This window comes from Foetidibacter luteolus (genome assembly GCF_009650435.1).
GTDB lineage: Bacteria > Bacteroidota > Bacteroidia > Chitinophagales > Chitinophagaceae > Foetidibacter > Foetidibacter luteolus.
Map to the genome: position 1 here is coordinate 1 of NZ_VVIP01000025.1, position 57,671 is coordinate 57,671.

Annotated in this window: 47 protein-coding genes; 24 read left to right on the forward strand and 23 right to left on the reverse strand. The window is 44.8% G+C overall.

Translation table 11 applies throughout. The annotated features are described in order from the left end of the window. Nucleotides 1–42 precede the first annotated feature (42 nt). The 11 genes from F0364_RS07270 to F0364_RS07320 all read left to right on the forward strand — a co-directional run bounded on the left by F0364_RS07270 (nucleotide 43) and on the right by F0364_RS07320 (nucleotide 15,112). Nucleotides 43–450: a helix-turn-helix transcriptional regulator gene (locus F0364_RS07270; protein ID WP_153797108.1), complete on the forward strand. Its 408-nt coding sequence runs from the start codon at nucleotides 43–45 to the stop codon at nucleotides 448–450. Between the two features lie 433 nt (nucleotides 451–883). After that, entirely contained in the window at nucleotides 884–1,387 is a 504-nt protein-coding gene (locus F0364_RS07275) for a hypothetical protein (protein WP_153797109.1), read from the forward strand. Further along, nucleotides 1,384–1,758: a hypothetical protein gene (locus F0364_RS07280; RefSeq protein ID WP_153797110.1), complete on the forward strand. Its 375-nt coding sequence runs from the start codon at nucleotides 1,384–1,386 to the stop codon at nucleotides 1,756–1,758. The genes F0364_RS07275 and F0364_RS07280 overlap by 4 nt, the downstream gene beginning before the upstream one ends. A 587-nt stretch (nucleotides 1,759–2,345) precedes the next feature. After that, nucleotides 2,346–3,002, forward strand: coding sequence for a CBS domain-containing protein (locus F0364_RS07285; protein ID WP_153797111.1), 657 nt, complete (start codon nucleotides 2,346–2,348; stop codon nucleotides 3,000–3,002). A gap of 285 nt (nucleotides 3,003–3,287) precedes the next feature. After that, nucleotides 3,288–4,835: a phage tail-like protein gene (locus F0364_RS07290; RefSeq protein WP_153797112.1), complete on the forward strand. Its 1,548-nt coding sequence runs from the start codon at nucleotides 3,288–3,290 to the stop codon at nucleotides 4,833–4,835. 258 nt (nucleotides 4,836–5,093) lie between these two features. Beyond that, complete coding sequence (locus tag F0364_RS07295; RefSeq protein WP_153797113.1) at nucleotides 5,094–7,709, forward strand: T9SS type A sorting domain-containing protein; 2,616 nt, start codon at nucleotides 5,094–5,096, stop codon at nucleotides 7,707–7,709. A 514-nt stretch (nucleotides 7,710–8,223) separates the two neighbouring features. Further along, nucleotides 8,224–9,993, forward strand: a complete 1,770-nt coding sequence (locus F0364_RS07300; protein ID WP_153797114.1) for a T9SS type A sorting domain-containing protein — start codon at nucleotides 8,224–8,226, stop codon at nucleotides 9,991–9,993. Between the two features lie 220 nt (nucleotides 9,994–10,213). Then, nucleotides 10,214–11,347, forward strand: a complete 1,134-nt coding sequence (locus F0364_RS07305) for a tetratricopeptide repeat protein (RefSeq protein WP_207632558.1) — start codon at nucleotides 10,214–10,216, stop codon at nucleotides 11,345–11,347. Continuing rightward, the gene (locus F0364_RS07310; protein ID WP_207632559.1) at nucleotides 11,319–12,224 is read left to right on the forward strand and encodes a sensor histidine kinase; all 906 of its coding nucleotides are present in this window, start codon (nucleotides 11,319–11,321) and stop codon (nucleotides 12,222–12,224) included. Before F0364_RS07305 ends, F0364_RS07310 begins: the two co-directional genes overlap by 29 nt. Nucleotides 12,225–12,306: 82 nt before the next feature. After that, nucleotides 12,307–14,217: a beta strand repeat-containing protein gene (locus F0364_RS07315; RefSeq protein ID WP_153797117.1), complete on the forward strand. Its 1,911-nt coding sequence runs from the start codon at nucleotides 12,307–12,309 to the stop codon at nucleotides 14,215–14,217. Nucleotides 14,218–14,479: 262 nt separating this feature from the next. Next, nucleotides 14,480–15,112, forward strand: coding sequence for a response regulator transcription factor (locus F0364_RS07320; RefSeq protein ID WP_153797118.1), 633 nt, complete (start codon nucleotides 14,480–14,482; stop codon nucleotides 15,110–15,112). Here the strand turns inward: F0364_RS07320 and F0364_RS07325 are convergent. Beyond that, entirely contained in the window at nucleotides 15,109–17,172 is a 2,064-nt protein-coding gene (locus F0364_RS07325) for a tetratricopeptide repeat-containing sensor histidine kinase (RefSeq protein ID WP_153797119.1), read from the reverse strand. The two genes, F0364_RS07320 and F0364_RS07325, sit on opposite strands and share 4 nt — an antisense overlap. Nucleotides 17,173–17,558: 386 nt before the next feature. Here F0364_RS07325 and F0364_RS07330 point away from each other — a divergent pair, with 386 nt between their 5' ends. Continuing rightward, nucleotides 17,559–18,908, forward strand: coding sequence for a BamA/TamA family outer membrane protein (locus F0364_RS07330; protein ID WP_153797120.1), 1,350 nt, complete (start codon nucleotides 17,559–17,561; stop codon nucleotides 18,906–18,908). Nucleotides 18,909–19,305: 397 nt separating this feature from the next. Continuing rightward, complete coding sequence (locus F0364_RS07335; protein WP_153797121.1) at nucleotides 19,306–20,220, forward strand: transglutaminase domain-containing protein; 915 nt, start codon at nucleotides 19,306–19,308, stop codon at nucleotides 20,218–20,220. 176 nt (nucleotides 20,221–20,396) lie between these two features. Here F0364_RS07335 and F0364_RS07340 read toward each other — a convergent pair whose 3' ends face one another. After that, nucleotides 20,397–21,581 (reverse strand): hypothetical protein, encoded by a 1,185-nt coding sequence (locus F0364_RS07340; RefSeq protein ID WP_153797122.1) that lies wholly within the window; start codon nucleotides 21,579–21,581, stop codon nucleotides 20,397–20,399. 253 nt (nucleotides 21,582–21,834) lie between these two features. On the opposite strand from F0364_RS07340, the gene F0364_RS07345 reads away from it, so the two are divergent. From F0364_RS07345 to F0364_RS07360, 4 genes are all read left to right on the forward strand, one after another. Further along, complete coding sequence (locus tag F0364_RS07345) at nucleotides 21,835–22,599, forward strand: ThuA domain-containing protein (RefSeq protein WP_153797123.1); 765 nt, start codon at nucleotides 21,835–21,837, stop codon at nucleotides 22,597–22,599. Between the two features lie 203 nt (nucleotides 22,600–22,802). Next, a complete protein-coding gene (locus tag F0364_RS07350) occupies nucleotides 22,803–24,638 on the forward strand; it encodes a glycoside hydrolase family 9 protein (RefSeq protein WP_153797124.1) in 1,836 nt (611 codons plus the stop codon). A 467-nt stretch (nucleotides 24,639–25,105) separates the two neighbouring features. Then, the gene (locus F0364_RS07355) at nucleotides 25,106–25,714 is read left to right on the forward strand and encodes a MiaE family protein (protein ID WP_153797125.1); all 609 of its coding nucleotides are present in this window, start codon (nucleotides 25,106–25,108) and stop codon (nucleotides 25,712–25,714) included. A 439-nt stretch (nucleotides 25,715–26,153) separates the two neighbouring features. Further along, entirely contained in the window at nucleotides 26,154–26,714 is a 561-nt protein-coding gene (locus F0364_RS07360) for an RBBP9/YdeN family alpha/beta hydrolase (protein ID WP_153797126.1), read from the forward strand. Between the two features lie 12 nt (nucleotides 26,715–26,726). Here F0364_RS07360 and F0364_RS07365 read toward each other — a convergent pair whose 3' ends face one another. The 4 genes from F0364_RS07365 to fbp form a co-directional block, all read right to left on the reverse strand. After that, on the reverse strand, nucleotides 26,727–27,344 hold the full coding sequence (locus F0364_RS07365) for a hypothetical protein (protein ID WP_153797127.1): 618 nt from the start codon (nucleotides 27,342–27,344) through the stop codon (nucleotides 26,727–26,729). An 81-nt stretch (nucleotides 27,345–27,425) separates the two neighbouring features. Then, nucleotides 27,426–28,427, reverse strand: coding sequence for a GSCFA domain-containing protein (locus F0364_RS07370; protein ID WP_153797128.1), 1,002 nt, complete (start codon nucleotides 28,425–28,427; stop codon nucleotides 27,426–27,428). Between the two features lie 20 nt (nucleotides 28,428–28,447). Beyond that, nucleotides 28,448–29,320, reverse strand: coding sequence for a hydroxymethylglutaryl-CoA lyase (locus F0364_RS07375; protein ID WP_153797129.1), 873 nt, complete (start codon nucleotides 29,318–29,320; stop codon nucleotides 28,448–28,450). Nucleotides 29,321–29,862: 542 nt separating this feature from the next. Continuing rightward, on the reverse strand, nucleotides 29,863–30,867 hold the full coding sequence (gene fbp, locus F0364_RS07380) for a class 1 fructose-bisphosphatase (protein ID WP_153797130.1): 1,005 nt from the start codon (nucleotides 30,865–30,867) through the stop codon (nucleotides 29,863–29,865). Nucleotides 30,868–31,003: 136 nt separating this feature from the next. Between fbp and F0364_RS07385 the strand changes: the two genes are divergently transcribed. Continuing rightward, complete coding sequence (locus F0364_RS07385) at nucleotides 31,004–32,278, forward strand: aspartate kinase (protein WP_153797131.1); 1,275 nt, start codon at nucleotides 31,004–31,006, stop codon at nucleotides 32,276–32,278. A gap of 165 nt (nucleotides 32,279–32,443) precedes the next feature. On the opposite strand, the gene F0364_RS07390 is transcribed toward F0364_RS07385, so the two are convergent. Next, nucleotides 32,444–33,007: a CAP domain-containing protein gene (locus F0364_RS07390; RefSeq protein WP_153797132.1), complete on the reverse strand. Its 564-nt coding sequence runs from the start codon at nucleotides 33,005–33,007 to the stop codon at nucleotides 32,444–32,446. Between the two features lie 294 nt (nucleotides 33,008–33,301). Between F0364_RS07390 and F0364_RS07395 the strand changes: the two genes are divergently transcribed. The 3 genes from F0364_RS07395 to F0364_RS07405 all read left to right on the forward strand — a co-directional run bounded on the left by F0364_RS07395 (nucleotide 33,302) and on the right by F0364_RS07405 (nucleotide 35,680). Further along, the gene (locus F0364_RS07395) at nucleotides 33,302–34,174 is read left to right on the forward strand and encodes a transglutaminase family protein (RefSeq protein WP_153797133.1); all 873 of its coding nucleotides are present in this window, start codon (nucleotides 33,302–33,304) and stop codon (nucleotides 34,172–34,174) included. A gap of 109 nt (nucleotides 34,175–34,283) precedes the next feature. Beyond that, nucleotides 34,284–34,844: a Dps family protein gene (locus tag F0364_RS07400; protein WP_235921027.1), complete on the forward strand. Its 561-nt coding sequence runs from the start codon at nucleotides 34,284–34,286 to the stop codon at nucleotides 34,842–34,844. Between the two features lie 179 nt (nucleotides 34,845–35,023). Next, complete coding sequence (locus F0364_RS07405; RefSeq protein ID WP_153797134.1) at nucleotides 35,024–35,680, forward strand: HD domain-containing protein; 657 nt, start codon at nucleotides 35,024–35,026, stop codon at nucleotides 35,678–35,680. A 5-nt stretch (nucleotides 35,681–35,685) separates the two neighbouring features. Here the strand turns inward: F0364_RS07405 and F0364_RS07410 are convergent, their stop codons facing one another. The 13 genes from F0364_RS07410 to F0364_RS07470 form a co-directional block, all read right to left on the reverse strand. Next, nucleotides 35,686–37,110 carry an efflux RND transporter periplasmic adaptor subunit gene (locus tag F0364_RS07410; RefSeq protein ID WP_235921028.1) on the reverse strand — a complete coding sequence of 475 codons (1,425 nt, stop codon included), beginning with the start codon at nucleotides 37,108–37,110 and terminating at the stop codon, nucleotides 35,686–35,688. Nucleotides 37,111–37,136: 26 nt separating this feature from the next. After that, a complete protein-coding gene (locus tag F0364_RS07415) occupies nucleotides 37,137–41,495 on the reverse strand; it encodes a CusA/CzcA family heavy metal efflux RND transporter (RefSeq protein WP_153797135.1) in 4,359 nt (1,452 codons plus the stop codon). Between the two features lie 684 nt (nucleotides 41,496–42,179). After that, complete coding sequence (locus F0364_RS07420) at nucleotides 42,180–42,563, reverse strand: hypothetical protein (protein ID WP_153797136.1); 384 nt, start codon at nucleotides 42,561–42,563, stop codon at nucleotides 42,180–42,182. A 91-nt stretch (nucleotides 42,564–42,654) separates the two neighbouring features. Further along, nucleotides 42,655–43,320 (reverse strand): MCP four helix bundle domain-containing protein, encoded by a 666-nt coding sequence (locus F0364_RS07425; RefSeq protein ID WP_153797137.1) that lies wholly within the window; start codon nucleotides 43,318–43,320, stop codon nucleotides 42,655–42,657. Between the two features lie 145 nt (nucleotides 43,321–43,465). Beyond that, the gene (locus F0364_RS07430; protein WP_153797138.1) at nucleotides 43,466–43,726 is read right to left on the reverse strand and encodes a T9SS type A sorting domain-containing protein; all 261 of its coding nucleotides are present in this window, start codon (nucleotides 43,724–43,726) and stop codon (nucleotides 43,466–43,468) included. A gap of 81 nt (nucleotides 43,727–43,807) precedes the next feature. Beyond that, nucleotides 43,808–44,545, reverse strand: a complete 738-nt coding sequence (locus tag F0364_RS07435; protein ID WP_153797139.1) for a heavy metal translocating P-type ATPase — start codon at nucleotides 44,543–44,545, stop codon at nucleotides 43,808–43,810. Nucleotides 44,546–44,625: 80 nt separating this feature from the next. After that, nucleotides 44,626–45,210: a peptidylprolyl isomerase gene (locus F0364_RS07440; protein WP_153797140.1), complete on the reverse strand. Its 585-nt coding sequence runs from the start codon at nucleotides 45,208–45,210 to the stop codon at nucleotides 44,626–44,628. Between the two features lie 435 nt (nucleotides 45,211–45,645). Further along, on the reverse strand, nucleotides 45,646–46,212 hold the full coding sequence (locus tag F0364_RS07445) for a helix-turn-helix domain-containing protein (protein WP_153797141.1): 567 nt from the start codon (nucleotides 46,210–46,212) through the stop codon (nucleotides 45,646–45,648). A 9-nt stretch (nucleotides 46,213–46,221) separates the two neighbouring features. Further along, the gene (locus F0364_RS07450) at nucleotides 46,222–47,025 is read right to left on the reverse strand and encodes a hypothetical protein (protein ID WP_153797142.1); all 804 of its coding nucleotides are present in this window, start codon (nucleotides 47,023–47,025) and stop codon (nucleotides 46,222–46,224) included. A 15-nt stretch (nucleotides 47,026–47,040) separates the two neighbouring features. Beyond that, complete coding sequence (locus F0364_RS07455; protein WP_153797143.1) at nucleotides 47,041–47,511, reverse strand: TlpA family protein disulfide reductase; 471 nt, start codon at nucleotides 47,509–47,511, stop codon at nucleotides 47,041–47,043. A gap of 172 nt (nucleotides 47,512–47,683) precedes the next feature. Next, nucleotides 47,684–48,199, reverse strand: a complete 516-nt coding sequence (locus F0364_RS07460) for a heavy-metal-associated domain-containing protein (protein ID WP_153797144.1) — start codon at nucleotides 48,197–48,199, stop codon at nucleotides 47,684–47,686. 11 nt (nucleotides 48,200–48,210) lie between these two features. Beyond that, nucleotides 48,211–48,714 carry a cation transporter gene (locus tag F0364_RS07465; RefSeq protein ID WP_153797145.1) on the reverse strand — a complete coding sequence of 168 codons (504 nt, stop codon included), beginning with the start codon at nucleotides 48,712–48,714 and terminating at the stop codon, nucleotides 48,211–48,213. Between the two features lie 118 nt (nucleotides 48,715–48,832). Beyond that, nucleotides 48,833–49,216, reverse strand: a complete 384-nt coding sequence (locus F0364_RS07470) for an HYC_CC_PP family protein (protein ID WP_153797146.1) — start codon at nucleotides 49,214–49,216, stop codon at nucleotides 48,833–48,835. Between the two features lie 394 nt (nucleotides 49,217–49,610). Between F0364_RS07470 and F0364_RS07475 the strand changes: the two genes are divergently transcribed. From F0364_RS07475 to F0364_RS07485, 3 genes are all read left to right on the forward strand, one after another. Further along, on the forward strand, nucleotides 49,611–51,536 hold the full coding sequence (locus F0364_RS07475; RefSeq protein ID WP_235921029.1) for an ABC transporter ATP-binding protein: 1,926 nt from the start codon (nucleotides 49,611–49,613) through the stop codon (nucleotides 51,534–51,536). A gap of 94 nt (nucleotides 51,537–51,630) precedes the next feature. Further along, nucleotides 51,631–52,080 (forward strand): DUF3276 family protein, encoded by a 450-nt coding sequence (locus tag F0364_RS07480; RefSeq protein WP_153797147.1) that lies wholly within the window; start codon nucleotides 51,631–51,633, stop codon nucleotides 52,078–52,080. Between the two features lie 310 nt (nucleotides 52,081–52,390). Beyond that, complete coding sequence (locus F0364_RS07485) at nucleotides 52,391–55,270, forward strand: TonB-dependent receptor plug domain-containing protein (RefSeq protein WP_207632560.1); 2,880 nt, start codon at nucleotides 52,391–52,393, stop codon at nucleotides 55,268–55,270. Between the two features lie 393 nt (nucleotides 55,271–55,663). Here F0364_RS07485 and F0364_RS07490 read toward each other — a convergent pair whose 3' ends face one another. The 3 genes from F0364_RS07490 to F0364_RS07500 form a co-directional block, all read right to left on the reverse strand. Continuing rightward, nucleotides 55,664–56,116 (reverse strand): GNAT family N-acetyltransferase, encoded by a 453-nt coding sequence (locus F0364_RS07490; RefSeq protein ID WP_153797149.1) that lies wholly within the window; start codon nucleotides 56,114–56,116, stop codon nucleotides 55,664–55,666. A gap of 230 nt (nucleotides 56,117–56,346) precedes the next feature. Further along, a complete protein-coding gene (locus F0364_RS07495; protein WP_153797150.1) occupies nucleotides 56,347–57,003 on the reverse strand; it encodes a hypothetical protein in 657 nt (218 codons plus the stop codon). Between the two features lie 8 nt (nucleotides 57,004–57,011). Further along, complete coding sequence (locus tag F0364_RS07500) at nucleotides 57,012–57,662, reverse strand: hypothetical protein (protein ID WP_153797151.1); 651 nt, start codon at nucleotides 57,660–57,662, stop codon at nucleotides 57,012–57,014. Nucleotides 57,663–57,671 lie beyond the last annotated feature (9 nt).

Here is a 57,671-nt window from a genome sequence, read left to right on the forward strand (position 1 = left end):
TTTTTTTAAAATCTTTTATTTCACAATAAAAAAGCCCACTAAATGACTTTAGCAGCGGAACTAAAGAAGTACAGGTTTAATGCAGACAAGACACAAAAGGAGATGGCCGAAATATTGGGTATATCGCAACAGGTCTACAACAATTACGAAGCTGGTAGAGTTAAAAGGCCTGCGCCTGAAGTTCTACAAAAATTCAAACTTTTGTTAGAGCAATACGAGGGGAAAGAAGGGAATATTAACGAAAAGGGAGCGCAACACGTTTTACTAAAATATACAGAGGCAGACATACAACAAAAAATAATCCGGGTTGAAGCGATGATGAATGTTGTAATGTCTGCCAGTGCTGAAATTCTTGCTAAACTCTCTGATAAGCCTGTAACGTCTGTGCTTGCACAACTGGAAGCGGCTTACAGCGATTATTTACGCCAAGAAGAAAAAAACACTCAATAGGTTCTTTCGGTGTGGTGTTAAGCGGTACGAAGTTTTTTGTAACTTTTTTCAACCTGCTACATCTTTTCTTTGTCATGTTCAATTGGAAAGGGTTTTTTCTTTTGTAAATGAATGTTCAGGCCATCACGAACTATGGATTAAAAAGGGTGCGTAATTCACTATGGTGCCAAGAAAAATGAATATCGTAATCGAAAACCAGGCAAAGTAACATAATGAATTGGATTTTATGGTTTACAAGGCAACATTACAAGTTTCATTAAACACGACCTAATGTATTAACACTTAATGATATCGGCTTGCAAGTTATTTAAAGTCAACCTTTATATGTTTAAAAAAAGCTTAACTTGATTGTTAAACCTATTATATAAAATGACTTCAGTTTTGAGTTGCTTTAGATGGCTTGCGATACAAATAAAAAATAACGCTGAACCTCATGTGGGATACTGTAAACAAGGTTATTGACTTTCTCGCTAACTGGTTTGAAGTAATTGGATTTGCTATTTCAATAATTACAGCTATTAAAGTTTTTCTTATAGATAGGAAAATTCAAAATCTTTCCAACAGTTATTTGTATCATCAAAGAATTGGCGAGCATCTTAAAGAATTTAAAAATACATCAAGCATTTTATCAAGTCAACTCGGCAATTTTTCCGTTAACTTGAAGCAAATTCGATTAACGGTGGCTCAATGCGAGCAGAATTGTCGAAATTTACGGGCAAAAAGCAAAAGACAGAAACTAAGCAACTTAAGCATTGTAATAAAAGCTGCCGTTTCTATCCGAAAAAATCGACTAGACCAAGGGCAAAAAGGGGGAATTTTTCAAAAATATAAAAGCCCGGTTACCGAAAAGCAGATTGACACATTTTATGAGAAATTAGCATTGCTAATCGCTGAAATTGAGCATTTGATTCAAGACAATAAAAAATCATTTAAATGATATATGAAAAGGTTACCCAATTTGTGTTAAAATTAATTAAACTTACCAAAAGCGGTGAACTTCAATGGACTTCTGCTGTCCCAACCAATCGGACCTTAGTGGATGATGGATTTATCGCAGACAAGTTATATGATTCGACAATTTCAGGAAAATATTTAAGGGTTTATCGCTATCGAACGAAAGATTACGAAGATGATTATAACTTTATCTGGATTGAAAGAGTTTCCCTTCAGTTAATCGATATCGCTGGCAATACAGAATTTGAGTATAAATATGAACATTCATTCAATGATTTATACGCGGCTATACGGGAACAAGTTTCAGGCGCAGACCAATTCATTGATGAAATCTTGGCAATACCAATAGACTAAGCTATAATAGCAAGCACGCAACCAGGAACAAACACGGAACCGAACCATTGATATAATACATTTAAACAATATAATTCGCATTGATTTTCAACAGTTTGTAATATTTATTTTTTAAAATGAAGACTCCGGTATTCTCCACAGCTTTAAGCCCCGAAAGGGGCTTTCTTTATTAGCAACACTTCTATTGGCGCAGGTGTGCGGGAGATGTATCAACGGCTACCCAGCTACACTGCATACGTGCCCTTATGTATATAAAATCCTTTTCTAACCACAACCCCCAAAAATTAGGGGGGCATTTTAATCCCTAATTTGCGTAACAAGGCTACCAAGACTTACTATACTTTTGACCTGTAAAAAATGCACATACAAAAAACAATCTCAGTTCAACATTGCCACCAGGCTGCTAAGCCTATTCGCTCTAATAGAATTTGTTGATGAAGATTGCCTGTGTCGCATTTAATGGCAATGCCTGCATTTCATGTTGCTACCCGCAGATGCGGATGCATTCCGGCAATCCTTTCCTTTTATGGCTGCCGGTGTTTTATCAGCAAGCCGCCATTATCTTATGAAAATATTGAACAGTACTCATGAGCAAGTCCATTATCAATTTTATTAAAAGGGATTACTCTATTGTTTCACCATGCACAAACGTTAAGGCAATTAAGGAGCAATTGACGTTGCACAGTGCAATAGTGGTGATGGCTAAAACAGATATCCGCCCGATGGGTATCCTTACTCCAATTGACGTTGCCTACCGGCCACATTCCAGGGTTAGCGATTGTATTTTACCAAAGCCATCTGTCTCACCTGCATCTTCGCTTGAAGATGTACTTGAAATTATGTGGCAAAACCATGCAGAAGCATTGCCTGTTTACCAAAACGACAGGTTTGAAGGCATAGTACTTAAAAAAAGCCTTGTAGCTGCCTTGGAAATAACAGTGGAAGAGCTTAACCAAACGCTCCTTGTACTTGTACGCAAAACAAACAAAAAAAGAATGCTGTTGCAGCAGCAGGCAAGCATATTGCAGGAAATTAACTCCGCTCAATCTCATGAATTACGGCAGCCTGTAGCCAATATACTTGCCTTAATGCAGCTTCTCGACTTGTCTAATTTAAACGAAAACAACAGGGAAATCCTGGGTATGCTGAACGATTGTGCCAACCAGGCGGATAATGCCATAAAAGGGCTTGCACAAAAAATAGGCTGTTGGAGTGAGGCATTAACATCCGGCATTTCCAACTAAACTTAGTTTTCATAGAAATTCAGGTAAACCGGGCTACTATGGCTGGTTTTTTTATATAAGGTTGTATGAGCCCGGCGATTGTGCGGAATAAGGCTTCCGTTGCGCAATCCTGCGTGTAAAAGCAGCGAGATCGGAACCTCTTGTACAGCTTGTTATTTATGCAGCTTTTCAACCCGGGTAACAAACCTTTTTACCCGCAGAACAAAGGCGTTTGTTTTCTTATGTCAAAAAGATGGCAACCAATACTCTATTGATAAACTTATGATGATAAAAAATCCATTACTTGTGAAAAATCTGATTCGCACCCTTTGTACCTCATTAGCCCTGTTCATCATTTTGCTGCCTGCCCTTGGACAGGGTGTAAAGTTTGGCAATAATAAAGCAACGGTAAATGCCGGCTCTTTATTGGAGTTGGAAAGTACCAACAAAGGATTTCTGCAAACGCGTATTAATCTTATCAGTACCACCTCTTGGACACCGCTTTTGGGAACTGGCGTTACCGGAATGCAGGTTTTTAATACCAACACAAACATAACAAGCAGCAACACCTCCTATCCCATACTTACAGGTGGGGCAGGCATTTACTATTGGGATGGCAGCGGTTGGGTAGGCGTAACCCCGGTATCTGCCATTACAGACAAATTCTGGAGCCTTAGCGGCAACAGCAGTACCAACCCAGGGTCCAATGCTTTGGGTGCGGCCACGGATGGCAATTACCTCGGCACAAAAGACGCCCAAAACCTTGTTATTGGTACAGCCGGCGTTAAACGCGTTTTAATAGACCAAAAAGGTAATGCCTTTGGGGGCGGCAGTACTTCTGCCGCTGGGGTAAACAACTTTAGCTGGGGCTATAACAATACGTTTGGGGCTACCAACCCGCGGTTTAGCCTTGCTTTTGGCAATGGAAATACTATTAACAATTCTACATCTGTAGGTGTTTTTGCAATAGGTACCAACCACCAGGTAGAAGGGCTATCCTCCGGTTCCGGCGCCGCAGGCTTTGGCGCCAAAATATACAACTCCACTTATTCTTATTCATTCGGCAACCCTGCCACGTTTACATCAGGCACACCTAATGGCTACAGCATATACAATTCGGCAGGCTCGGTTATCCTGGGTACCAACAATAAAGTGTATGGTAATGCCACCGGCAACAACTTAATATTCGGCACAGGAAATACAATTAATGGTTACGATGGCTGTGTACTTCTTGGCGGCACCAATGTAACCGCCGCTTCCGGAGGCAATATGGTACTGTACACCGGCGGCTCATCCAATTCAGTATCCGGCAGTGCCTTTGGCAACGATCTCACCGGTGTTTTTACAGGCGGGTACCGGTTTTTTACCGGTATTGGCAGTACGGCCGTTAATACAACATCCAATACTGCCGGGCAGGTGCTTATCTACAATCCATCCAGAACATCCAGCACTGCTGCCGCTTCCAGCACCCTGATGGGTGTAGGTGTTGACACATCCCTTTCCAGCGGTACGGCAGGCTATACAGGCGATATGCATTCAACATTACAAGTTGGTGGTTCTTTTGCCTTACCCATAAGATCGGTAAGCACCAACACAACAGTAACGGGTAACGATTTTACAATTATATGTACTGCGGCAGTTACAATCACTCTTCCCTCTGTTACACAATGTGCGGGAAGAATTTATCAAATAGCTGCTGAAAATAGTTCTGGTACCGTAACTGTTAACAATGCAGGCGGGGGTACCGTTATGAAAAACGGATCATCATCTGCCACAGCTACCGTAGGGCTTTCCAGCAATCAATGTTACCAATTTCAAAGCGACGGTACACTCTGGCATGTGCTGTTAAGGTAAACAGGATGGTATGATGAGATATGTACATAAAGTACATTGTTGCCCCCACAGTCCTGGCTCAGTAAAGAACAGAACGTACAAGTGAGTGACACAACCAAAGCTTAATAGCAGCAATGCAGCTAAGTACATAAAAAATCAAGCGCACCTGGCGCAGTGTAAAGACAATTCAACAGCTTCCGGTGTATGGCTTTTATGAAAGTACAGGCAACGGGTAATCCTTCATACAACAAAAATTAAATAACTAAAACCTTGGGCAAAATGAGAGTGAAATCTACCTTATGGATGTTACTGTATATGTTTTTCATGTCTTCGTACCTGCAATCGCAAACAAGTCTTCAATGCTATAAGCCCCTTACAGGTTACGGCAAATATGCAAGGCCGGTTGTGGATGGGCTGGTTTGTTTTGGCTGTTACAATGCCAACATAAAAAATATTGTTGACGCAGACCTTGACAACAATATGAACGTTGGCCAGTTGATAAGTCTTTTTGGTGGCAATGGCATTGCCGTTGGCGACTCAGTAAATACTTACCCCGCGGGTTATATTACAGGTTTCAATGTGGATTTGGGAGCCAGCCTGTTAAACGCCGCTTTTTTGAACGCCATAACCATAAGTACCTATAACGACGGGGTTTTACAGGAGTCGTCAACATCCGCATCGCTTTTTGCCGTACCTATTTTTGGCAATTCCTCTAAACGGTCTTTTCTTTATTTTAAAACAACCAGGCCTTTTGATGAAGTAAGGCTTACCCAAAGCAGTATAGGAACCTTTCTGCAATCCATGAATGTGTACTATGCTATGGCTTTCAGCACCGATTGCGGGTACCAGGAAAACAACGGCATTTGCGATGACGCAATTAACGGGCCGGGTACAAATGTATCTTATAACGGCAGCCTGGGTTGCCCGCTTTGCACCCTGCTTAACGGCAGCAATATTACAGACTCAACAAAATCCAACTATGCATCCCTGCTGCTTCCTGCCGGTGCTTTAAGTACCGCATCTGTTGGCGCGGTTGATATGAATGTGGTTTACCCGGCCGGTAACAGGGCAGGCTTCGTTATTTCTACCAACGATGCATCTACCCTGTTTAATATTGACATTCTTAATTCCATCACCATTGAAACTTACCTTTTTGGCCAGCTACAGGAAAGCAAGACCTATGCGAACGGAAATGGCTTTTTAAATGTAAGCATGCTTAGCTGGGGCGATAATTTAAGAAAACAGAAATTAGGTTTTGTAACCAGCAAAAAGTTTAATGAAGTAAGGCTGAAAGTTAACCAGGCCGCCAGCGTTAATATAGGAACGCTGCGTATTTACTACGCCTTTGAAGAGCCCGCGGAAGCCTGCGCCAGCGAGTGCAAGGATTATTTGCAAAGCAGCAGTTCATCACCTTACGACGGATCGCTTGTAACAGGCACCTACGGTGGCCTTTGGGGATTGTTCGGCACACCATGGACAGGCAAATACGGACTGGCGTTAAATGCATTAAGCCATGCGGGCAATGTTGTAGATACCAACCATAACAATTATGCGGTATATACAAGCGTAGTTGGTGTACTTGGCTCTGGCATGAACCTTACTGTACAAAACGGCGGCGCCTTATTTCCTGCCGGCACTTTTGGAGGCTTTACTATTGACCATGGCGGGGCACTGATACAGGCAGGGCTTTTACAGGCAATTACCGTTTCTTTTTACAACGGAAGCACTTTAACAGAATCTCAAACAGGCGGTTCTCTTATTGGTGGCTCCCTGTTGAATAGCAATACCGGTAAAACCGTTGTTGGCTTTACCGCCACTAAACCATTTAACCGGATGAAGCTGAACATTAACGACGGACTTATTGCAGCCGGGCTTGGCGGGCAGTATTTTATTTACGACGCTTTTGCAACCGGCGACGATGATGGTGACGGCGTACCTAACTGCAATGATATCTGCCCTAACGGTAACGACAATATTGACAGCGATGGAGATGGCATACCCGATGCCTGTGATGGCCTTAACTGCGTTAACGACAAATCTCAATACCTTGATACGGATGGCGACAGCATTCCGGATGCATGTGACCTTGACAGTGACAATGATGGCATACCGGATATAGTGGAAGCTTATACCAAGAACAGCGATGGCAATACTTACCGCAAAGATGACCTGGACAGCGATGGCATACCCAACTACCTGGACTTAGACAGCGATAATGACGGCATCCTGGATTTGTTTGAATCTGGCATTTCATCCAATACAATTAATACCTACAGCCCTGCCGGCAATGGGATACTGGAAGGCATTACCGGCACTAACGGCTTGCTGAATAGTATTGAAACAGCCGCTGATAATGGCACTATCAATTATGCCATCCGCAATACGCCCGTTATTACCGATTTACCAGACTTCCTGAATGAAAAAAGCAACGGGATAATGTTTGACATTTCCGTAATTGGGCTTGACCACCTGGATGACAATGCCGACGGGTTTATAGATAACTACAGCGATGCGGATGAAGATGGTATTGTTGGCGGGGGTGATTTTGAGTTAAACAAGCGTGGCTCAGCAGGCTCTCCTATGCCGTTATACCTGCAGACACTTATGTCTCAAAGGGCATCGTCTCCAGCGGCAATTGCACAGGCACAACGCTATCAATCACTAAAGGCTGGCGTTTATCCTAACCCTGTTACAGCCGGACAGGCGATAAAAGTAGTAACCGCCTCTAATGAGCCAACGGTGTACAGGCTTATCAATATACAGGGCGCAACGGTACTGAATGGCAAGTTTACCGGAAACACAACTATCAACACTTATGGCCTGGCCAGGGGAATGTATGTACTGCATTTACAATTGGCAGGCGTTACCAAAACATGCAAAATTGTGGTGCAATAAATTAAAAAATCTGATAATCAATATACAGGTTTTCAATGGGCCAGGCATAAATAGAGGCTGAAAAACTTAGTTATACATGCATTTTGCACATGCATCTGCAAAGAACTGGTGGTTTATTAAACAAAGGGGGAGGATAACAATACGGGGCGCCTTGAATAAGGTGTCCCCGGTTTTAGCAAGGGATTTCCTGTAAACTTAGAACCCACTTGTTCAACCAGCTTTATAATGACACGTCAGTATAATCAATGCTGCAAATGCGCTTCTTCTAAAGAAGTTCATCTGCAGCGCTTAATAGCGTGTCGCACAGGATTTAGATGTTATGTATAAGGGGGCCTTGTCTAAGGCGCCCTTATACATACAGTTATTATGTCATGAAGAAGTAGTTTTCAGAGATATGAAGTTTACGGTATGCAAGAAACCCGTTATTACGAAACTGCCCGCTTTTCGTCTGGCAAAAAATAATATCGAAAAACGTTTCGCCATTACATTGATTAGTGTTTGAAAAATATATTTTATGCTTAAAGAAATTGCTCTAATACTGCTGCTGGGGTTACTTAGCTGTTCTGCTTTACCCGGCCAGAGCTGTAACTGCGGCACGGGAAGCAATATTGGCGAAATGGGATACATTAATGAGGAAGCTGCTTTTGCCGGCGACCAGCTTGTTGAACCAGGCGATACTTTGGCAATTGGGAGTAACGGCAATGTAGATATTTATGGCGCTTTGCTGATTAATGGTGTTCTTGAAATGCAGGACGGGGCAGTGCTGAATATTCATGGCAATACAACTGTTAATGGCAAATTAGTGTTGGCCCAGGGCGCTGTTATTAATTATTATGGCTTAACCTGGACGAACGACGCGGCAGCAGAGGTAAACAGCGATTTGCCACCTAATGGAAACCCGGGTAATGCTGTTAATTTTACCACCCCCCAACCACAGGTGCCTGCAAGTTGGGTTACGGCCAGCGACCAGGTGCCCATGGCCCCTTACAGCAGCAATACACAAACACAGTACATTGATGGCAACTATGTGCCGATGAACATTGATTTGCATATCCAAAACACCAGCAATGTTCAGTTAACGGGCTCTCCAACAGTCATACCCGGGAAAATATCCTTTGATATAGATAACGCCTACCTGGTTACCAATGATCAATTTTTAATTCTCCCTGCCACGGGCAACCTGGCAGGCTATGGTAAAAACCGTTATGTGGTTACCAACAACAACAATGGCGAGTTAAGAAAGGAAGGTTTAGATAACGGAGATTCATTTTTCTTTCCTATAGGCAGGAGCACTGCTGACTATAGCCCCGCCAACGTTGAAGTAAATTCGGGCGGGCCATCAGTATCCTATTTTGCGAATGTGCGTAATTACAGTGAAAGCGATCCCAATGAAAATGTAGGATTGTTAAGCTCTTATCCGAATGTTGGGCGCACCTGGATGATATATTCCGGCAACCCCGGAAACCAGTCAACCGTTATGCTAATACATAACCAGGCAACCGAAGCAAATGGTTATAACCATAACAATGGCAACCTGGTTGAATGGTACGACCAGGGAGGAACCCAGGCCTGGGCCCCTAACGAAAACGGGCCGGAAATTTCCGGGGCTTACGGAACAGATGCTGATTACTGGGGGTATCCAGGAATTTATTCAATACCGTCGGTAAAAGGGTCCGGGGCTTATTTCACAAAAGCGAATACACAAAGGATACTTCCTGTAAAACTCACCGGATTTTCGGCTGTGCCACACGCCTGCAGTATGGTAATTAGCTGGAGTACCAGTGAGGAGCTTAGAAACAGCCACTACGAAATAGAGCAAAGCAGCAATGGCAGAAACTTTACAGCCTTACATAAAATTGCAAGCCGTAACAACCCGCTAGGCAGCCAATATAGCTACACCCAGCCAAAAGTTACCGCAGGCTCCTGGTATTACAGGTTAAAAATTACAGATAAAGATGGCAATTCCTATTACAGTAACGTCATATCAGCCCACAGTCAATGCATGGCTGGCAATCAGCAGGCATTAACGGCATACCCAAACCCAATCAGAAAAAATGAAACATTAAAAATAGCGTACCTGTTGCCACCTGGATACAAAAAGGCACAATTAATAATGACAGATATGCCTGGCAAAGCTTTACTAACAAAGCAGGTAAACGGTACAGGCATGGAAACGTTAACCTATACAACCATTAATACCGACATGTTACCTGCAGGCACTTATTTTTTAAGGCTTATAAGCACAGGATGGGCAAGCAACACCGTAAAAATTGTAAAGTATTAATGAAACTAACATGGCGCCGCCATAAGCTGTATCCGTAACACAACAAAACAATAATTATTGATAATACTGGCCGCTTTAAAAGCTTGTAAACGCTTATATAAACGGTTGTAAATCCGGCTCTTTGTAAACGCAAAACAATTGAGCCTGCCCTATGATGTATGATTATGCATACATCCCAATTCAGGCAGGTTACCCAGTAATTCAAGTTTACAAAATGCTTTTGAAAAATATTTTTTTCAGAACTGTAGTCCTTGGCTTGTTTATATTATCAGAGGCCTGCCAGGAAAATCACTTTCGTAATCACCCGGAATATCTTGAAGAGATACTCAGGGTAGTAGATTCTACCGATGACAACCAAAAAGAACTTGCTTTCAGCAAGATGGATTCTGTATTCCGGTTACTCAAACAGCCGGGCGTCCGCGATTATTTTGAATGCTATAACCGCAAGCGTGATTTTTACTTTTCCGTAAGGAAAGACTATGAGCGGGCTATGCTGTATGCAGACAGCACAATCGCAGTACTTAAAACAAGATTGGATGACAATAGCATTGCAATGGAGTATGCCAGTGCACTTTTCTTAAAAGGCGATATATGTTTTGCCCAAAAAGATTTTGACGAAGGCATGTACTATTATTCAACAGCAAAAGTATTTGCCGGTGCGCACCTGAAAGATAGCTGTGTTGGTACCGGTTATAACGGAAGGCTTGGGTTTGTTTTTTTTGAGCAGGGCAAATACCTGCAGGCGGCAAAGTTTTTTCGTGCGGATTACTACGACCGGCTTGCATGTGAGGCTAATAAGTTCATGAAGTTTGTTTACATGCAGAATAATCTCGCCAATATTGGTTATTGCTTTAGCAAAGCGGGCATGCCGGATAGTGCCCGGTTTTACTTCGAAAAAGCGCTGTATTTTATTCGTGTACAGGAAAACAGTTTTCCAAAAGACAAAGCCTATATCCAGTTGGCAAAAGCAGTAGTGTACGCAAGGCAGGCACAACTGCTTGTAAACGAAAAAAAATTTCCGGAAGCTGAAAATATTCTCACTAAAAGCATCGCCTTAACAAGAAGCGATTACCTGGAGTTTACGCAGCAGTCTATGCTAGATCTTGCTGTTATGTACCTTGACACGAGAAAAACAAGTAAGGCCGGAAAGATGCTGGCAGGTAGAAACCTTGCTGGACAGCCTTCAAACAGAATCTGTTTTAATGGCGTACTACAAGGCAAAGGCAGATTTACTGGATGCATACCATTTACCCACAAGAGCAGGAAAATACCTCCGCCTGTACATCAACCTGAAAGATTCCATAGAAGCAAGAAACAAAAAATTCATGGCAACAGATGTTGCCCGGAATTTTGAGAACAAAGAGCAACGGGCCATTAACGAGCAACTCGCCAGGAACAATCGGCAAAAAACATTTTACCTGGCCGGTCTTGTGATGCTTATATTAATGACGCTTGCCATCATTCTTTTAATATATAACCATCTTAGGCGTTCCTCAAGGCATATCCGGGAACTTGATTTAAAAAACGATGCCCTTAACAAAGCATACCAGGGCCTTGAGCAAAGCCATAAAGAAAATAACCGGCTTATGCGGGTAATGGCACACGACTTAAGAAATCCGATAAGCGCTACCCGTAATTTGCTGTTTTCTTTATTAAACAAGCAACAGCTTCGCGAATACAATGAAGTACATCAACTGCTGTATGATACCAGCATCAACTGCCTTAACCTTATTAATGACCTGCTGAACGAAAAGAAAGAATTTTCTAAGGAAAATATTGAGAGCGTTAATATGGCTTCCTTACTGCAAAACTGTGTAAACCTACAGCAGGCAAAAGCCAATGATAAACATCAACAACTGAAATTGGAATTCGAGCAGGTGAATGTTACGCTGAATGCGCAAAAAATTTGGAGGGCCATCAGTAACATTATTGACAATGCCATAAAATTCAGCCCGGCTAACAGCATTATTAAAATAGGCCTCCAGAAAAAAGAAGCTGCAATATTAATTTCTGTTAGGGATAACGGCATAGGGATGCCTGAAGAGGTAAGCAAGCATATTTTTTCGCTTCCGGAAAAAGCACAACAGTCCGGCACATTTGGAGAAGAATCACATGGATTAGGCCTTTCTATTTCAAAAACAATTATAGAAGAGCACAAAGGCCGTATATGGTTTGAAAGCTTATACGGCCGGGGTACATCTTTTTATATTGAGTTGCCTCTTTGCAATTAATGAAACCCGTTATCAGCAAGGCGCATGCCTTGGTTCTGTATAAAAATATCAAACAGCATTCATAACAGTAAATCCCCCTCCAATGAAACTCTCTTTTCACAAAGCATTCCCGGCACTGGTCATTGCCTTTTTCCCATTTAGCCTCCTGGCCCAGGGCGTCAAATTTGGCAACAACAAAACCACCATCAGCAGCGGCGCCCTTTTAGAGCTTGAAAGTACCAACAAAGGTTTTTTACCGCCCCGTATTAATTTATCCGGCACCACATCCTGGAGCCCTTTGTCTGGCTCCGGTGTTGTGGGTATGCAGGTATTTAATACCAACGGCGCCATTACACAGGGCAACCTATCTTACCCGGTACTCACCGGCGGCGCCGGCATTTATTATTGGGATGGGGCCGGTTGGGTGGGCGTAACGCCATTATCAACCGTAGCTGCAAAATCCTGGTCGGTTAACGGCAACAATGGCACCAACAGCGCAGCAAATTTTCTCGGCACAACAGATAACGCTGCCTTAAAATTCAAAGTCAACAATGCCATGGCCGGGTACATTGATAGCAGCGCAACGCACGGCAACAACTTCCTGGGCATCCATGCAGGCAGTTACACTACCGGCGCAGCCAACTCTTTTTTTGGTTCTAACGCAGGGTTAGGCAATGTAACAGGCAGCAACAATACATTCATTGGTTATGGTGCAGATGCATCAACAGGCTCGCTTGTTAACGCAACAGCCATTGGTTACAATGCTAAAGTAAATACCGGCAACACGCTGGTGCTGGGCAGCTCAAAAAGTTTTAATGGCGGCAGCGCGGTAAAAGTGGGCATTGGCGTATCAGCGCCAACCGCCTTGCTGGATGTAAGGGATAGCAGCAGCAACGGCTTAACAACAATAGCCAATTTCTGGGGGCTAAGCACCAACAACTACCTGCAGTTAAATGTGCAAAACAGAAGCGCCAGCAACGGCGCCAGTACAGATATTGTTGCCACGGCAGATAATGGTGGCAATCACTACATTAACATGGGTATTAACAGCAGCGCAAATATTACTGACGATTGGGGCCATCAAAACGGCGCATACCTTATGGCAGGTGCAGATACTCTTCGCATTGGTACACAAGGCACCGCCGCGCCTCTTATCTTTAATACAGGCGGCGGCTCCAGGGCCAATGAACGCATGCGCATTGATCAGGCAGGAAAAATTGGCATAAATGTTACAGCGCCGTCAAAACGGTTAGATATTAATGCCTCTTCAACAGGCAGCACAATTAACTCAACTTATGATTATTTAAAAATCAGCAACCTTGCCCTGGATTCAGCGTCACTTGGCGGCACTGTTTTCAACAATGCTCATTCACAATATCTTGTTATTGATACATTAAACAATCTTGTTGGCGTAAGCAGCGCCACCAACTCCAGCGGCCAAATTTTACGCATTGGTGTTAATAACACAGCTTACTACAGTAAAACGGCCGGTGACCAGTATATGCGGTTTAACACTGCCAACAGCAGCGGCGAGATGGGGAATACCGGTAACGGTACTTCCAATTACATAAACACAATATCGGGCTGCACAATGGCAGAAAGCGTTAACCTGGCCGCCGGCCCCGGCACAAATGCAGGCATGGGCGATGTTATATGGCTGCCTGCAGGTGTGTACCAGGTTGCCATCAAAATACTCGGCAGCTATCCCAATGGCGGCACTTCCGGCGTAGGGTTTAAATTCATTACGGTAAGCACCACCCCTTCTTCCGGCAGTTATGCCACTACAGAATACAATAATTTCCCGGATCTGGTTACTTCCGGCGGAGCTAGCTTTTTTGTACAGGACCTGGTTAGCTCCAACAGTAATTTTGGACTGAGTTTTAACTTAAATTATAATCTTGGCTATAACACCAGCGCTCCCTTCGGTTCCAATTTCACACCAACGGGCGCCGTAACAATTACAGGCGGCGGAAATGCCTGGCGATCCATAATACAGGTAACAAGATTAAGATAAGGCATGAGGCAGGCGGCAAACAATAATAACAAGGGGGTGTCCCTCGTACCTCGGGCCGGGCTTTCCGCTATTACTCCGCCACAAAGCCGGCCCACATGCCGTCAGCGGGGTAGCCGCTTCAATCCCTCACCCGGTGGGCATCCTGCTTTTTGAAAATTATCAAGTGCGGAATTAACCCCTCACGTTAATTAAGGCAAACGAAATAAGTTTTGAAACTGCCTGTCGCGTAAACTAACTTTAATAACTTTTAAAAAAACATTTTATGCATGTTGCTTTAATTGACGACCATAAAATTTTGGCGCAGGCACTTGCAAACATGCTCGAAAAAGAAGAAGCTGTCAGCTCTGTCAAAATCTTCGATTCAGCAAAAGCATACCTGGACAATCCCCCCATACCGGCGCCGCAAATCATCATTACAGATATCCTCATGCCCGGTATAAGCGGTGTTGATTTTTTAATGAAATGCAAAACTGAGATACCTGGCACTAAGATTATATTGTTATCATCCGTATCCGATGCGCAAACAATCCGGCATGTTATGCGGATAGGCGCCGATGGTTACGTAGGCAAAGGCGCCCCTGTAAGCGAGTTAATCACTGCAATGCAAACCGTAATGGAGGGAGAAAAATATATTTCCCACAAACTTCTTAAGATAGTAGTAAGCAGCACAATTGCGGAAGATAAAATTGTTTATCATCTTTCTCCCAGGGAAAAAGAAGTGCTTACGCAAGTTTGCTCCGGTAAAACCATTAAAGAAATTGCCTACGATATGGGGCTAAGTGCACACACCGTTCAGGCCTACCACAAAAATTTATTGAAAAAACTGAATGTAAAAAGAACTACGGATTTGGTGGTAATGGCAATACAAAAGGGTTTATATATCCATCAGCACTAATAAAAAATGGGGAAACTGCCGCTAAGGTAAGTGCCAGCAGCTCCCTGCTCTATTGATAATTTACCATTAATCTTCTTAATTCTTGTGTCCATACTTTTTAACCCAAGGCCAGGCACAAATCCTTCCTTTTTAAACCCTTTTCCATTATCTGTTATACTAAAATAACAACACTGCCCATCAAATTCAATGGCAACATCTATCCTGGTAGCCTTGGCATGTTTTATCACATTCGAAATCCCTTCTTTCATTATATGGTATAGCTGCTCGTGCTGTACGGAGCTTAACAGGTTATGGATCTTTTCTTTATCAATGGCCACCGCTATTGTTAATGAAGTTTTCTTTGCAAACTTTTCGCTTATTTCAAATAAAAAATCAATCAGGTTATACTGCAGCTCGTTAGTGCTCAGGTTAAGGTTATGGGTATATCTCCGTGCATTTTCATGTATAACGCTAATTTCAGCCCCAACATTTTCCAGTACCTCTTTTGTAACAGGTTCTTCTAAGCTGCTCTTTATATCATCAATGTAATACTTTAGCGCAGCCAAAGAGTTACTCAGATCGTCATGCATATCTTCCGATATTTTTCTTCTTTGAGCAACCATTGAATCTTTGTTTTCTGCACGTAAGTTTAGCTCCTGCAAAAAGAGATCCTCTTCATATTTCTGCCTCTTCCTTTCTTCCAGCTCATCCATCGCAATCACCAATTCTTTCTCCCGTTTAGATAATTCGGTATTCAAAGCCTCCATCCTTACAATCATCTTCTTTGAACGCTTGAGGTTCTTAAAAACTGAGAAAAAAAGTGTCCCCAGCAGCCCTCCTATCGTTAAAGATCCTATCAGGTATATTAACCTTATTTGACTATCCTTTTTTAAAATCTCAATCTCAAATTCTGCTGCTATTTTGTCAAAAGCAGTTTGCGGGTTAAAGCCCCCGCTACCCTTGGATTTTTCAAGCAAAGAATCTCTGAACCTGCTGTAAGCCCGCAGGTTATCAAACGCAGCAACCGGTTTATACTTTTCGGCATATTCCCATTTTAACTTTAACCATAACAGCTTAATATCCTCGTCGTCATCAGCAATCTGCTGGCCTATCTCATTTAATAAAAGCAGGCAGCTATCCGCATCGCCTTGCTCAAGACACAATCTCGCCATGTATATCTTTCCAGAATTAGCACCCTTGTTATCATAGCCTATCCTGTTGTTAATAGTTATGCTTTTGTAGTAATGTATTTTTGCTTGCCGGTAATCTTTAATCTTTTGAAAAGCATGCCCCATATTTCCATAAACAACGCTTAAAGCTATTTCCGGAAATTTAGGTTCGCTGCTGTACAGCTGTCTGTTGTTCAAGATATAGTTTTCAGCAAGGGAGTAGTATTTTAAAGCGCTGTCTATTGACCCTAATTTGATATAGCTGAGGGCTGCATTGCTTAAGGCACCCTGTACGCTGTAAAACTGGTGCCTGTCCCTGTCGCAGTTTTTCATGGCAGTTATGGCAGACTCCTTAAATAAATCCGCTGCCGCTGCATAATTGGATTGCCGGTAGTAAATAAGCGCGATAGCTGAAGCATACTCCCCAGCAGTGCATGAATCGCCGTTTTGAAGGCTTACAATCCTGCTTAATGCTGCATACTTATGCCCAAGCTCAAAGAGGCCCGTGTTTAGGTATTGAACAGATTGATAATTGTATGCTTTGGCCAGCTCCCGCCACATTTGTTTTTCCAGTTTATTTTTTACAATCAACAGTACCATGCTGTCACCATAAGCTTCAATAAATTTTTTACCCGGTCTGTACTTTGAGCCGTACAGCTCTGATTTAAAGTGGAAATACCTGTATTTGTCAGCAACACTTACATAAGGAAACTGTTGATAAATTGAATCTATGTAGGAAAGAGATTTTTCCAATGAGTCTTTCGCACTTAAACTGTCTGCAAAGGCAAAATGCGCTTCGCTGTAGTGTTTCACCATTTTATCGGCCGTAGTTGTACAAGAGGTTACGGCCAGGCTGTAATATGCAACAAAGGCCAAATACAAAACACAGTTGCTCTTGTTTATAAATTTCATACAACTGATAACATTAAGCTTAAAATTATAAAAGCCTACAAAGCTAACCCTATGCACACACAGGCATTGGTATTTTAATGCTCACTTAATCTGTTAACAGCCTGTTCTTCTTTAAAAAATTTTCTTCATGGTAACCGCAGCCGTTACCTTACCAATGCAGCCTTTCGGCATTGTACAAACCAGTTAGCTGAATAATCATAGAGCAGCAGGATGCAGGCTGAATAGGGATATAAACGTACAAGTGAGTGACACAACCGAGGCCCGATAGTAGTACTCCAGCCAAGTTCAAAAAAACACCCTTCCTGCATGCATTTTCTTAACTGGTGCAAAATTTGCATTAAAGCACCCTGCCTAAAACAGTACGTAAAAAGTTGAAACAAAAGCTAATGCTAAAACACCGGGGGGAACAAATTCCCCATTACCATAGTACAACCTGCTTTGCAAAGTTGTTACTTTTTCTGTTTGTAACAGGCGTACAATTACAAGTGTATGGCCAGCAAAAACCTTTGTCTGATACTTTGCGGGCCCTGCAGCAAGATTCTATTGCAGCACAGAAAACGAAAGATAGTTTGCTATATAGTCAATACGATATCGGCGACCTGATTAGCAAAATCATCCACCCCCGCAGAAAACCTGATTCGCTCCGCAAAAAATCGAGCATCACTGCCATGCCTAATATAGCCTCTAACCCAAGCATTGGTTTCCAGGTTGGCATTAAAGCGGTAGCAGGCAGGGTACTTGGCAAAGACCCCAACACCTACATGTCTGTAGCCGCCACTTCCGCGTCGGTTACTACCAAGGGCATCATGTATTTTTATTTTACGCACAATGTATTTACACCGGGCAACAAGTGGAACATTCAGGGCAGCCTTGTAGCGGCCAAAACCGTTACGCCTGATTTTGGTTTGGGCATTGGTAATGAGGTTAGTGGCAGCGAACCCGATAAAATACTGGCCAATGCCGGCCGCAAGGGTTATGTACTGAATGCACAATACTACAGGCTTACAGAAAAAGTGTATAAGCAAATATGGGGCAACTTGTTTGCAGGGGCCGGTGTATCGTTTGATATACGCAGAAAAATTGAAGACAAGCACAACCAGGGAGAGCTTACCCCTAACAACATCTATAGCGACAGGAATGGTTTTTCCCGCGACCACTATGCCTCCAACGGCTTGCTGTTCAGCCTGGAATACACTACCCGCGATAACCAGAATAATGCCTACAAGGGCATCTTTGCCGATATCGGTTTCCGCTTTAACGAAACCTGGCTGGGCAGCACCAAAAGTGCCGTTCAGTTTACCACAGATTTCAGGAAATACTGGAGCCTTTCCGAACATAGCCCTGGCCACGTTATTGCGGTGTGGAACTGGGGCGCTTATCTTATAACTGGTGTGCTGCCTTATCTCGAAATTCCGGGTACGGGTAAAGATATGGGGGGCCGCAGTGGCCGTGGTTATACCATCACCTACTTTAAAGGCAATAAATATAATTATTCCGAGGTTGAATACAGGTTTCCCATAACACGCAACAAGTTTTTAAGCGGCGTTACCTTTTTTAACCTGCAAACAGCCAACGACCTTGCAGGCACCAAATTGTTCCAGGTTTGGCAGCCGGGTGGGGGCGCCGGGCTTCGTATCCTCTTTAATAAAGCCACCCGCACCAATCTTTGCCTTGACTATGCGTGGGGCAAATATGGCTCTAGGGGCCTGTTCTTAAACCTGAACGAAACTTTTTAAGCTGTTATAATTTAGCAATAATTTTTAGTGTAGGGGGTGCCCCCAAGCTATCGCAAGGGGTCGGGCTTTCCGCTACAAGTCCTCGCCACTCGTTCCTCGTGGCTGTGGGCTTTCCGCTTCAATCCCTCACCCGGCGGTGCAATAGCCTGGTTCTTCCACAAGCAGCCTCAGTGTATAATACCAGCCATAAAAGTTCCGTACCGCTTTAAGCTGCATTAAAAAATGCCTCTTCAGGATGCCAACACAACTACGGAATGATTTTCGCTTATGCATTTCCACCATCGTGCATTATCAGCAATTACTAAGGGTTTACAACACCCATATAGCAGTAATTAAAATACAATTAGGGCTGGTGCATTTAACCTTAACAAAACAATCTAAATATTAGTTTTACTGTATGAGTGCGGCTGAAACCGGAAAAAAATACAAGCATACACAGGATCTGCTAACCTATACAGCGGGCCTCTTACTTATTATACCACTTGCACCCTTTATTTGCCGTTTTATTCCGCCGGTAATGCTGGGCGGCATCAATATAGATCTTATCATATCCTTTTTAATCGCCATTGTATTGGTAAGGCTGTTGTTATGGTTAATTAAGCCGCTCGTTCTGCCGGCGGCCATTCTAATAACTTTGGTATTACTGTTTAACCAGCTAAACGGCAGGTATAGTTTCAGCAGCGTTTACCACGATTATAAAACACTGGCTTATATTAACTGGAAAGTGCGGGAAGAAAAGCAAAGCGACCTGCTGAATGTAAGCCCTTACATGTTTGAAAACCCGGCAGGCAAGGTAAGCAGGCTGGTAAAAGCAAAAGTGCAGACTACAGACTCTACTGTACGCAATTTTTCAGTGCAGCATTCGCTGGATTACTTTACCGTTTACGAAGCAAAATACAAAATGTTGCCCCGTTACCTGTCGCTGTTCAGGTACATCAATATGAACTTTAAGTACGTACCCGATACCCGCCGGGATGAATATTACGCCACCCCAAAAGAAACCATACTTAACGGGCTTGGCGGCGATTGTGATGACCACAGCATATTAATGGCAAGCTGCCTGATGAGTATTGGTGCAAGGTGCCGTATGGTAATTGTAGAAGGCCACATGTACCCCGAAATGTTTGTGGGCGATAAAGAAGATTTCGAGATTATGCAGCAGGCAATTATACAGCTATTTGCAGATACACAAATTCACCGCATCTATTATCATGAATACAATGGCGAATTCTGGATAAACCTCGATTACAGCGCCAAACATCCAGGCGGCCCATATCTTAACGACAAGGTAAAGTTGGTGATAGAGCCTTAGTGCATCAATACCCCGATGAATAAGTTAATTGACGTATACAATGCTGCTGAATAGCGAACAAAGCGTACAAGTGTTCGACGCAACGATGCCTCATGCCCGTTCCTCCTGCCGGGCCCATAAATCTTCTTTTTAGCTTACAGCAGGCTGCACGGTTAACCAATTAAAAACAAAACTTATTATTCAGTTGTTAACCCATCCATTTCATCCAGCCGGGCTATTAAACCCCAGCCATAAAAATAATTGGCAAGGCCTATCAGTATCTCGTTTTTACCCTGCTGTAAAGGCAGTTGTAGCGTTGCGTTTTCTATAATGCAGCGACCTCCGTTTTTTTGAGACGGCGTACCAAAATAGTTTTTACCGCTGTATAAAATACTGCCGTTTAAAAATATCCATACCTCATCGCTAAAGCCCAGGCTTAAGGTACGTTGCTGTACTTTGTCTGAGTTAATGGTGGTTTTTAGCCAGGCCAGCCTGCGGCCATCGTCTATCACTGCTCCGTATTTACGGCTAAGGTTTACAATACCGCGGGGTTCGGCCTTTATGGCAGACCATTGTACAGTGCTGTCCGGCAGTTCTGATTGTTGCAATTTGCCGTACATGCTCGGCAACGGCATTACCACATCTTTACCAAAAGAAAAAACTTTGGAGGGGCTTACCTGCCAGTTGCGCAGGTAACGGGTATCGTTACGGGTAATGTTGTATGCAGCCTGCGATGGCAGCCCTTCGGTAACACCTGGCTTTAGTACCAGGTTGGCATAAATAACATTGCCACTTAAGGATATATGGCCGCTCTCTCTCCAACCTTCCAGTTCCGGCACAGCCAGGGCAGGGTTTTTCATATCATTTACATACGCCAGCATTTGTTTGCCGGAAACAACCAGTTTTACGTGGTTCCAACCCTGCTGGTATATGGTGGCGCCAGACTGGTATTCGTCGGATAAATCCCAAATACTCATGCCATCTATAATAGCGGCATATTGTACCGTAGTTCTTATACGCGGGTTAACAGGGCCGAATGACCGGATGTAAAAATTTTCGCCATTCTTTCTGTCGTCAGACATCCTGAAATTAATGCCCGGGAAACCCATGCCCGTTAAAGCCACATCAAATTCAATGGTACCGTTGGCGAAAACCTGGTTCTTTAAAAATACCTGGTAGTAGGCGCCATTTTTACCCTTAATGGCATCCACAGACGCATGTTTGGCAAACTCAACTTTACTGCTGTCATATTCCCAGGCCTGCGCCTGCATGGGTATCTTAACTTCCTGCGCATAGGATGTGATAACCATTAAAAACATGCTGCAGTTAACTACTGCTTTTAACAGGTTGGCAAATGATAAACACGGGGTGATTTTTTTCATGCTGGCGTTAGTTTTTCCGAATCTAAACCGTGGTGGCGGCCAGGTAAATTTTTTTCGACAAAACAAGGGATATGGGTGATGAAATGCAGCTTACATAACTGTTAGTTCATATCTTACCAGCAAGGCCGCTTTTTCTTCCGTTACCCTGTTAACAGGTAAAGCACAATACTTACCGGTGGCCCGGTAAGTTGCCGCAAAAAGCATCTCTATATATCATACATGGTTAACTTGCAGGTTCACTATCAGAAAGTATATGGTCATTAGGATTGTTCTATGTTCGCTTGTTGCATTATGTATTCATTTGTTCTCAAATGCGCAAAAGCCAGCCCGGTTCAGGGTGCTGGCCCTTGCAGAAAATGGCGGTCACCACATAGCCTATAGCCAGGCCGCCAAAGTATGGCTTAACCAACTGGCGGCAGACAGCAGTTTTGCCATAGACTATCTTACCAATACCGATACCATTGATGAACACTTCCTGGCCCAATACCAGCTTTTTTTACAGCTCGATTACCCGCCCTATGGCTGGAAAGAAAAAGCAGCAAAAGCCTTTGAAAAATACATACAGGAAGGCCGTGGCGGCTGGATTGGGTTTCACCATGCCACACTGCTGGGTGAATTTGACGGCTTTCCTATGTGGCAGTGGTTTTACAACTTTATGGGCAGCATACGGTGGAAGGCCTATATTCCGGATTTTGCTTCCGGTGATGTACAGGTGGAAGACCAGCAACACCCCTGCATGAAAGATGTACCGGCATTGTTTACCATAGAAAAAGAAGAATGGTACACTTATAACACAAGCCCCCGGCCCAATATAGAAGTAATTGCCAGTGTAAACGAAGGTTCTTATAAACCAAACTCAGCAACCAAAATGGGCGATCACCCCGTTATATGGACCAATACAGCCATGGCAGCCCGCAACATTTATATTTTCATGGGGCATTCGCCGTTATTGTTCTACAATAAGGCTTATACAACTATTTTTAAAAATGCAGTTTTCTGGGCGGCGCAAAAACAATAACTTCAGCGCCTGGAAATACCTGCTTTTCCAGCTATTACAGCAGCAACCGGCTTATAAAACTGTTGCAGCCACACTCCGGGTATTGGGTTATCTCCTGTTTCAAAATCAAACCAGGCCAAAAGCCTGGGGTTAGGTCATGCGCTTTGCCGTTGTATGCTAAGGCGTATTCAAAGACTTACTGACTACCATTAAAAAAATACGTCATGAAAAAGTACTGCCAGGCGTTGCTTTTGTCCGTTATGTTAAGCCCTTTCCTGGTTACAGCCCAACCGGTTAAAATTGTAACCAATCACGCAGGGTATGAATTTAATATGCCCAAGCAGGCTGTAGTGGTGGCAGATACTCAACTGGACCTGAAAAATTTCCAACTCATCAATACCGTTTCAGACAGTGTGGTTTTTACCGGAAACATTCAATACAGCGGCCCTGTAAACAAATGGAAAAACTGGCTGTTCTGGACACTGGATTTCAGCAGCATGCAAACCAGTGGCAGTTATCGTTTGCAAATTTCCCTTCCGGGCAAAACCATCAGCTCCTACCCTTTTACCATTGGCAAAAATGTATTGGAAGGCGCCACCATATCAGATGTTATTTACTACTTTAAAGGACAGCGCAGTTCGGGTTTGTTAGACCAGGCAGACCGGCATCTTTTACTGGCCGGCAAAACAAAAGACAGCATTGATGCGCATGGCGGCTGGTACGATGCCACGGGGGATTACGGCAAGCACCTCTCCCACCTTAGCTTTTCCAGTTACTTTAACCCCCAGCAGATTTCTTTAACCGTTTGGAGCCTGCTTAAAACTTATGAACGCCTGCAAACAAAGCCAGGTACAGATTACCGCCAATACCTGCGCCGCCTGCTGGATGAAGCCATGTATGGTGCTGATTACCTGGTACGCATGCATGCGCCCAATGGTTCTTTTTACCGCTCGGTCTCAGCCCCGGGGCCGGGTAAAATGGCTAAAGACCGTGTAATACGTGCGGAAGACAAAGGCTACCGCATCAAACAGTCCAAAGACCAGGCGGCTTTCAACAACAGCGCCATAGACAGTAGCTGGCGCAGCTACCAGGTTAGCTACCGCTCCGGCGGCGGGCTTTCCATCGCTGCACTGGCCATCGCTTCCACGTACGATACTTCCGGCGATTTCAGCAATGCTGACTACCTGAAAGCAGCAGAAAATGCATTTGCCTTCCTGGAAAAAAACAATGTGCAAATGACCAACGACGGTAAAGAAAACATACTGGATGACTATTGCGGCCTAAGCGCTGCTACAGAGTTATACAAAGCCACTAAAAACCCTGTGTACCTGCAGGCTGCCAATCAAAAGGCAGAGCATTTAATGAACCGGCTGGTATCCGGCCCTGTGTACAGTAACTATTGGCGGGCCGATGATGCCAAAAGGCCTTTCTTTCACCCTTCTGATGCGGGCCTGCCCGTTATAAGCCTGTTGGAATATTACCCTTTGGCAAAGGTTGAAACGCAACGCCGCTTAAGGGATGTCATCAAAAAATCCATGCGTTTCGAGCTGGCTATTACCCACGAAGTAACCAACCCATTTGGCTACAGCCGCCAGTTTACAGAAGATACGCTTGGCACCAAGCGCAGCACATTCTTTTTCCCCCACGGCAGTGAAGCATCCCCCTGGTGGCAGGGCGAAAACGCCAGGCTGGGCTCTATGGCCACTGCAGCCCGTATGGCAGCCACATTTTTCAGGGACGATGAAAAACCGCTGCACGACAGCCTGCAAACATTTGCCCTTAACCAGCTAAACTGGATTCTCGGCCTTAACCCTTACGATGCATGTATGTTGCAGGGCACAGGCCACAATAACCCCGCCTATGGCTTCTTCGGCACGTTTGAATACACCAATGCGCCTGGCGGCATCGTTAACGGTATTACCTCCGGGCTGGAAAACGAAGATGATATAGATTTTAACCTGTCTTATGCCAGCACCGGCAAAGACTACGACTGGCGCTGGGCCGAGCAGTGGCTGCCCCATGCCGCCTGGTACCTGCTGGCCGTGGCCGTAAGGGAATAAATAATGTACAGCAGTATCTTTTTTATTCGCTGCTACACATTCATTATTTGGTTACCAGCGACATATTTTCATAGCATCGCCTGTTGCGTCGCAATCCGTTCATCGTTCAGTTCATTGGGCGGCTTTTAAGACCCGGGTAAGTTGGTGCGTGGAGACACGCACCAAGGGATAGTAATTTGGAACAAGGGACAAGGAATGCTGAATGAAGAATCAAAAAGCACCCACTCACGATTCACCATTCACCATTCACGAAATGAATATCGAACAAGGAATTTTGAAGGGCGAAGCATAATGCCCCCACTCACTACTCACTACTCACCATTCACGATTCACCATTCACCATTCACGAAATGAATATCGAACAAGGAACAAGGAATTTTGAAGGGCGAAGCATAATGCCCCCACTCACTACTCACCACTCACCATTCACCACTCGCCATTCACTACTTTTGCGCAAAAAATAGTTCATGGAGTTATCGCAGGATACAAAAAATATTTTGGGGCTGCAGTTGCCAACAGACCCCCGCTGGGTAAACCTGGCCGGCATAAGCCTGGAGGAAATACTAACAGACCATGCTTACTGCGAACAAAAGGCCGCCACCAGTTGTATATCGCTCATCCAAAAAAATCCTGATAAAGAGATGTTGGTAACGGAGCTTGCGCCGGTGGTTACAGAAGAGTGGGGACATTTTCGGCTGGTATTGCAGGAACTTAAAAAAAGAGGCCTGCAACTGGGCAAACAGCGCAAAGATGAATATGTAAACAAGCTGCTGGATTTTCAACGCAAAGGCGGCAATTATGAAGACCGCTTTCTTGACCAGTTGCTTACCATGGCGCTGATTGAAGCCCGCAGTTGCGAACGTTTTAAAAGGCTTAGCGAGGGGCTCAACGACGATTACATGCGCAACTTTTACCGTCGTTTTATGGAAAGCGAAGCTGGCCATTACACACTCTTTATAGAGCTTGCGGAAACATACATTGACAAAGAAAAAGTACGTAGCCGCTGGAAAGAATGGTTAACTTATGAAGCAGGCATTATGCAAAACCTGGAAATCAGGGGCGACCGTATTCATTAGTTTACTCCTATAATTATTGCGAAGCACAGGGTTAAGTAATACAAGCGCATTAGGCAGCCTGTGTTCCAGCGGAACACCTAGTGGGTAAAAAAATGTTAAGGGCGTGCCTGCGTTCCCGAGGAACGCTTTGTGTTTGCATCCGCGAAGATGAGCACAAAATGTTCCTCCGGAACATATTAAAGCCCAGATGGCTGATCTACCCACAAAATGTCCCTCCGGGACGTAGTCCACAGAGAGCAAAATCCTGTAATACCCGAAGGGTTAAATGTGAATAGTCCCGGATGAAATCCGGGGGTTGGAATTTGACAAGAACACCAACCCCAGAGGGGTTGAATAATGTGATTGCACATTTTTAAGCTGTTTACAATACAAGAAGCCCTTGCTCATATAAAACCGAATTGTAGAAAACATTATTTTACAGCAACCAATATAAAGAGCAATGAGTGGCACTAACACAACCATCCTGGTTATACCGGGCCTGGGAGATTCAGGAGAAAATCACTGGCAAACGCTGTGGCTGAAAGAAATAAGCAACACAGTAAAAGTGAGCCAGGATAATTGGGATGAACCCAGCCTTAACCACTGGATAACAAGGCTGAATGAAACGATAGATGAGTTGGATGATAAAATTGTCCTGGTGGCCCACAGCCTTGCTGTTTCGTTAGTAGCGCACTGGGCGGAAAGATTTAAAAACCCTAATGTTGTTGGAGCCTTGCTGGTAGCGCCTGCGGATGTAGATTCTCCGGAGCACACACCAGGGGTTGTAAGAAGCTTTGCGCCAATGCCTTTATTAAAATTCCCTTTTCCAACAATTGTAGTAGCCAGTGATAATGACAGTTTTGTTAGCGTGGAACGGGCAAAATTCTTTGCCGGCAACTGGGGCAGTAGTTTTGTGAACATCGGCGCAAAAGGACATATTAATTCAGACTCTAATTTGGGTAACTGGCAGGAAGGGCAGCAGTACTTAGCAAAGCTGCTCCAGGCAATTCGCCATCCATAAACGTCAAGGTTGTTACAGGTCCCGCTCCCATTTTCTGTTTACTGAGCCTTCAGTCAACACAACAGCCCAGCCATTGTTTGCGGCTTTATTAAAGAGCCGTTTACGCAATTTGCGGGGATAAATAATTTTCTGGTAAGTCTTTATGCGGTTATAACGTTTCATAATACCAAGCCGGGCAAGTATATCGTAAGTTGCTGCGCCACAACGCATGCCAACAAGCGCATAATCATAAGGGGTCTCTTTCGTATAGGCAACCAGAAGGCTGTCAAAGGTTTTCTTTTGCTGCGTTGTAACAGGTATGTACACAACAGCTTTCTTAACACTGTCACCATTACCGCCCAGTATGCTGTAAAAATCCCGTTGGCTGTGCAGCGCATACATGCTGTGCCTGTTATGTTTATGCTCAAACCAGTGAAATTTGCCGAAAGGTAAAAAGCTGAGTATTTTACCACTGTCGCCCTCTATGCCCACATGCCCGCCAAGCATGCCCCCAAACCATTTTTCTTCAGATTCTTTAAACGCTTTCCGGGGCTTTGAACCGTACAGGAAATGAACTTTAAGGAAAGCTGTATCCTGGCAAAAAGAAGAGTGAAATAAACAACAAAACAGCAGCAGGCAGGTTACACGCATGTCAAATTATTTTCAGCAGAACCTAATATTAAGCAAACTAAAGTAAGCTGGAAAACAGCCCGTACAAATATTACCAGCATATTAACCTTTGGCGAAATAAGCCAGCTCATCAGTAAAATCAAGGTAGGGGTATTGGGTTGCCAGGAGCATGGTTTTTTCCAGTTGGGATTGCAGGAACTGCTTGTGTTGCACAGAGGCCGGGTTAAAAGGTTTGTGGTTTTTTGCAATTACCAGCTTACGAATATCGGCGGAAAGCCGGGCTGTATCCTGGTGCATGCAGCTTTCAGTAAATTTTTCCAGCACAAACTGGGTGGCGGCATAGTTGGGGTGGGCCATATCAATATCATAAAAGCGGTAATCCCGCAGCACATCAATTACCAGCTCGTACGCCGGAAAATAGTACAGCCTGCTGAATTTATTTACTAAGTGGTGAACGGCTTCTATTAACCTTGCCTTACTGCGGTTGTTCTCCTGTACGCCATCACGGATATGCCGCACCGGGCTAATGGTGAACATAATCTTAAGCGAAGGATTGAAATGAAATAGCCGGTGAATAGTACTGTCAAATGCAGTAACTATTTCCTCAATAGTAGAAAGGTGCTTGTTAAAAGTTTGTGCAGGGGCCTTATGGCAGTTAACCACGTTATAGCCATTGCCCTGTGTGGCAAGCGGCGTGCCGTCAACCAATTTATATACAAAAGAAGACCCAAGCGTAATAATCAGCCAATCAGCTTTCTTCAAAAATGCATTGGCAGCCTCCTGCGACTGGTTAATTTGCCGCAGAGCGGCTTCTTTGGTAACGGCGGAAAACCTGCTGTGGTGTTGCCAGCTATGCCAGGCTTCGTTCAGGTAAAACAAATCAGCTTCTGTGTACCGCTTTTGCTCTATGTACGAAACAAGACTGTTGCAAACACCCAGTGGCTCAAACAATATACCGTTGGGGTTTTGCAATACATGAAATTTAACTTCCTGCAGGTAATTGCCGATATGCTCCGTAAAACAGGAGCCTGTCAGCATAATATTATCCTTATACGTTACGGGTATGTCCAACGGTTTTATCTGTATCGGCACCTGGAATTGCATAATATCTCTTACATTTTCTGTTACACAAAAATTTCACCCGCCAGCGCAAGTGACTGCTGCAAAGCCTGGCTATTAATACTGCCCGCCATACCCCGTTGCGTAAAGTAATCCAGCATCCATTCCGTGTTCATGTTGCCTACCAGTTCGTCCTGGGCCATGGGGCAGCCGCCTATACCTTTTAAAGCGCCATCGAAACGCCGGCAGCCGGCGTTAACGGCTGCCTGCAGCTTCTGCCGCCAGTTGGCAGGTGTTGAATGCAGGTGCACACCAAAAACGGTACCGGGATATTGAGGCATGAGCGTTCGTAAACCACTCTCAATTTGCACGGGTGTGGCCACGCCAACCGTATCTGCCAGTGAGATAATACTGATATCGCGTTTTACCATTTCACCTGCCCAATGCAGTAATACCTCCGCACTGTACGCATCCCCATAAGGGTTGCCAAAACCCATGCTTAAATAAAGCACCAGTTTTTTATTATGCTGCATGCACAGTTCCTGTATCTCATCAACCCTTACAACACTTTCTTCTATTGTACTGTTGGCATTGCGCATTTGAAAAGTGGGCGATATGGAAAACGGGAAACCCAGGTACGCAATTTCATCGTACGCCACGGCATCCTGTGCACCGCGTACATTGGCCACAATGGCCAGCAGTTTTGAAACAGTTCCAGAGAGGTTTAACCCCTTCAGCACTTCTTTTGTATCAGCCATTTGCGGTATGGCTTTAGGCGATACAAAGCTGCCGAAATCAATGGTATCAAAGCCCACCTGTAGCAGGGTATTGAGATACTTAATTTTCTCCTGCGTGGGTATTAAATGCGGCCATCCCTGCATGGCATCGCGGGGACATTCTACCAGTTGCAACGCGGTATGATTGCTTTCTTCGTTCATCCCCGCAAACATACGGAACGAAACCGGATGGTGGTTAGTGGTGAGTGGTGAGTGGTGAGTAGTGAGTGGGAGGCATCAGGTTCGTGAATGGTCAATGGTGAATGGTGAATCGTGAATGGGGGGCTTTCATTCTTCATTCAGCATTCCTTGTTCGATATTCATTTCGTGAGTGAACGTGAGTTAATCGTGAACCGCAAGTTGGCTTTTCTTCTTCATTCAAAATTCCTTGTTCCTTGTTCGATATTCTTACCGTGAGTGGTGAATCGTGAGTGCGGACTTTTTCCTTCCTCATTCAAAATTCCTTGTTCCTTGCTCAATATTTCTACCCCTTGGTGCGTGTCTCCACGCACCAACATACCCGGGTCTGAAAAGATGCCATGAAAAACCAACCGATGAACGGATTGCGACGCAACGATGACGCCACAAGGATATGTCGCCGGTAACCAAATCGTGAATGGCGAATGGTCAATTGTGAATGGTGAATGAAAAATTCATACATTCTGCACTGCACATCTGCATTACTGCAACATGCCTGCTCACACTTACAAAAAGCTTTCCGCCTCCTTCACCATATCTGCGCTGCCGATAAATAGCGGCGATCGTTGATGCAGCTCTGTTGGCTGTATATTGAGTATGCGGTTTTTACCATCCGTGGCACGGCCGCCGGCCACCTCCATGATAAACGAAAATGGATTGCATTCATACATCAGCCGCAACTTGCCCTCGGGCTTGGCAACAGTAGCCGGGTACATAAAAATACCCCCTTTAATAAGGTTGCGGTGCATGTCGCTTACCATGCTGCCCACATAACGCTCTGTATAGGGGCCACCGGTGCTTTTGTCTTTTTGCTGGCAGGCAGTAACATAGTCCCGGACGCCCTGGCTGTACTGGAAAAAATTGCCGTGGTTTAGTGAGTATATCTTGCCGTTGCGGGGGCATTTGATATCGGGGTGGCTTAAGCAGTATTCGCCGATGGCGGTATCCAACGTAAAGCCGTTTACGCCGCGGCGTGTGGCATACACCAGCATGGTGGAAGAGCCATAAATAACATACCCGGCGGCAACCAGCCTTACGCCAGGCTGTAAAAAATCTTCTTTGGTACAGGGCGTACCGGGTTTTGACAGGCGGCGGTACACGCCAAAAATGGTACCTATGGATACGTTAATATCAAAATTACCGCTGCCATCCAGCGGATCGAACATTACCACGTATTTGCTGTTGTTGCTTACCTCGTCATCAAACACTACAATATCATCCATCTCTTCGCTGGCCACACCGGCGCAGCTAATGCCATGCCGCAGCACGCCCATCATCTGGTTATTGGAATATAGATCCAGCTTAAGCACATCTTCGCCCTGCACATTGGTAGTACCGGCTTCTCCCAAAATATCCAGCAGGCCGGCTTTGCTTACTTCCACATTAATACGTTTAGATGCCAGCCCTATATCCCTCAGCAAGGCGCTAAGTTCACCCGTAGCGTTGGGAAACATGCGCAACTGCTGAATAGTGAATTCGTCCAGTGTTAATACATTGCGATTAATGCTCATTAGCGGTTAGTTTGGTTGTTACAAAAATAACGGTTCAATCTAATGCGCCATGCTGCACTGGTATTATGTAATTGTTCAGAAACCTATCTTTGTTCAACATCCACCTGTATCTATTAACAGATTTCAAAAAAGCAAGATGAAAGTTTTCAAATTTGGCGGGGCAAGTGTTAACAGCATAGAAAGAATACAAAATTTGCCCAACATACTTTCGGCATACAATGGGGAGAAGCTGGTGATTATTATTTCGGCCATGGGCAAAACCACCAATGCTTTAGAAAAGGTGACTGAAAGTTTTTTCGCAGGTAATAAAGACGAAGCGCTTGCCTTGTTTGAAGTCATCAAGCAACAGCATATTACCACCGCCAAATACCTGCTGGTAACACACTTTAATGACTGCCTTGCAAAACTGAGCGATTTTTTTACTGAAGTGGAATGGCTGCTGCACGACAAACCCGTACGTGAATACGATTATTATTACGACCAGGTGGTATGTATTGGCGAACTGCTGAGCACTGTTATCGTTAGCCATTACCTTAATGAAGCCGGCGTTGCCAATACCTGGCTGGACGTGCGGGATATTATAAGGACCGACGACAACTTTAGGGATGCGGGTATTGACTGGGCTTATACCGAAGGCCGGGCAAAAGCGGTATTCGGCAACTGGCTGTACGGCAATGCGGATGGCGGGACCAACATTTACATAACACAAGGCTTTATTGGCAGCACCGACGAAAATGAAAGCACCACACTTGGCCGCGAAGGCAGCGATTATACCGCCGCCATTTTTGCCAACCTGCTTAATGCGGAAAGCCAGACCATTTGGAAAGACGTAGAAGGCGTAATGAGTGCCGACCCCAAGCAGTTTCCCGATGCCACCTTTATTGACGAGTTAAGCTTTGATGAAGTAATTGAAATGGCTTATTATGGTGCACAGGTAATACACCCTAAAACAATTAAACCACTCCAGAACAAGGGCATACCATTGCATGTAAAATGCTTCCTGGACAGCAGCCTGCCGGGCACCGTTATCAGCAGCAAAAGGGTAAAGAACCTGCCACCTATAGTTATCATTAAACAAAACCAGGCGCTGATGCACCTGCACAGCCAGGACTTTTCTTTTGTGGGCGAACAACCCATGAGTGACTTATACGAGCTGTTTGGTAAAATAAAACTGAAGCCTAACCTTATACAAACCGGCGCCATCAGCATACAATTGTGCCTTGACGACAGGGAAGAAAAGCTTAACCAGCTTGCCGCTGCCGCCAGCAACGAGTTTGATGTGCAGGTGGAAAAAGGCTTGTCATTGTTGACTATCCGCCATTTTACCAATGAACTGCTGCATAAAATGACCGAAGGCAAAACCATTGTGCTGTTGCAGCAAACCAGGGAAACAGTGCAGGTTTTGTACTAAGCCTGGTAAGAAAGTCCGCGGAATTTTTATGGGCCCGGCGGGAGGAACTACTATTGGGCTTTACTTGCGTCGCACGCTTCTGCGGTTGGATTCGCTACGCAGCTTTTTCCACCGGGTAGTTTGCCGGTCAAGTTTAATTACGTCTTTGTTTTATCCGCAACCTTACTATTTCTTTAAAAATATCTGTGTAAAAAATATTACGCCTTTATCATTTTTAGCCAGGCCTATACCGCTAAGCGTATAAACGCCTTCAATGTTTTTTTTGTGGCCGGGGCTTTTAATCCAGCCATCCACTACTTCTCTGGCGGTAAGCTTGCCATAAGCTACGTTTTCAGCCGCGGCGGATACCGGCCCTATCTGCCTGGTTATATTGGTAATGCGTATTTTAAACCCGGCATGGCCAAAGCCGCTTGATTTGCTGGCCATACTTGCACTGTGCTTGGCTGCCTCCGCAGAAGCGGCAGGCGCATTCTTCATGGCAGGCTTGCCAATGGAAGCACGGTATTGGTTAATATTATCCAGTATCTCCGCCTCCATACCGCTCATGCTGATGTCTCCTTTAGATGGTTCAGACGGCACATTATCAGCGCTGGATGGCGGCGTTGAAGAAGAAGATGAAGTATTTGGTGAAGAAGTTGTTGAGGAAGGCCCTTTCTGGATATTGCGGTTACAGGAAGCAGCCGCAACTATAGCAATGACAAGGGTTAGCTTACTGAGTTTTGAAAACATATTTTTTATTTGAGTATCTGTGTTCAACCATGTCAACTTTTATACCAAATGCAAAACAGGGATAACGGTATTACCAGATAACGCTCTTTGCCTCTGTTATAGTATGCTACCCTTACCTTCTTGACTTTATGTCTTTCTTGACTTCTTGACTTAATGTCTTTCTTGACTTTATGTCTCCCTGACTTTTATTGACTTTCTTTCCCCACCGGTTAATCCACACTACTGGATAACTCATCCGTTGTTTTTCCGGAAAAAATAGTTTAGTTTGTATTACGTAATACCATCCCCCATAAGATGCAGGAAAACAGAGAAATATCGGCCTTATTCACCCTCATTGACGACCCGGACGAAGAAGTTTTTTCCACCGTGTCAAGCAGGATTGTTGACTATGGCAAAGGCATTATACCCAACCTGGAAAGCCTTTGGGAGAACACCTTTAACGAAGAAATACAGGAGCGGATTGAACTGCTGATCCACCGCCTGCATTTTGACGACCTGCTGAGGGATATGAAGGAATGGCGGGACAGCGCTTACCACGACCTTTTATTCGGCGCCCTGCTGGTTGCCAAATTTCAATATCCCGACCTGCAGACAACCCCTGTAATACAGGAGCTTGAAAAAATACGCCGCAATGTATGGCTGGAACTAAACAGCTTTCTCACACCGCTGGAACATGCGAACGTAATATCCAGCATTGTTTATAACTACTATAACCTTAAAGGTGTAGAAATAGCCTATACCAATCCTGACGATTATTTTCTACATAAAGTTATACAGGGCAAAAAGGGCAATGCCATCTCCAACGGTATCCTGTACCTGGTACTAGCAGAACTGCTGGATATATCCGTACGGGCTATTAACATCCCCAAACAGTTTGTTCTGGCTTTTTTTAACAGCGAATACGACCCCGCTACTTACCAGGGCAACCCTCAGAACAAAATACAGTTTTATGTAGACGCAACCAGCGGCCAGGCCTTTAGCCACAAAGACGTGGAGAATTATTTTAAACGTATCTCGGTGCCACCTACAGCTTCTTACTTTAAACCCATCAGCAATAAACGTGTCATTCAGTTACTTATAGAAGAACTGGCCAAGTGTTTTGATACCACCCGCCTCGTGTATAAGAAAAAAGAACTGCTGCTACTTGCTGACCTGCTTGATAAATAACCTCCTCATCCCGGCAACATTCCCGTTACTTTGGCATTAATTCTTGCTTTGGTCTGTTGTTTGTTCATTATCTTGTACAGGAATTTATTTCACATAAAATCTTCATGATATGAAAGCGCAAACCGCTGAAAAAAGCACCCCAAAAGTTAACCTCAAATCATCCGCCGCAGTAAACGGCAATGGCAAACTTCACCAGGACATTAAAACCGACATAGGTATTACCGACAAAAACAGGCAGGAAGTGGCCATGAGGCTTACCGTACTACTGGCAGATGAACATGTATTGTACGCCAAAATACGCAACTACCACTGGAATGTGGAAGGCGACAACTTTATGGAAATGCATAAGTTTTATGAAGGCCTCTACAACGATCTTGCTGAACAAATTGATGAAATTGCCGAACGCATACGCCAGCTTGGCCACTACGCCCAGGGGCGCCTGAAAGACTTTTTAAAACTCACCAACCTGGAAGAACAGGAATACACCAACGACCAGCGCACCCAGTTGCAAAACCTGCTGGATGACAACGAAACCATCGTTAAATACCTGCGCAAAGACATTGACGATTTTGATGAAAAATACAAAGACGCCGGTAACACCGACTTTATAACCGGCATTATGAAAAACCATGAAAAGTGGAGCTGGTTTATCAGGAGCTATTTAAGATAAAAAGCCAATGTCAGTAACTTAAGGTTATCAGCCTGACCTGTCGAAAGCGGATTCGTTAAAAGTAACATGCATAACCCGGTTTCGACAAGCTCAACCTGACAGTGATTGCTTAATTTAATTGCATAGGATAAAAGGCTTTAAGATTTTAGCTGCGAACTGCAAAAAGGGATGGCATCTTTATGAGAAGCCATCCCTTTTTATTGTATAACTTTCAGGTGTATATGCTTAAGGATAGTTTTACAGATATCATTTCGCAGTATGCAGGTGCAGATACCGCCGGAAAATTCTGGCGTGAAATAGAATCGCATTACAACAACAAAAAACGGCGCTACCATAACATTAACCACCTGCAACACATGCTGCAGCAATTGACGCTGGTAAAGCACCTGGTTACAGACTGGAACAGTATTGTAAGCGCTACCTGTTACCATGATATTGTTTACAAAGTTACCCGCCGCAACAACGAAGAAAAAAGCACCGCAATAGCAACCGAAAGGCTTGCTTCCATCCATTACCCGGCAACAGGCTTACAGCTTTGCACAGCAGCCATACTGGCCACCAAACTTCATGAACCCACCACAGTACAAGACATTAATTTGTTCACCGATGCAGACCTTTCCATCCTGGGCGCACCGCCTGACGTTTATAAGCAATACGCAACCGGCATAAGAAAGGAATATGCACTTTACCCTGACTTTTTGTACAAACCCGGCCGTAAGAAAGTACTGCAACGCTTTCTTGACATGCCCTTCATTTTTAAGACCAAAGAGTTTCAGTCATTATACGAAACGCAGGCCCGGCAAAATATACAGCAGGAGTTGGATAAGCTGCAATAAAAGCGCTACTCCTCCTCTGCTTTGTTCTTCATACTGCCCAGCAAACTATAAGCGCCCTTAACAGCAATGCTTGTATTCAGCCAGTCGTGCCGGTTGTCTGCCAGCAATTCAACAAAGCCGTTCTCACGGCCACCGGTTTGTACGGGCATCATGGTAAACTGTTTTCCATCCTGCGATGTAAATACATATTCCCTGCCTTCGTAGCGTACAACAGCTTCTTCTGGTACAGCAGTAACGGGTTTATTATCCAGTTCAAACACACCCGTTAAAAACATCCCTGGCAACAATTCATGTTTTGGGTTTTCAAAGTGGCAGTGTACCAGTCCGCTGCGGCTGTCATCCACGTTACGGGTAACCAGTATCACTTCCACATCATATTGCTCGTTAGGGGTATCAGTTAAAAAAACCTTTCCCTGCATATCTTTCTTAAACAGGTTAATATCTTTTTCAAACACAGTTATCGCGGCATGAATGTCATCCGGGTTTACCAGTTCAAACAGTACATCAGCGGGGTTTACATACTTGCCGATATTTACATTAACCTTGGTAACATAACCATTAATGGGCGAGTGTACCGCTACATCCCTGGATATGCTGTTTACGCTAAGCTTGCCGGGGTTAATGCCGATAATCAGCAGTTTTTCTTCCAGCGATTTCATTAACACCTGCTGTGTTTTGTATTCACTCAGCACCAGTTGGTAACTTTTTCGGCTGGTAGCTTCTGCTTCGCTCAGTTCCTTTTGCCGCTCCATATCAGCCAGCAAATATTCCATCCTGGCTTTCGCGGTAAGGTAGTCCTGCTGCAACTGCACATAAGACTGGTCTTCCATAATACCAATCACTTCTCCCCTCTTTACACTGGCGCCCGGTAGTAACGAGGTTGATTTAAGGTAACCACCCAACGGAAAGCTAATGCTTATCATGCTTTGCGGAGGTACGTCAACACTGCCATTGGCCCTAATGGTAGCCTTTATGTTTTGTATGGCAGGCTTGCCCAGTTGCACGCCGGCATTTTTTAACTGCACATCTGTTAACCTGACAACTGTGTCTGGTAAAGCGTTGGCGCTTGTTGTTTCTTCCTGCTTTGCCGTATTGCTGTTGCATGCCGCAAGCAGCAACAGCAGAACATACCATCCATTTTTTATAGGCCCACCCCAATCTCTTAAAGCAAAGTTATTATGAGCCCGGCTGCAGGAACTACTATGAGGCTTTTCTTGCGTCGCACTCTTGTGCGCCTTGTTCTCTATGCGGCATTGTGCAGCAACACTTTCACCTGCTGCACGCTGTATGCTAAAAGCCGGCCGGCCCATTGCACAGTAGCGGACAAACCGTACAAGTGAGTGACACAAGTAAAGCCCAATAGTAGTAATGCTGCTAAGTACATAAGCTTTATTTTTCAGAGAAAAATAAAGCTGGATTTTACCGGGCATAGTGTATGTATTTTGTGTTAACATGTTTAATTGTCGTTTGGTTCAAGTAAATATTCCAGTTCTGCCTTGCGCATGTTAAGCTCTTTCAAAGCGTCCAGGTATTGCGCCTGTAAACCAATGGCGCTGCCTGTTAGCGTGCCCCATTCTATGTAGTTTATCTCGCCGTTTTTGTATTGCAGGTTAGCAGTTCTTATAATGATGGCTGCCTGCTTTAGCGTATGGCTGTTAAAATATTCAACAGCGGTTTTGTATTTATTGTATTCATTCAGTTGCTCCTGCAACTGCAGCCTTAGCTGTTGTTCCGCAATACCCGTTTGAGACTTTACCACCAGTTCATGTTGTTGCGCAGCCTTTACTTTAGCCTTCTGCATTTTGTTAAACAGCGGTACAGCAATGCCGGCCTGCACAGTGGAAAAACGCCTGCCGCCATTGTAATAAGTTTCATTGCCCTGTTTGTTTTGCTGCCAGCCAATAAAACTCTGGTTGGTATAACCAATCATCAGCTCCGGCGAAAGCCTGGCTTTCTCCGCTACTGACTGGTGCTGCGCCAACTGCTCCTGCTGCCGGTAATATTGCAGCAACGGGTGCTTTTGCAAAAGCGTGGTATCAAACAACATGATGTCTGCATCCAGTGTGTCTGTTATGTCCGGCATGCTGTTGCTGTTAAGCAAAGCAGCCAGTTGCGCCTGCGCCGATTGCTTATCCTGCAACAGCAAATTCATTTGCAACGTCACTTGTGATGCCTGGTTTTCCAGCATCGTTTTTTCCAGCAGGCTGGTTTCACCTTTTTCATAACGCAGGCCGGCAATACGCACATAGTTCTTTAGTACAGAGTCTGTACGTTGCAAAAGCCGTTGCCGGGCTTCAATATGGGCCAGTTGTACATAAGCCAGCTTAACATACCTAACAATATCCGCCTGTTGCACGGTGGTTTGCAGTTTAGCCGCCTGCCATTCATCCTCCAGCACCAGCTTTTGCTTTTTGTACACAGAAGGCAGGGCAAAAGACTGTGATACGCCGAAGCGGTTGTCAATAAAAGCGCTGTTAACGTTGCCCAGTTCCGCATTTATCTGTGTTTTGGGCACATCAGCGGCGCTGGCTTTCAGCAGTTCAAAATAGCGCTCCTGCAAACGGCTGCCCGTTACCCGCAGGTTTTGCTGTTTGGCCATATCAACAGCTTCCTTCATGGTCAGCTTTTGCTGGGCATTCACCAGAGAGGGTGCCAGGCAGAGCAGTAATACAATAACCGCCGCCGGTTGCAGCTTTTTAAAATGTTTCTTTTCAAACAGCAGGTACAGGCAGGGCAGTACAAACAATGTAAGCAATGTAGCTGTTACCAACCCGCCAATAACCACTGTGGCCAGCGGCCTTTGTACTTCTGCACCGGCACCGTTGCTTAATGCCATTGGCAAAAAGCCCAGCGAGGCTACGGAAGCCGTCATCAATACAGGCCTTAACCTGGTTTGCGCGGCCTGCATAATGATATTTTTCAACCCGGTCATACCTTCTTTTTTAAGTTTGTTCATTTCGCTTATCATAACAATACCATTCAATACTGCCACCCCAAACAAGGCAATAAAGCCAACACCGGCGGAGATACTGAACGGCATACCCCTTGCGGACAATGCTATTACGCCACCTATGGCGGAAAGCGGTATAGCAGAAAAAATGAGCAACCCATATTTAACCTGGTGAAAAGCCAGGTACAGCAGCAACAGTATAAGCAGCAAGGCTACCGGTACGGCAAGGCTTAAACGCTGGGTAGCATGCTGCAGGTTTTCGTACTGGCCGCCATAAGTGATGGTATAAGCCGGTGGCAACTTTACCTGTGCTGCAACTTTTTGCTGCAGCTCCGTAACTATGCTTTGCACATCCCGCCCACGAATATTAAAACCCACCGTTATCCTTCTTGCAGCATTTTCTCTTTGCACCTGGTACGGCCCCTCTTTCATTTCAACCTTAGCGAGGGAGTTTAGGGGCACCTGCCGGCCGTTGCTCAACGGTATCAACAGGTTTTCCAATTCGCCGGCCGCTTTCTTTTCCTCCGCATCCATGCGCACCACCAGGTCAAACTTTTTATCAGCTTCATATACAACGCCTGCCACAGCGCCGGCATAGGCGCTTTGTACAGTCGTATTAATATTGCTAATATCCGCACCATAAGCAGCCATGGCATCCCGGTTATAGGTAATTACCATCTGGGATATACCGGTAACCGTTTCCACGTAAACATCCCTGGTGCCCTTTATACCCTGCACCACGCGGCCAAGCCTGCCTGCATAAAGCGCTAACGTATCAAGATTTTCTCCAAAAATCTTGCACACCACATCCTGGCGGGCGCCCGTCATCAGCTCGTTAAAACGCATCTGCACCGGAAACTGGAAGCCGGTTGTTACACCCGGCACTTCCTGTAAAGCTGTACTCATTTTTTCCGCCAGTTCGGGAAAGGTTTCGGCTGTGGTCCACTCGCTTTTGGGTTTTAGTATTACCATCATGTCTGCAGCTTCCAGTGGCATGGGGTCGGTAGGCACTTCGCCGTTGCCGATTTTGGTTACCACTTTCTGAACTTCGGGAAAACGTTGTTTTAGTATGCCGGCGGTTTTCCGGGTATTTTCTATCATGGTAGTTAACGACGAGCCGGTAAGCATCCTGGTCTCTACGGCAAAATCGCCCTCCTCCAGTTGCGGGATGAACTCACCCCCCAGGCGTGACAAAACCAGCACCGCCACCGCAAACAGCAACAACGCCGCACCTATAATTGCTATGGGCAACTTTAACGCGGCCTTCAGCAAACGGCCATACAGGTTTTGCAGTTTGTGCATCATGCGCTCAGACCAGTTTTGCCGGTGGCTGATGTTGCGGCTTAAGCACAGGGCACTCATCATAGGCACATAGGTAAAGGACAACAGGAAGGAGCCCAGTATGGCAAAAGATACCGTTTGCGCCATGGGTTTAAACATTTTCCCTTCAATTCCCTGCAGGCTAAGGATGGGCAGGTAAACAATCAAAATAATCATCTGGCCAAACACAGCGCTGTTCATCATTTTACCGGATGACTCTTTTACTTCTCCATCCATCTGCACCTGGCTAAGCCGGTTTACCCGGGCAAAAGCAGGGCTGTCTTTCAGCTTGTGCATAACGGCTTCTACAATAATTACGGCGCCATCTACCAGCAGGCCAAAATCAAGGGCTCCCAGGCTCATCAGGTTGCCGCTTACACCAAAGGCATTCATCATTATTACCGCGAATAGCATGCTTAGCGGAATAACGGAAGCCACAATAAAACCGGCACGCAGGTTACCCAAAAAAATCACCAGCACAAATACTACAATCAGCGCCCCTTCGGCAAGGTTACGCTCTACGGTTCCTATGGCGTTGTTTACCATTTTGGTACGGTCTAAAAAAGCCTCAATCATTACACCTTCGGGCAGGCTTTTCTCTATTTCCTTTATTTTGGCTTTGATGTTCTTAATTACCTTATTACTGTTTTCTCCTTTCAGCATCATTACAACGGCGCCGCAAACCTCTCCTTCGTTATTGTACACCATCGCGCCGTATCGTATAGCGCTGCCCGTATGCACATCTGCAATATCCTGTACCAGCACCGGAATACCATCGTTTGTACGTTTTACTGCAATGCGCCTTATATCGTTAAAATCCTGCACCAAACCTTCCGTACGTATAAACAATACCGATGGCCCTTTTTCAATGTAGGCCCCCCCGGTGTTCTGGTTGTTGTTTTGCAAAGCGTTAAAAACATCCGTTATGGTAAGGCCAAAACTTTTTAGTTTCTCTGGCTTCACCGCTACTTCATATTGCTTTAGAAGACCTCCAAAGCTGCTTACTTCCGCAACACCTTCCGTACCTAATAACTGGCGGCGGATGACCCAGTCCTGTATGGTGCGCAAATCAACCAGGCTGTACCTGCCCTCGTAACCTGGCCGGGCCTTTACCACGTATTGGAATATCTCGCCCAGGCCGGTTGTAACAGGCCCAAGTTCCGGTTCGCCCATGCCGGGTGGTATTTGCTGTTTTGCCTGTACCAGGCGCTCTGTTACCTGCTGCCTTGCCCAGTACACATCTGTGCTTTCATCAAACACAATCGTTACAATGCTAAGGCCAAAGCGGGAAAAACTCCGCTGCTCCACAATGCCTGGCACATTGCGGGTGGATTGCTCTACCGGCACAGTAATAAACCGCTCCACATCGGGGGCGCCGAGGTTGGGCGAAACCGTAATTACCTGCACCTGGTTATTGGTAATATCCGGCACGGCATCTATAGGCAGGCGGGTAATTTCATAGCTGCCCCAACTCACCAGGCCAATGATGAATAAGCCAATAACCAGTTTATGATTGATGGAAAAATGTATAATCTTATTAAGCATGATCCTTTTTTAAAAGAAGATATTTTGGTACCCGGCAGCAGTACAGGAATTAAGCCCGGTTGCGTCGCACTCTTGTACTGCGGCAGTTCTATTCACCAACTGCCGCAGTAGCCTGCCCTGAGCCAACGAAGGGTTCTCTACATTACGCGGTTTTTCCCGCAGGAAGGATTTCCCCCTCGCCGCCTTCAGCGGCAGGAACATTACCGGCAACCTCTATTCAAAATGCCTGGTGAACATACCGCACTTATGAGGTTTTAACAATAACTGCAACTTTCATCCATCAACAGACTGGCAACCGGTCAATGTCATTAAGTTAAGCTGTCAGCCTGAGCCTGTCGAAGGCGGATTGATGAAAAAGCGGCTTGCATAACCCGGTTTCGACAAGCTCAACCTGACATTCGTTTCCTTAACTTAATGACATTGGGCAACCTGTAACTGGTAACCGGCAACCTGCTTTCGGGTGAGGGATTGCAGCGGCTACCCCGGTGAAGGTCCTGTGTGTCGGCCTTTGTGCCGGAGTAATAGCGGAAAGCCCGACCCCTTGCGATAGCTTGGGGGCACCCCCTGATAATTTTCTTGAAACCGAAAAACAGGGCAGGCAGCCTACCTTTAAGCAAGCATAAGAATACCTGCACCGCTACTTACCGGAACGTTGCGGAAACGAGACAATAAATGGAGAGATCCTCAGGCTGTTTTGGGAGGCTGGAAGATGGAGCGGGTAACCATGTGAAGCGGTACATCATCGTTAAGTACGGTGTATTCAATAATAACCGGTTCTTCGATGGTATGATTAATTTCTATGGGTTGTGGTAACAACGTAGCAGCGGTAAGGCAACACTCGCTTTCGTGGGTTTTAAAGGGCAGTTGCATATCCTGCTTAAAATCGTCATCAATTACTATCTCGCCGGTGTAGTGTTCTTTAATGAAATCTGTAAGGGATATGCCCGGCTGCTCGTGGCGGTGTTTTACAAAGTGCTTTACAAAAAGGGGCAGCTTCAGCAACTGGTATGCATCCGTAGCGCCGAATACATACACAGCAAATAAAAATATAGCCGCCCATTTTTTCATGGGCTAAAGGTAAGGCCGCCGGCGTTGGATGAGAAAAAAAATATTGATACAAGGTTACACTTATGCCAAACGGTACCGTTAAACCACTTCATTAATTCATCATGTGGGTGTGCCTTTGCAATATCATTTTGTTATCGGCTGTGCCTGCGCTTATTAACACAAGCGCCATAACACCCAGCACCAGCAACATAGACACTTCAAAATGCGAAAGCAATACGCCATCGCTGATAATGCTTCTTGAATTGCGGCTAAGGTTTTTGCCTTCGCTAACCTGTATATTGCTCAGGGCATTGAGGTTTTCTACGGCTTTGTCGAAATGCCCGGCCAACACAATACTGCCTTGCAAATTGTTTGATAATCGTTGGGATACTTCCGCATTAAAAGCGGCTGTGTAAAGAGAGAGGTTATTCCTGAACATGCGCCACTGCGTTTTTTCCGCCTCGGTTAATTGTGTTGCCTCGTAATTTTTAATCAGCCTGGCAATAGCATCATCATGCAGTTTGTTGGCCTTAACCAACCGGTCTGCCTGCTGCGGCAAAGGAAGGCTTAGCAGCATTTGTTTTTGGTGCAGGTGTTCGCTTATGCGAAAGATAAATGTTGAGGGCATCAGCCTGTCGTTATAAATGGCAACAACGGCATCATCAAGCCTGGTAAAATTAATACGGTGGGATAGATTGCTTACCAGCATTGCCACGATGATAACCAGCAATACAAGCACGGCCCTTACCTTGTGTTTAACATAATAGGCCCATTTCATACGCAAGCATTTAAATGTGAGATAGTAACCGTAAGTTAACCAATAATCGTCACAAACATTTGTTGAAATAGCTGCCTGTTAATAACGCCGGCATGGCCAGGGATATTTGATTAAGGAGAGACAATTTTACGCTTTGGCAAGCAGTTTAACAGCTTGCATTTTTTACGTAGTGGATGGAACGGATAAATTTATCGCCACAGAAGGCGTTAAGCACATAACGGCCTTCAGCAAGCTCTTCCAAGTTTACACAGGATTCATGCACGCCCTGCTCAAGCGTTTGTTTTACCGTAGTAACAAAATGCCCCTGCACATCCAGTATTTTGATAATGAGCTGCGTGGTTGCTTCTGTAACAACATTGAGGTAATTTTTAGAGATGCCTATTACGGGCTGAGTTTGCTGGAGCATGCGGCAATTATTTTTACGGTTAGCACTTAACGAGTGTGATATCATTTCAAAACAAATGCCAATTAAATGTAATGTTACAGTTTAGCTTATTAAAAAAAGCATCCATAATGCCATGCCGGCCATCAACAGGTCTTCCACAATGGTAACGGTACTCATGGGCAGGTTAAAAACGGCGCCCAGGCATGCGCACTGAATTTTTCGTTTGTTGGTTACGGCCTGTATTACACCTATGCTGCTGAAACCCATTACCAGCACTGTGGCAATATTTACCAATTGGGGATTAAAGCCGGTTAAATATGCCACACCCAGGGCAAGCTCGATAAAAGGGTACACATAACCATAGCCATACCATTTCTTTGCAAGTACGTCATAAGAGCTGTAACTATCCGCAAATCCACGCAGGTTAAGCAGCTTAAAAAATGAAAAGGCAATAAAGAAGCCTGCCATAAAGTTGTTCATCCATGGCATTAGCCATAAACGCCCATTTTGCCAGGCAGTGATAAGCGATATGCCCAGTATGAACCCAAAAACCAGCAGCAGCGGAATGTAAGTCTGCAGCCATGTTTTGGGCACGGCTTCTTCATCCGGCATTTGATGGCTATGTCCGTTACCTTCCATCTCTATGCTGTAATTACCCGCCTTGCTGATTGCCTGCTGCAAAACATCTGTAGATATATGTTTACCCATGCTGATGGTTGCTTGCGGAGACTGCAGTTGCACATCAGCAGAAAGTACATCGCCAAGTTTAAGCAGCTCGCTTTTTACTTTAGCCACACAACCGTTGCACGTCATTCCTTTAACCTTATATGTATGTGTCATAGAATCTATTTTATAACACAAAGTTCCGGCGCTGCCGTGGCCGGAACGTTACACAATTAAAGGTGATTATTGCAGGATTTTTATAAACGTTTAATAGAGTAGATACTTACCTGTGGATCGAAATACTGATCGTTTTCCGGTGCGTGAAAAATTTTTGTAACTACATCCCTTCCCTTAACCACACGGCCAAAAGCGGCATACCCCTGGCCATCGGGGTTGTTTTCACCACCATAATCATAACCGGGCTGGTCGCCGATGCAGATAAAAAACTCAGACCGGGCCGTACCGGGCTCCTGGCGGGCCAGGGATATAGTACCATCTGTATGAAGCAGTTTGGTTTGTTGCGTGGTTTCGTGTGCAATACCTGGCAGTTTTGTTAACCGTTTGTAATTGCTGCCCCAGATGCCGCCCTGTATCAACTCTGATTTAGGTGCATTGGATGGCTGGTTTTCTGTGTTGAGGATGCGGTAAAAGCTGGCATTATCGTACAGGCCGGAATCTACATAACGTAAAAAGGCGGCGGTGGTAACAGGTGCTTGTTGTGTGTACAGTTCCAGCTCTATATCGCCAAACTTTGTTCGTATTTCAACATGGGGAAACTGGCTTTTTTGGCCGGTGCATGCAGCCAGAGCAAACAGTAACAGCCATACGGAGTTTTTAAGCATAACGAGACCTGACATTTAATGCGCTGAAGATAATGAATGATTGTTGTAGGATTAGGTAGAATAAGTGCAAGGTATTTCTATCTTCAGGATGAACATTTTGTACTCATGCCGCTTATAAAGGCACAAAGCGTTCCGCCGGAACACAGGTTGCGTAATGCGCTTATACTACCTAATCCTATGATTGTTGTTCAACTTGGTCATCCCTTTGCATTGCAGGATTGCCAGCTTCTTGTTTAAGCACAGAACCTGCTTGCCAAAGAACCGGCCGGTTGCACTTTCGGGTGAGGGATTGAAGCACAACCAAGTTAAAGCAACGTTTAGTTGCTTTAACGATGGTTGCGAACGCAGTTCCCCCGGTGAGGCCATCGCAGCCGGGCTTTTGTGCCGGAGTATAAGCGGAAAGCCCGACCCCTTGAGATAGCTTAGGGGCACCCCCTATCCTATTTCGTCAATGGGCTTTCGTTTATGCTCTTTTACTTTTTTAAAACTGCCTGGTGTAAACCCGGTTATTTTCTTAAACTGGTTTGAGAGGTGCGCCACACTGCTATATCCCATCTTCCAGGCTATTTCGCTAAGCGAAAGGCCATCGTACACCAGCATTTCTTTGACCCGTTCTATCTTTTGGAGAATAAAAAACTGCTCAATCGTAGTGTTTTCCAGTGTTGAAAATAGCTGGCTTAATGTGCTGTAATCTTTATGCAACTGGCGAGAAAGGTAAACAGACAGGTTTTCGTTTTGCTCTTCCAGGTCTTTATTATACACCAGGTCAATCACCAGGTTTTTGATCCTTTCAACCGTAGCCGCTTTAGCATCTTCCACAATGTCAAACCCCTCCTGCTTCAGTCGTTTTTCAAGTTGTTGCTGTTGCTGTGCTGTTAACGGCTGTTGTAAAACCGCTTTGCCCAGCTCTACACGCTCAAAAGGTATCAACAATTCCTGCAGCACCTGGCCAACCACTTTTATGCACCGGGTGCAAACCATGTTTTTTATCGGTAAATCCATACATCCGGGTTATAAAATGTTGAACAAAAGGTACTCAAACCGAAGCAGGAAACCATTTGGACCGCTGCGGTACATAGAACTGTACAGTTGCTGGCGGTAACCCACATCAATTCTTGCCTGGCTGTTTAAGATTAGTTGAAGCGAAGGAACAACATCCATGTACGACTTTCCGTTATCGCCCAGTGTTTGCCCCAAAAATTCAACCATCAGGTTAAGGTTGGTTTGCCCGTACCCGGTGTACTGCCTGGGCAGCATTAGCTTGCCGAAAGAAAAGCTGTAGTTAACAGCATTGCGGGAGAGTGCTTCGGGCAGCTTATTGCCGGCGCCATTATCAACAGCCTGCACATAACTTACCGATGACGATAGTGCCACTTTGTGCAATAGTTGCGTGGCTATAAGCCCGGCCTGGTAACCGCTGTTATGGCCGTACAATTCTATCTCATCCTGGTGTATAGCGCTGTTATTAATGCTGTACCGGCCAAATGCAGCCATCCTGAAGTGGCGGTGCACATCATCCTTACTTAAAAACCGGTATTTGGCATAAAGGCTGCCACCTTCATTAACAAAAGCTTTTGCCTGGTCGCTAAGGAACATATTGGCATGCAGCATCAACTTTTTATTTGCACCCCACATCAACTCAGGCACAAGGTGGTAATCGTACTTGCCGATGCCTTTTTCTTTCATCAGGTAATTGCTTAACCTGATACCAAGCGAATGCGTTGGCATGTTGCTGGCAGGTTCAGTAACCACAAAAAGTTCCTGTGCCTGCGCAGCATGGGATGCAAGCAATAATAAAAAGAATATTTTTTTCATGTAATCTGCCTGGTTTTAACCAAGCAGTTTCTGCAATAGCTGGTCCAGTGCGTCGTGGTTGGCATTAATGGCAACAAGCTTGCCTTCTTTATCTATCAAAAAAGTATTGGGTATGTAATTAACGTCCCATTTACCGGCGGTATCACCCTTTAAATCCAGCACCTGCAGCCACTTTACGCCATCGTCAAAAATGGCACGCTTCCAGTCATTGCTGTCGCTGTCCAGCGATACGCCGTATATTTCAAAACCTTTGTCCTTATACTTTTTATAGATGGTTTTAAGCCCGGGCACACTTCTTCTGCATGGGCCGCACCAGCTTGCCCAAAAATCAATCAACACTACTTTGCCCTTTAAAGATGACAGCTTTGTGGCCACACCCTTTGCATTGGGCAATTCAATATCCGGCGCAACAGTACCTACTTTGGGTTGAGCCTTTAAACCAAACACCAATAACATTAATGCTATTACAGAAACTGCTTTTTTCATGTATGTTTATTAAATTTTCTTTTGTGGACGAGCTTTGAAACTTTCTTCAACTTCCGTTGAGCAATCCTGCTTGACGAAGCAGTCCCGTAATTACGGAAGAACACTTGTACGCCTGGTAATTTTATTCGGCTTTTCAGCCCGGATATATTAGCCCGGCGGCACTTTACCAATACTATATGGTCACGTGGTACACTTTTTCGCCATTTTCCATCTTCCCGCTTTCAAAGCATTTCATGGTAGTAAAACCGCTGTATTTTTTATGCTCTTTGGATGACGTGAATTGCCTGTCAATGAGAATAATAGTCTTTTCACCATTCAAAGATTGTTCGGGCACATTTAAAAAATGCAGGGATTTGCCGTCCAGTTCCACATGCTTATCGTTACCCACTGCCACGTTGTTAAAGTTAGCTGTAACCTGCAGTTTAGCAACTGAAAAACCTGCATCTACCACAGCCTTGCTTAACTCATCAAAGTCCACAACGGCATCCTTTTTAAATGTAAGGGAATAACTTGACTCCTGTATGTTAGATTTGACTGTTTCAACAAAAGACACCTTTCTCAATGCCTGGTAAACAGCTTTTGAACACATGGAGCAGGTTAGGCCCGCCGCCTGTAATTTGGCGCCGGTTACCTGTGCAAAACTGCCGGTACTAACCAGCAGCGCAAGTATGGTGATAATTTTCTTCATATTGCCCCTGTTTAAGCTTTTTTACATTTACCGTCTTTGCAGCAGTCTGCTTTCTTTGCCTCTTCTTTGCTGCAGCAGCTCATATCTTTTTTGCAGCAACCTTCTTTCGCTGTTTTGTCGCAGCCGTCTTTACAACAGTTGGCAGAGGCTTCATGGTTATGGGCCGCAGAAGCTTTACTACCCTTCCTTTCATATTTGCAGCAGCCGGGCAGCTTGCTGTAAGTCGCATCCGGTGCGGCTACATCCTGCGTATCATGACCAACGGCGGCTACCTTTTCCTGTATTTTGCGGCTGGTTGTAGCGGCGTCGTCATAAGTTACCACCAGTAGTTTGGTATCCTCATCCCAGGTAGCGGTAACAGCCCCTGCTTCTGCAGCGGCTTTTTCAATACGGTTTTTGCACATGCCGCAATTGCCATATACCCTTATGGTATCAGTATGTGTTGCGGGCGCCGCAAAAGAAATAAAAGAAACGAGAACAAATAAAAGACTGAGAATGATATAACGCGTTTTCATTGTATTTGTAATTTGAAAGTTTGATAAAATTAAGGCAGGTGCATCAACACTACTACAGCATAAAGCTTATAGTCTGTTGAACGCAGTAATCAGGAAATCTAACAGAAAAGTGCAGGTATCAAACTCTAAAAACGCGGTTTTTAAGGTAGAGTGGCGATTGGGAAACAAGCGGTGGCCCATGGGCCCAGCTATTCACTACAACACTATTATCGTACGGGATTTGTACTTGAATAAGCGGTGTTTTTTCAGCAGGCAATGCCTCAAAAACAAACTGGAAGGCGGCGGCAACATATTTGTGTGCATCACTGATCTTAACAATCTTGACTTCATCCTTACAGCAATCTCCTTTCTTCTTCATGCCGCATTTGCCACAAACAGCATTTTCGGATGCGTGCAGGTCTATAGAGGAAAGCTCGTTCATGCAATAGTGCAGGTTAAGCACTACACCGGAACTTATACCGAGGTAGAGGACAGCAATTATGGCAGTAACAAACTTTTTCACTCCGCAAATTTAATGGTAATTACGAATTACGCGGTAACAAGGATGGCAGCATTTGTGAAAAGCAAGGTAAAATACATGGGATGGGTTATAATAAAAACCGCATTATTAGGCCGCCCCGGGGGTATGACACACTCATTGTTCTATATAAAACCGGCCTGCAACAACTACAGCAGGCTACACCTTAGGGTGAGGGATTGCAGCGGATACCCCGGTGAAGCCATCGCAGCCAGGCCCTGTGCCGGAGTATGAGCGGAAAGCCCGACCCCTTGCGATAGCTTGGGGGCACCCCCAAAAGCAAGTACGAAGAAAGAAGTACGAAGTACCCATAATATGTAAGATGTACGATGTGGGATGTACGATGTAAAAATATGTGGGGTGTACGATGTAAAAAAATATGAAGTATGAAGTTGACTTTGAATTGTTGCCGATTATACAAAAGATTGAAAAAATAGCCGGGGCTTGTGATGCATCCGGTAATTTCGTGCAAAACACATTGTGGATGAAGCATCTTGCGGCGCTAAATAAATATTTCTGGAAATATCGCTACCGTTTTTTTACAGGTATTTTTTTTGTTATTGCCTCTAACTACTTCGCCGTGCTGGCGCCGGAAATTACAGGCTATGTTATTAATAAAGTACAGGAACTGATTACCGGCCAGCCGGGCCAACACAAGGAGCGATTGCATGATTACTTCATATCGCTTTATATAGACTGGGTTAAACAATATAGTTACGGCACACTTGTAACTGTTTGCTGTATTACCATTCTTGTACTGGCCCTTTTGAGAGGCGTACTGATGTTTTTTCAGCGCCAAACGATTATCGTAATGAGCCGCCACATAGAGTATGACCAGAAGAACGAAGTGTTTGAACACTACCAGAAACTGGACGCATCGTTTCTTAAAAAGCACAGCACCGGCGATTTGATGAACCGCATGGCGGAAGATGTAAGCCGTGTAAGAATGTATGTTGGCCCCGCTGTTATGTACCTGGTAAACCTGGTTACCCTTATTGTGTTTTGCGTAATAAACATGTTGCGCACTGATAAGGATTTAACGCTGATGGTATTGGCACCACTGCCCCTACTGGCCATAATAATATATGTTGCCAATACCGCTATACACAAAAGAAGCGGCAGGGTACAGGCCTTACTGTCTGACCTTACGACCAATGCGCAGGAGTCTTACTCCGGCATTAGGGTTATTAAATCTTTTGTGCAGGAAAAAGCGATGCTGGGCTTTTTTAAAAACAACAGTGAGGAATACCGGAAAAACGCTGTGGGGCTTGCCAAGCTGGAAGCTGTTTATTTTCCCAGTATGACGCTAATGATTGGCTTTAGCACACTCATTACCATTTTTATTGGAGGCAGGCAAGTGTTAGCCGGAACAATTGATGTAGGCACCATTGTAGAGTTCGTTATTTATATCAACATGCTCACTTTTCCCGTTAGCGCCATCGGATGGACGGCCAGCATGATACAACGTGCGGCGGCATCTCAAAAAAGGCTTAATGAATTTCTACAAACAGAACCATCCATTAAAAACGCACCTTCGGCCTATGAAGGCAAGCTTAACGGAGATATTGTTTTCAATAATGTTTCTTTCACTTACCCATCAACCGGTATTAAAGCGGTTAACAAATTTTCGTTACATATAAAACACGGCGAAAAAGTAATGATACTGGGCAAAACAGGCAGTGGCAAAACAACGCTGGCACAGTTGCTGTTGCGCTTTTACGATGTTGACGAAGGCGCCATAACTATCGGCGGCAATAATATAGAGCGCATCTCCCTGCAATCTTTACGCAACCAGGTAAGTTACGTGCCACAGGATGTGTTTTTATTCAGCGATTCCGTAGAGGGCAATATTGGTTTTGGGTTACCTGCATCCCCATCAAAAGAACAGGTTGAAAAAGCTGCTGCCAGCGCTGGCGTACACAAGGAAATCCTTCATTTAAAAGATGGCTACAATACTATATTGGGCGAACGCGGCATAACTTTAAGCGGCGGGCAAAAGCAACGCGTATCAATTGCCAGGGCATTGATAAAAGATCCAGAGATACTTATACTAGATGATTGCCTGAGCGCTGTAGATGCCAAAACTGAAAATGAGATAGCAGCTAATCTATATAGTTACCTGCAAGATAAAACAGCCATCATTATCACACACCGTATTTTCACATCTTTCAAATTTGATAAAATCATCATATTAGAAAATGGCCGCATTACCGAGCAGGGAACCCACGAACACCTGTTAGGTTTGGATGGCTATTATGCCGAATTGTACAGGCTTCAGCTAACCACCGAGGAATCAGTTGATTAATCGTTACAAAATTTTTATGAAAACTTTGATAAATTCAAAACAATACTATATTTGTGATTCCTCAACCAAATCAATAACCAAATAAATTTCACAAGTGGCGTACGAAAACAACGACAAGAAACTGGAAAGTGTTTACAGCAAAAGAATAAGGGCAGGGAAAAGAAGAACTTACTTCTTTGATGTTAGGGCAACCCGTGGAAACGACTACTACCTGACCATTACTGAAAGCAGGAAGAGGTTTAATGATGATGGTTATGACAGGCATAAAATTTTTCTTTATAAAGAAGACTTCAACAAATTCATTAAGGCCCTTGGCGAAGCGGTTGACTATGTAAAAACCGAACTGATGCCGGATTTTGATTTTGACGCCTATAACCACGACTATTCTGAAGCGGGTGAAGAAGTGGTTGTTGCAGAAGTAGAAGCAGCGGCGCCGGTTGCAGTTATTGCTGAAGTGGAAGAACCGGTTGTGGTTAGCATTCCCGCTACCAATCATACCAACCACACTAACCATACCGCAACTGAAGAAGTTGACAAATGGTAATTAAAATCATACTTAAACAAAAAAGCCATCTTTAAAACGAGATGGCTTTTTTGTTTAAGGAATGTTACGAAGAATAATACCAGGTAACAGGCAGATAATAAATCCGATCACAAATTCAAAGCTCCTGTTTTCTTAATCTTTCTCATCATAAAGCCAACGCTCTTTATTGGGTTTATGTCCAAAAAAATTTACTGCTTACAAACTTTTACTACCGCCATGTATGGCACGGAAACACCCGCCGCCGCTGCAAATCCACTCTGAAAGATTGCATTAAATCTGCTATTTTTGCCTTTTTCCAATGTCCCCCAATATGCACCAAAAAACACCGCTTAACCACTTCATTGCAATCGCGATTTCGCTATTAGTTTTTACAACGGCTTCTGTAGCCCAAACACGTATTACCGGCATGATTAAAAGCAGCAGCGGGCTGGCTGTGCCTTACGCGGTTATTGTTGTTAATGAGACAAAGCAAAACTTTGCCAGCGACAGCCTGGGAGCCTTCAGCTTTACCGTTAGCCATGCGCTGCCTGTAACACTTACTTTTTCATCCACCGGCTATGTGCAAAACAGGCTGACAGTTACATCGGCAGCCTACCTTACTGTTGAATTAAGCGAAGAATTCCTTGATTTACAACAGGTAACCGTAGCAGCCATGCGTACAAACGTGCTGTTGATGACAGCTCCCGTTTCCACGGAAAAAATTACCGCTGCGACATTGCAGGCCGCCCCTGCCCCCAACTGGTACGATGCCATTGGCAACCTTAAAAGCGTGGATGCTGTAACATCTGGCATGCTGTTCAGAACCTACAGCACCAGGGGTTTTAACCTTAGCGGAAACAATAGGCTTAACCAGTTTGTGGATAACATCAGCAGCGAGCTGCCTTCTCTCAACTTTGCCCTTGGAGGCTTTGCCGGCCTTACGGAGCCGGATGTAGAGAGCATTGAATTGCTGAGCGGCGCATCTTCCGCATTATACGGGCCGGGCGGCATGAACGGCACCATCATTGTGCAAAGTAAAAACCCGTTTACTTACCAAGGGCTTGACCTGCAGGTAAAACAAGGTATTAACCATGTTAACAGCAGCACACATAATGCATCCCCTTACTACGATTTCTCAGGTAGATGGGCCAAAAAATTAAGCTCTCGTTTTGCAGTTAAAATAGCGGCGCAGTACATTGAAGGTACAGACTGGATAGCTTCAGACAGCAGCGACTATTACCGCCCATCCGGCAGCAACAATGGTTACAGCATACCAGGCGACCGGCAGTCGGATGCCAACTATGACGGTGTAAACGTATATGGAGATGAAACTACCCTTGACATAAGGGGCAGCAGCACGCCGTTTATACAATCTGTACTGGCATCTATTACAGACCCTGTTGCAAAGGAACAGGCCACCGCCATTATGCAGCCATATCTTACCGGCAATGCATTAAACGTAAGCCGCACCGGTTACAAAGAAACAGATATCATCAACAGCAAAACGCGTAACCTTAAATTAAGCGGCGGGCTGTATTACAAGCTGGGCAAAAGCATGGAAGCTTCAGCCGTGGCCAATTTTGCATCCGGCACAAGCGCTTATACCGGGGCCGACCGTTTTTCGCTTAAAAGTTTTTCCGTTGGCCAGTATAAGCTGGAACTCAGGAATACCAACTGGCAAATAAGGGTGTATACCACGCAGACAAAATCCGGCGACGCGTATAATGCCACTATTGCCGCACGTATGTTTAACGAGGCCTGGAAACCCAGTTTTGACGCAGCCAACCCCGCAGGAAGCTGGTACCCTCAGTATGCCGGCGCTTTTGTAAATGGCGCTACCAGCATTTATGGCCAGGCTTATGAAAAAGCGCTTGAGACCATGCAACCGGCAGATGCCGCAATCGCGGCCCAAAACACCATGCTGGGCCAAACTATGGCCATTCACAATGCAGCCAGGGGCTATGCGGATATGGGGCGGCCTGTTGCCGGCTCTGCCGCGTTTAATGAATTACTCACCACTGTAAGAAAAAAGCCGATTCCGCAAGGCGGCCTCTTTCTTGACCGCTCCGACTTATACCAGGCAGAAGGCCAATACAACCTTACCGACAAGCTCAAAATCGGCCATACCGGCAGCAGGCTGGAAGTGTTGGTGGGCGGTAACTGGAAACAATATGTGCTCAACTCATCCGGCACTTTGTTTGCCGATAAAGATGGCCCGATACATATTAACGAATGGGGCGCTTACCTGCAGGTAGCCAAAGCATTGTTCAACAATGTGCTTAAGCTTACAGCTTCCGGCCGTTACGATAAGAATGAAAACTTCAAAGGCCGGTTTACACCGCGTTTTACCGGTGTAATAACACCCGCTAAAGACCATCATTTCAGGCTTTCCTGGCAAACGGCTTACCGCTTTCCCACTACGCAACAGCAATGGGTTGACCTTGAAGTGGGTGGCGGCACAAGACTGATAGGCGGCCTGCCTTACTTTAGGGATAAATATAATTACAGCAGCAATCCCTGGTACACGCTGGAAAGTGTGCAGGAATTCGTAGCCACAGGCGACCCGGGGAAACTGAGAACTTATACCCCCGCTGATTTTAAACCGGAGTCTGTAAGTTCTTTTGAAATAGGCTACAAAGCTTTGCTGGCCAATAAATTACTGGTTGATGTTTATGCTTACCAGGCCCGCTATAAAGATTTTATTGGCCGGGTAGTTACCATTCAAAACAGTGCCGCCGGGGCTATGGACTTTGCCAATAGTTTTTCCTTTTCCGTTAACAGCAGCAACCGGGTAAAAACGCAGGGCTGGGGCTTATCGCTTGATTACAGCCTGCCGCAGCGCTTTTTTGCTACAGCCACCCTATATTCTGACGTAATAAAAGATGTTCCCAAAGATTTTATTGCCGGCTTCAACACCCCCAAATACAGAGCCGGCGTTGGTTTTGGCAACCGCGGCTTTGGTAAAAAAGATATGTTCGGCTTTAACATTATCTGGAAATGGCAGGATGCTTTCCTCTACGAAGGCGAATTTGCCCGTGGTAACCTGCCGGCCTTCAGCACGGTGGATGCACAGGTTAGCTGCAGGTTGACTAATGTAAAATCACTGATAAAATTAGGCGGCACCAACCTGCTTAACCATTATTACCGCAACGGCTTCGGCAACCCATACATCGGCGCTTTGTACTATGTCAGCTATGGCATAAGCCTGTGATATGTTAGATGTTTGATGTGGGATGTACGATGTAAACAAGTACGATGTACGAAGTACGAAGTATCTGTGATATGTGAGATGTTTGATGTGGGATGTACGATGTAAACAAGTACGATTTACGAAGTACGAAGTACCTGTGATATGTTAGATGTTTGATGTGGGATGTAACAAGTACGAAGTTTAATGTAGACCCCTACTCACTACTCACCACTCACTATTCATCATTCACCATTCACCATTCACGACTTATGGTACCAGCGACATTACTCCGTGGCATCGCCTGTTGCGTCGCAATCACTTCATCGTTCAGTTCATTGGGCAGCTTTTCAGCCCATATAGTATATAATCAAAGAGCGCCTGCGGCGCCCTTTGCTTGTTTAATAATTACAACAGTTACAGGTTGATGGCGCAGTTAATCCATTCCGCGTCAAAAGCGGCATTATACTTTTTGTAGAAGTTAATAGCAGGTTCATTCCATCCCAGCACCTGCCATACAATACCACTGAACTTTTTTTCTTTTGCCTCTTCAATTAACGCATCCAGCAACAGTTTGCCAATGCCTTTGCCCCTCGCGGCTTCTGTAACAATAATATCTTCCAGGTACATGCGCTGTCCCTTCCAGGTGGAATAACGAATATAATACAGCGCAAAGCCGTAAACTGTTTTATCTTCTCCTTCGGCTACCAGTGCCCACCATACAGGGTTGCTGCCAAAACCGCTTTCTTCAAAATGCGCTAATGTTACGGTTACCTGTTCCGGCGCTTTTTCGTAAAGGGCTAATTCTTTAATTAATTCCAGCAGGCGGGGGCAATCTTCTTTAACAGCCTTGCGAATGGTAATACTCATAGTTGACAGTATAAAAATGGGACTGCAATATAGAAAATCTATTGAGGCGAATGCGGCGGCGAAGTTCCACCCTCAGTTTCATCTACCCGGGCCTGAAAAGCCGCCCAATGAACTGAACGATGAACGGATTGCGACGCAACAGGCGATGCTATGAAAATATGTCGCTGGTACCATAATGTTGAGTGGTGAATGGTGAGTGAGGAGAGCCCGCTTGTTTTGCAACTGAAGTACTACATCTGAACTTCTTTTACAAGAGCAATAATGTCCTGCGGTTTGGTGAAGTCTATCTCTTTTTGTTTGCTTAGTTGCCTTATCAGCTTTTCTTTGCCAGGAAATACGAGGATGACCTGTTTAAGGCTGTTGGCTTTATAATAATTATACCCTTTTCTAAGCCATAACTCCTGTTTCATTTTTACCTGGTATTCGTATGGCAATGTAAGGTCGTAAGCTTTACCACCATTGATGAGAGAACTGATGCCTGTATTGCCTGCAGCGGCAGATGTAATGCCATAGCCAAGCTGTGAACCGGTTCTTAATACGCGGCATTTGTATTCGCCGTAAAGTGCAACAGGCGTTGTGGCTAAAACTTCATAAAAAACCTTATTTACAAAAACGAATTTTTTATCAAGAATGTACACTGTATCAACATCTTCCGGATGCGCCATGGCAAGACGGATACCACCACGCTCAAAGATCATTTCCTGTGTGAGCGTATTGTAGTTAAGCAAATATTGCTGTCTTCCGCCAGATTTTAGCAGCACTGTACCAATGTGAAAACTGTCCAGCGCATAATGGGTAATGGATACCTGCCTTTCGGGCGGCGGCAGGGTAGATTGCGCCTGAACAGTTGTTACATATATAAGGCTAAGAAGAAATAAATACTTCATACGGCTTGTTAGCTTTGAATGCTCCTGATAAGCATAGCCACTTCCAAGGGCTTGGAAAAATTTACATTGTTCTCCTTATCGTAGGTTTTGATAAGGGTTTCTTTGTCAGGAAAAACCTTTTCTATTTGCTTAAGATTGTTGGCTTTTAAAAACTGGCCACTTTTGTACAGGAAGTATTGCCTGCGCATGGTAACCTTATAGTCATCGGGCAACTTAAGGTAGTAAGACCTGTTGGAGTGCTGCATCATAGACACATCGGTATTAGCCGAAGCATCGGAACTTAAGCCATAGCCAATAACATTGCCGGGGGGCTTTACTGTACAGATATACTGAACGCACAACGCGATGGGTGTTCCTGTAAGCACTTCATAAAACTCTTCGTTTACAGGTATAAATTTGCGGCCTTCTATTATGACTGTATCCACATTTACAGGGTCTGCAATTGCCAGGCGTTTGCCCCCCTGTTCAAAAATCATTTCATGTGTAAGGGTATTGTAATTAAGGAGTGATTTATACTTTTGGCCGTTTTTAAGGAAAACTGTACCGCTGTAGAAAGTGTCCAGTGCATAATGAGACAACTGTACCATGTTAGCATTGTTGGCGGGCTGGGCAGAAACCTGCAGGGAAAACATTAGCGCCGCAATCACCAAACATCTCATAAAGGAAAT

Coding starts and splice junctions, on each gene's coding strand:
- F0364_RS07455 (WP_153797143.1), bottom strand. CDS start 47,511: ATGAAAAAAGCAGTTTCTGTAATAGCATTAATGTTATTGGTGTTTGGT.
- F0364_RS07350 (WP_153797124.1), top strand. CDS start 22,803: ATGAAAAAGTACTGCCAGGCGTTGCTTTTGTCCGTTATGTTAAGCCCT.
- F0364_RS07280 (WP_153797110.1), top strand. CDS start 1,384: ATGATATATGAAAAGGTTACCCAATTTGTGTTAAAATTAATTAAACTT.
- F0364_RS07320 (WP_153797118.1), top strand. CDS start 14,480: ATGCATGTTGCTTTAATTGACGACCATAAAATTTTGGCGCAGGCACTT.
- F0364_RS07475 (WP_235921029.1), top strand. CDS start 49,611: ATGAAGTATGAAGTTGACTTTGAATTGTTGCCGATTATACAAAAGATT.
- F0364_RS07420 (WP_153797136.1), bottom strand. CDS start 42,563: ATGAAAAAATGGGCGGCTATATTTTTATTTGCTGTGTATGTATTCGGC.
- F0364_RS07310 (WP_207632559.1), top strand. CDS start 11,319: ATGGCAACAGATGTTGCCCGGAATTTTGAGAACAAAGAGCAACGGGCC.
- F0364_RS07375 (WP_153797129.1), bottom strand. CDS start 29,320: ATGAACGAAGAAAGCAATCATACCGCGTTGCAACTGGTAGAATGTCCC.
- F0364_RS07285 (WP_153797111.1), top strand. CDS start 2,346: ATGAGCAAGTCCATTATCAATTTTATTAAAAGGGATTACTCTATTGTT.
- F0364_RS07415 (WP_153797135.1), bottom strand. CDS start 41,495: ATGCTTAATAAGATTATACATTTTTCCATCAATCATAAACTGGTTATT.
- F0364_RS07315 (WP_153797117.1), top strand. CDS start 12,307: ATGAAACTCTCTTTTCACAAAGCATTCCCGGCACTGGTCATTGCCTTT.
- F0364_RS07270 (WP_153797108.1), top strand. CDS start 43: ATGACTTTAGCAGCGGAACTAAAGAAGTACAGGTTTAATGCAGACAAG.
- F0364_RS07440 (WP_153797140.1), bottom strand. CDS start 45,210: ATGCTTAAAAACTCCGTATGGCTGTTACTGTTTGCTCTGGCTGCATGC.
- F0364_RS07445 (WP_153797141.1), bottom strand. CDS start 46,212: ATGGATTTACCGATAAAAAACATGGTTTGCACCCGGTGCATAAAAGTG.
- F0364_RS07450 (WP_153797142.1), bottom strand. CDS start 47,025: ATGAAAAAAATATTCTTTTTATTATTGCTTGCATCCCATGCTGCGCAG.
- F0364_RS07275 (WP_153797109.1), top strand. CDS start 884: ATGTGGGATACTGTAAACAAGGTTATTGACTTTCTCGCTAACTGGTTT.
- F0364_RS07370 (WP_153797128.1), bottom strand. CDS start 28,427: ATGCAATTCCAGGTGCCGATACAGATAAAACCGTTGGACATACCCGTA.
- F0364_RS07460 (WP_153797144.1), bottom strand. CDS start 48,199: ATGAAGAAAATTATCACCATACTTGCGCTGCTGGTTAGTACCGGCAGT.
- F0364_RS07405 (WP_153797134.1), top strand. CDS start 35,024: ATGAGAAGCCATCCCTTTTTATTGTATAACTTTCAGGTGTATATGCTT.
- F0364_RS07490 (WP_153797149.1), bottom strand. CDS start 56,116: ATGAGTATTACCATTCGCAAGGCTGTTAAAGAAGATTGCCCCCGCCTG.
- F0364_RS07395 (WP_153797133.1), top strand. CDS start 33,302: ATGCAGGAAAACAGAGAAATATCGGCCTTATTCACCCTCATTGACGAC.
- F0364_RS07500 (WP_153797151.1), bottom strand. CDS start 57,662: ATGAGATGTTTGGTGATTGCGGCGCTAATGTTTTCCCTGCAGGTTTCT.
- F0364_RS07355 (WP_153797125.1), top strand. CDS start 25,106: ATGGAGTTATCGCAGGATACAAAAAATATTTTGGGGCTGCAGTTGCCA.
- F0364_RS07385 (WP_153797131.1), top strand. CDS start 31,004: ATGAAAGTTTTCAAATTTGGCGGGGCAAGTGTTAACAGCATAGAAAGA.
- F0364_RS07400 (WP_235921027.1), top strand. CDS start 34,284: ATGAAAGCGCAAACCGCTGAAAAAAGCACCCCAAAAGTTAACCTCAAA.
- F0364_RS07390 (WP_153797132.1), bottom strand. CDS start 33,007: ATGTTTTCAAAACTCAGTAAGCTAACCCTTGTCATTGCTATAGTTGCG.
- F0364_RS07360 (WP_153797126.1), top strand. CDS start 26,154: ATGAGTGGCACTAACACAACCATCCTGGTTATACCGGGCCTGGGAGAT.
- F0364_RS07430 (WP_153797138.1), bottom strand. CDS start 43,726: ATGCTCCAGCAAACTCAGCCCGTAATAGGCATCTCTAAAAATTACCTC.
- F0364_RS07365 (WP_153797127.1), bottom strand. CDS start 27,344: ATGCGTGTAACCTGCCTGCTGCTGTTTTGTTGTTTATTTCACTCTTCT.
- F0364_RS07335 (WP_153797121.1), top strand. CDS start 19,306: ATGAGTGCGGCTGAAACCGGAAAAAAATACAAGCATACACAGGATCTG.
- F0364_RS07345 (WP_153797123.1), top strand. CDS start 21,835: ATGGTCATTAGGATTGTTCTATGTTCGCTTGTTGCATTATGTATTCAT.
- F0364_RS07435 (WP_153797139.1), bottom strand. CDS start 44,545: ATGACACATACATATAAGGTTAAAGGAATGACGTGCAACGGTTGTGTG.
- F0364_RS07325 (WP_153797119.1), bottom strand. CDS start 17,172: ATGAAATTTATAAACAAGAGCAACTGTGTTTTGTATTTGGCCTTTGTT.
- F0364_RS07465 (WP_153797145.1), bottom strand. CDS start 48,714: ATGAAAACGCGTTATATCATTCTCAGTCTTTTATTTGTTCTCGTTTCT.
- F0364_RS07300 (WP_153797114.1), top strand. CDS start 8,224: ATGCTTAAAGAAATTGCTCTAATACTGCTGCTGGGGTTACTTAGCTGT.
- F0364_RS07485 (WP_207632560.1), top strand. CDS start 52,391: ATGCACCAAAAAACACCGCTTAACCACTTCATTGCAATCGCGATTTCG.
- F0364_RS07495 (WP_153797150.1), bottom strand. CDS start 57,003: ATGAAGTATTTATTTCTTCTTAGCCTTATATATGTAACAACTGTTCAG.
- fbp (WP_153797130.1), bottom strand. CDS start 30,867: ATGAGCATTAATCGCAATGTATTAACACTGGACGAATTCACTATTCAG.
- F0364_RS07295 (WP_153797113.1), top strand. CDS start 5,094: ATGAGAGTGAAATCTACCTTATGGATGTTACTGTATATGTTTTTCATG.
- F0364_RS07340 (WP_153797122.1), bottom strand. CDS start 21,581: ATGAAAAAAATCACCCCGTGTTTATCATTTGCCAACCTGTTAAAAGCA.
- F0364_RS07410 (WP_235921028.1), bottom strand. CDS start 37,110: ATGCCCGGTAAAATCCAGCTTTATTTTTCTCTGAAAAATAAAGCTTAT.
- F0364_RS07330 (WP_153797120.1), top strand. CDS start 17,559: ATGCTAAAACACCGGGGGGAACAAATTCCCCATTACCATAGTACAACC.
- F0364_RS07425 (WP_153797137.1), bottom strand. CDS start 43,320: ATGAAATGGGCCTATTATGTTAAACACAAGGTAAGGGCCGTGCTTGTA.